Annotated in this window: 53 protein-coding genes, 1 tRNA gene and 2 pseudogenes (2 of these 56 running past the window's edge); 31 read left to right on the forward strand and 25 right to left on the reverse strand. The window is 64.0% G+C overall.

Annotated elements, in window-relative coordinates; all coding sequences use genetic code 11:
* The 3 genes from E4K09_RS13595 to E4K09_RS31050 all read right to left on the reverse strand — a co-directional run.
* On the reverse strand, positions 1-2018 hold the 5' portion of the coding sequence (locus tag E4K09_RS13595; protein WP_166802306.1) for a glycosyltransferase. Its footprint begins 220 nt before the window's first position; the window shows 2018 of its 2238 coding nt (coding positions 1-2018); its start codon is at positions 2016-2018; its stop codon lies beyond the left edge, outside the window.
* Positions 2019-2022: 4 nt separating this feature from the next.
* Entirely contained in the window at positions 2023-2859 is an 837-nt protein-coding gene (locus E4K09_RS13600) for a polysaccharide deacetylase family protein (RefSeq protein WP_166802307.1), read from the reverse strand.
* A 277-nt stretch (positions 2860-3136) separates the two neighbouring features.
* Positions 3137-3679, reverse strand: a complete 543-nt coding sequence (locus E4K09_RS31050; protein WP_134497837.1) for a helix-turn-helix domain-containing protein — start codon at positions 3677-3679, stop codon at positions 3137-3139.
* A gap of 869 nt (positions 3680-4548) precedes the next feature.
* Here E4K09_RS31050 and E4K09_RS13610 point away from each other — a divergent pair.
* Positions 4549-5379, forward strand: coding sequence for a heparin lyase I family protein (locus tag E4K09_RS13610; protein ID WP_134497839.1), 831 nt, complete (start codon positions 4549-4551; stop codon positions 5377-5379).
* A gap of 10 nt (positions 5380-5389) precedes the next feature.
* Here E4K09_RS13610 and E4K09_RS13615 read toward each other — a convergent pair whose 3' ends face one another.
* Positions 5390-6532, reverse strand: a complete 1143-nt coding sequence (locus E4K09_RS13615) for a glycosyltransferase family 4 protein (RefSeq protein ID WP_134497841.1) — start codon at positions 6530-6532, stop codon at positions 5390-5392.
* 458 nt (positions 6533-6990) lie between these two features.
* Between E4K09_RS13615 and E4K09_RS13620 the strand changes: the two genes are divergently transcribed.
* On the forward strand, positions 6991-8430 hold the full coding sequence (locus E4K09_RS13620; protein ID WP_166802308.1) for an exopolysaccharide biosynthesis polyprenyl glycosylphosphotransferase: 1440 nt from the start codon (positions 6991-6993) through the stop codon (positions 8428-8430).
* A 227-nt stretch (positions 8431-8657) separates the two neighbouring features.
* Here E4K09_RS13620 and E4K09_RS13625 read toward each other — a convergent pair whose 3' ends face one another.
* Positions 8658-8969 (reverse strand): hypothetical protein, encoded by a 312-nt coding sequence (locus E4K09_RS13625; RefSeq protein ID WP_134497845.1) that lies wholly within the window; start codon positions 8967-8969, stop codon positions 8658-8660.
* A gap of 113 nt (positions 8970-9082) precedes the next feature.
* Here E4K09_RS13625 and galE point away from each other — a divergent pair, with 113 nt between their 5' ends.
* The 4 genes from galE to E4K09_RS13645 all read left to right on the forward strand — a co-directional run bounded on the left by galE (position 9083) and on the right by E4K09_RS13645 (position 13132).
* On the forward strand, positions 9083-10075 hold the full coding sequence (galE, locus tag E4K09_RS13630; protein ID WP_134497847.1) for a UDP-glucose 4-epimerase GalE: 993 nt from the start codon (positions 9083-9085) through the stop codon (positions 10073-10075).
* A 143-nt stretch (positions 10076-10218) separates the two neighbouring features.
* The gene (locus E4K09_RS13635; RefSeq protein ID WP_134497849.1) at positions 10219-10749 is read left to right on the forward strand and encodes a DoxX family protein; all 531 of its coding nucleotides are present in this window, start codon (positions 10219-10221) and stop codon (positions 10747-10749) included.
* Between the two features lie 166 nt (positions 10750-10915).
* Positions 10916-12031: a LolA family protein gene (locus E4K09_RS30670; RefSeq protein ID WP_134497851.1), complete on the forward strand. Its 1116-nt coding sequence runs from the start codon at positions 10916-10918 to the stop codon at positions 12029-12031.
* A gap of 126 nt (positions 12032-12157) precedes the next feature.
* Complete coding sequence (locus tag E4K09_RS13645; RefSeq protein WP_134497853.1) at positions 12158-13132, forward strand: phosphoribosylaminoimidazolesuccinocarboxamide synthase; 975 nt, start codon at positions 12158-12160, stop codon at positions 13130-13132.
* A gap of 169 nt (positions 13133-13301) precedes the next feature.
* Here the strand turns inward: E4K09_RS13645 and E4K09_RS13650 are convergent, their stop codons facing one another.
* The 3 genes from E4K09_RS13650 to E4K09_RS13660 all read right to left on the reverse strand — a co-directional run bounded on the left by E4K09_RS13650 (position 13302) and on the right by E4K09_RS13660 (position 15666).
* Positions 13302-14114 carry an alpha/beta fold hydrolase gene (locus tag E4K09_RS13650; protein WP_166802309.1) on the reverse strand — a complete coding sequence of 271 codons (813 nt, stop codon included), beginning with the start codon at positions 14112-14114 and terminating at the stop codon, positions 13302-13304.
* 236 nt (positions 14115-14350) lie between these two features.
* Positions 14351-14746, reverse strand: a complete 396-nt coding sequence (locus tag E4K09_RS13655) for a DUF1622 domain-containing protein (RefSeq protein WP_134497857.1) — start codon at positions 14744-14746, stop codon at positions 14351-14353.
* Between the two features lie 185 nt (positions 14747-14931).
* Positions 14932-15666: a L,D-transpeptidase gene (locus E4K09_RS13660; protein ID WP_134497859.1), complete on the reverse strand. Its 735-nt coding sequence runs from the start codon at positions 15664-15666 to the stop codon at positions 14932-14934.
* Between the two features lie 256 nt (positions 15667-15922).
* Here E4K09_RS13660 and E4K09_RS13665 point away from each other — a divergent pair, with 256 nt between their 5' ends.
* Both E4K09_RS13665 and E4K09_RS13670 read left to right on the forward strand, forming a co-directional pair.
* Positions 15923-16501, forward strand: coding sequence for a tyrosine phosphatase family protein (locus E4K09_RS13665; RefSeq protein WP_134497861.1), 579 nt, complete (start codon positions 15923-15925; stop codon positions 16499-16501).
* A 162-nt stretch (positions 16502-16663) separates the two neighbouring features.
* Positions 16664-17085 (forward strand): annotated as a pseudogene (locus E4K09_RS13670) (VOC family protein).
* Between the two features lie 46 nt (positions 17086-17131).
* Here the strand turns inward: E4K09_RS13670 and cueR are convergent.
* The gene (cueR, locus tag E4K09_RS13675; RefSeq protein WP_134497863.1) at positions 17132-17578 is read right to left on the reverse strand and encodes a Cu(I)-responsive transcriptional regulator; all 447 of its coding nucleotides are present in this window, start codon (positions 17576-17578) and stop codon (positions 17132-17134) included.
* On the reverse strand, positions 17575-20106 hold the full coding sequence (locus E4K09_RS13680) for a heavy metal translocating P-type ATPase (RefSeq protein ID WP_134497865.1): 2532 nt from the start codon (positions 20104-20106) through the stop codon (positions 17575-17577). The genes cueR and E4K09_RS13680 overlap by 4 nt, the downstream gene beginning before the upstream one ends.
* 220 nt (positions 20107-20326) lie before the next feature.
* Between E4K09_RS13680 and E4K09_RS13685 the strand changes: the two genes are divergently transcribed.
* Both E4K09_RS13685 and E4K09_RS13690 read left to right on the forward strand, forming a co-directional pair.
* On the forward strand, positions 20327-21169 hold the full coding sequence (locus E4K09_RS13685) for an endonuclease/exonuclease/phosphatase family protein (protein ID WP_193557283.1): 843 nt from the start codon (positions 20327-20329) through the stop codon (positions 21167-21169).
* A 208-nt stretch (positions 21170-21377) separates the two neighbouring features.
* The gene (locus E4K09_RS13690) at positions 21378-22178 is read left to right on the forward strand and encodes a glycosyltransferase family 2 protein (protein WP_134497867.1); all 801 of its coding nucleotides are present in this window, start codon (positions 21378-21380) and stop codon (positions 22176-22178) included.
* Between the two features lie 21 nt (positions 22179-22199).
* On the opposite strand, the gene E4K09_RS13695 is transcribed toward E4K09_RS13690, so the two are convergent.
* Entirely contained in the window at positions 22200-22553 is a 354-nt protein-coding gene (locus E4K09_RS13695; protein WP_342211349.1) for a RidA family protein, read from the reverse strand.
* Between the two features lie 176 nt (positions 22554-22729).
* On the opposite strand from E4K09_RS13695, the gene E4K09_RS13700 reads away from it, so the two are divergent.
* Positions 22730-22820, forward strand: a tRNA-Ser gene (locus E4K09_RS13700).
* Positions 22821-22918: 98 nt separating this feature from the next.
* On the opposite strand, the gene E4K09_RS13705 is transcribed toward E4K09_RS13700, so the two are convergent.
* Entirely contained in the window at positions 22919-23101 is a 183-nt protein-coding gene (locus E4K09_RS13705) for a hypothetical protein (RefSeq protein WP_134497869.1), read from the reverse strand.
* 511 nt (positions 23102-23612) lie between these two features.
* On the opposite strand from E4K09_RS13705, the gene E4K09_RS13710 reads away from it, so the two are divergent.
* From E4K09_RS13710 to E4K09_RS13745, 8 genes and pseudogenes are all read left to right on the forward strand, one after another.
* Positions 23613-23822, forward strand: a complete 210-nt coding sequence (locus E4K09_RS13710; RefSeq protein ID WP_116528134.1) for a cold-shock protein — start codon at positions 23613-23615, stop codon at positions 23820-23822.
* A gap of 170 nt (positions 23823-23992) precedes the next feature.
* The gene (locus tag E4K09_RS13715) at positions 23993-24187 is read left to right on the forward strand and encodes a hypothetical protein (RefSeq protein ID WP_134497871.1); all 195 of its coding nucleotides are present in this window, start codon (positions 23993-23995) and stop codon (positions 24185-24187) included.
* Between the two features lie 80 nt (positions 24188-24267).
* Positions 24268-24561 carry a 30S ribosomal protein S21 gene (gene rpsU, locus E4K09_RS13720; protein WP_244610481.1) on the forward strand — a complete coding sequence of 98 codons (294 nt, stop codon included), beginning with the start codon at positions 24268-24270 and terminating at the stop codon, positions 24559-24561.
* A 261-nt stretch (positions 24562-24822) separates the two neighbouring features.
* Positions 24823-25686: a MurR/RpiR family transcriptional regulator gene (locus E4K09_RS13725; RefSeq protein WP_134497873.1), complete on the forward strand. Its 864-nt coding sequence runs from the start codon at positions 24823-24825 to the stop codon at positions 25684-25686.
* 50 nt (positions 25687-25736) lie between these two features.
* Positions 25737-26498, forward strand: a complete 762-nt coding sequence (locus E4K09_RS13730; RefSeq protein WP_134497875.1) for an ABC transporter substrate-binding protein — start codon at positions 25737-25739, stop codon at positions 26496-26498.
* A gap of 99 nt (positions 26499-26597) precedes the next feature.
* Positions 26598-27311 carry an ABC transporter permease gene (locus E4K09_RS13735; RefSeq protein ID WP_134497877.1) on the forward strand — a complete coding sequence of 238 codons (714 nt, stop codon included), beginning with the start codon at positions 26598-26600 and terminating at the stop codon, positions 27309-27311.
* Position 27312: 1 nt separating this feature from the next.
* Positions 27313-28020 (forward strand): annotated as a pseudogene (locus E4K09_RS13740) (ABC transporter permease); the annotation flags it as partial.
* A gap of 93 nt (positions 28021-28113) precedes the next feature.
* Positions 28114-29352: an NAD(P)/FAD-dependent oxidoreductase gene (locus tag E4K09_RS13745; RefSeq protein WP_134497881.1), complete on the forward strand. Its 1239-nt coding sequence runs from the start codon at positions 28114-28116 to the stop codon at positions 29350-29352.
* A gap of 42 nt (positions 29353-29394) precedes the next feature.
* Here the strand turns inward: E4K09_RS13745 and E4K09_RS13750 are convergent, their stop codons facing one another.
* A complete protein-coding gene (locus E4K09_RS13750) occupies positions 29395-30450 on the reverse strand; it encodes an ornithine cyclodeaminase (protein WP_134497883.1) in 1056 nt (351 codons plus the stop codon).
* A complete protein-coding gene (rocF, locus tag E4K09_RS13755; RefSeq protein ID WP_134497885.1) occupies positions 30447-31421 on the reverse strand; it encodes an arginase in 975 nt (324 codons plus the stop codon). The genes E4K09_RS13750 and rocF overlap by 4 nt, the downstream gene beginning before the upstream one ends.
* Positions 31422-31545: 124 nt before the next feature.
* On the opposite strand from rocF, the gene E4K09_RS13760 reads away from it, so the two are divergent.
* Positions 31546-31983 carry an Lrp/AsnC family transcriptional regulator gene (locus tag E4K09_RS13760; protein WP_134497887.1) on the forward strand — a complete coding sequence of 146 codons (438 nt, stop codon included), beginning with the start codon at positions 31546-31548 and terminating at the stop codon, positions 31981-31983.
* Positions 31984-32045: 62 nt separating this feature from the next.
* Here E4K09_RS13760 and E4K09_RS13765 read toward each other — a convergent pair whose 3' ends face one another.
* From E4K09_RS13765 to E4K09_RS13775, 3 genes are all read right to left on the reverse strand, one after another.
* Positions 32046-32483 (reverse strand): hypothetical protein, encoded by a 438-nt coding sequence (locus E4K09_RS13765; protein ID WP_134497889.1) that lies wholly within the window; start codon positions 32481-32483, stop codon positions 32046-32048.
* Between the two features lie 168 nt (positions 32484-32651).
* Positions 32652-32933 (reverse strand): hypothetical protein, encoded by a 282-nt coding sequence (locus E4K09_RS13770; protein ID WP_134497891.1) that lies wholly within the window; start codon positions 32931-32933, stop codon positions 32652-32654.
* A 174-nt stretch (positions 32934-33107) separates the two neighbouring features.
* A complete protein-coding gene (locus tag E4K09_RS13775) occupies positions 33108-33842 on the reverse strand; it encodes a Crp/Fnr family transcriptional regulator (protein WP_134497893.1) in 735 nt (244 codons plus the stop codon).
* 278 nt (positions 33843-34120) lie between these two features.
* Here E4K09_RS13775 and E4K09_RS13780 point away from each other — a divergent pair, with 278 nt between their 5' ends.
* The 7 genes from E4K09_RS13780 to groL all read left to right on the forward strand — a co-directional run bounded on the left by E4K09_RS13780 (position 34121) and on the right by groL (position 39805).
* Positions 34121-35581: an amidase gene (locus E4K09_RS13780; RefSeq protein ID WP_134497896.1), complete on the forward strand. Its 1461-nt coding sequence runs from the start codon at positions 34121-34123 to the stop codon at positions 35579-35581.
* A 103-nt stretch (positions 35582-35684) separates the two neighbouring features.
* Positions 35685-36443 (forward strand): oxygen-dependent tRNA uridine(34) hydroxylase TrhO, encoded by a 759-nt coding sequence (gene trhO / locus E4K09_RS13785; protein WP_134497898.1) that lies wholly within the window; start codon positions 35685-35687, stop codon positions 36441-36443.
* Positions 36436-36657: a SlyX family protein gene (locus tag E4K09_RS13790; protein WP_134497900.1), complete on the forward strand. Its 222-nt coding sequence runs from the start codon at positions 36436-36438 to the stop codon at positions 36655-36657. Before trhO ends, E4K09_RS13790 begins: the two co-directional genes overlap by 8 nt.
* A gap of 59 nt (positions 36658-36716) precedes the next feature.
* A complete protein-coding gene (locus E4K09_RS13795) occupies positions 36717-37082 on the forward strand; it encodes an ArsR/SmtB family transcription factor (protein WP_134497902.1) in 366 nt (121 codons plus the stop codon).
* Positions 37079-37612: an SRPBCC family protein gene (locus tag E4K09_RS13800; RefSeq protein WP_134497904.1), complete on the forward strand. Its 534-nt coding sequence runs from the start codon at positions 37079-37081 to the stop codon at positions 37610-37612. Before E4K09_RS13795 ends, E4K09_RS13800 begins: the two co-directional genes overlap by 4 nt.
* A 200-nt stretch (positions 37613-37812) precedes the next feature.
* Entirely contained in the window at positions 37813-38127 is a 315-nt protein-coding gene (groES, locus tag E4K09_RS13805; RefSeq protein ID WP_134497906.1) for a co-chaperone GroES, read from the forward strand.
* A 49-nt stretch (positions 38128-38176) separates the two neighbouring features.
* Positions 38177-39805 (forward strand): chaperonin GroEL, encoded by a 1629-nt coding sequence (groL, locus tag E4K09_RS13810; RefSeq protein ID WP_134497908.1) that lies wholly within the window; start codon positions 38177-38179, stop codon positions 39803-39805.
* A 161-nt stretch (positions 39806-39966) separates the two neighbouring features.
* On the opposite strand, the gene E4K09_RS13815 is transcribed toward groL, so the two are convergent.
* Positions 39967-40686, reverse strand: coding sequence for a hypothetical protein (locus E4K09_RS13815; RefSeq protein ID WP_134497910.1), 720 nt, complete (start codon positions 40684-40686; stop codon positions 39967-39969).
* A gap of 613 nt (positions 40687-41299) precedes the next feature.
* On the opposite strand from E4K09_RS13815, the gene E4K09_RS13820 reads away from it, so the two are divergent.
* Together E4K09_RS13820 and E4K09_RS13825 are read left to right on the forward strand one after the other, a co-directional pair.
* On the forward strand, positions 41300-42388 hold the full coding sequence (locus E4K09_RS13820) for a TRAP transporter substrate-binding protein (RefSeq protein WP_134497912.1): 1089 nt from the start codon (positions 41300-41302) through the stop codon (positions 42386-42388).
* Positions 42389-42554: 166 nt separating this feature from the next.
* Positions 42555-43553 (forward strand): LLM class flavin-dependent oxidoreductase, encoded by a 999-nt coding sequence (locus E4K09_RS13825; RefSeq protein ID WP_134497914.1) that lies wholly within the window; start codon positions 42555-42557, stop codon positions 43551-43553.
* A gap of 77 nt (positions 43554-43630) precedes the next feature.
* Here the strand turns inward: E4K09_RS13825 and E4K09_RS13830 are convergent, their stop codons facing one another.
* From E4K09_RS13830 to E4K09_RS13860, 6 genes are all read right to left on the reverse strand, one after another.
* Entirely contained in the window at positions 43631-44473 is an 843-nt protein-coding gene (locus tag E4K09_RS13830; RefSeq protein ID WP_134497916.1) for an ABC transporter permease, read from the reverse strand.
* Positions 44470-45417 (reverse strand): ABC transporter permease, encoded by a 948-nt coding sequence (locus E4K09_RS13835; RefSeq protein ID WP_134497918.1) that lies wholly within the window; start codon positions 45415-45417, stop codon positions 44470-44472. The genes E4K09_RS13830 and E4K09_RS13835 overlap by 4 nt, the downstream gene beginning before the upstream one ends.
* Before the next feature lie 204 nt (positions 45418-45621).
* Complete coding sequence (locus tag E4K09_RS13845; RefSeq protein WP_134497922.1) at positions 45622-47103, reverse strand: ABC transporter substrate-binding protein; 1482 nt, start codon at positions 47101-47103, stop codon at positions 45622-45624.
* Between the two features lie 155 nt (positions 47104-47258).
* Complete coding sequence (locus E4K09_RS13850; RefSeq protein WP_134497924.1) at positions 47259-48008, reverse strand: glucose 1-dehydrogenase; 750 nt, start codon at positions 48006-48008, stop codon at positions 47259-47261.
* Between the two features lie 34 nt (positions 48009-48042).
* On the reverse strand, positions 48043-49515 hold the full coding sequence (locus E4K09_RS13855) for an aldehyde dehydrogenase family protein (RefSeq protein ID WP_244610482.1): 1473 nt from the start codon (positions 49513-49515) through the stop codon (positions 48043-48045).
* A 22-nt stretch (positions 49516-49537) separates the two neighbouring features.
* Entirely contained in the window at positions 49538-51151 is a 1614-nt protein-coding gene (locus E4K09_RS13860; RefSeq protein WP_134497926.1) for an ABC transporter ATP-binding protein, read from the reverse strand.
* A 168-nt stretch (positions 51152-51319) separates the two neighbouring features.
* On the opposite strand from E4K09_RS13860, the gene E4K09_RS13865 reads away from it, so the two are divergent.
* Positions 51320-52747 carry a coniferyl aldehyde dehydrogenase gene (locus tag E4K09_RS13865; protein ID WP_134497928.1) on the forward strand — a complete coding sequence of 476 codons (1428 nt, stop codon included), beginning with the start codon at positions 51320-51322 and terminating at the stop codon, positions 52745-52747.
* 5 nt (positions 52748-52752) lie between these two features.
* Here E4K09_RS13865 and E4K09_RS13870 read toward each other — a convergent pair whose 3' ends face one another.
* A complete protein-coding gene (locus E4K09_RS13870) occupies positions 52753-54774 on the reverse strand; it encodes a sensor histidine kinase (protein ID WP_193557284.1) in 2022 nt (673 codons plus the stop codon).
* Between the two features lie 140 nt (positions 54775-54914).
* Between E4K09_RS13870 and E4K09_RS13875 the strand changes: the two genes are divergently transcribed.
* On the forward strand, positions 54915-55941 hold the 5' portion of the coding sequence (locus E4K09_RS13875) for an ABC-F family ATP-binding cassette domain-containing protein (RefSeq protein ID WP_134497932.1). It continues 785 nt past the right edge of the window; the window shows 1027 of its 1812 coding nt (coding positions 1-1027); its start codon is at positions 54915-54917; its stop codon lies beyond the right edge, outside the window.

The following is a 55941-nucleotide window of genomic DNA, read 5'->3' on the forward strand; positions in this document are numbered from 1 at the left end:
AAATCGATCGGGTCGTCCGCTGCGGCATAAAGAGCCGCGTCCATTGCCGTGAAGCGCCCCTCCGCCAGGTCGACTTGAACGATCGCTTTGCCGAGCGCCATGTATTCAACGATCTTGTTCATGGACGAAAGATTGTTAAAGGACGTGGCGATATCTGCATTTACGCAGATGTCGCACGAGGACAGAATGCGAATGAGGTCCGCGTCCGGAACTCGGCCGGTGAATTCAACCCATTCCGAGATCCCGAGCGATCTTGCTTCGCTTTCGAGACTTGCCCTTTCAGGTCCGTCGCCAATGAGGACGAAGCGAATATCGCGGCGCCCCCTCCCGTTAACGATTTCGCTGACGGCCGCCAGCAGATTGGACAAGCCTTCCTGAGAACCCATTACGCCCACGTAACCGACCAGGAAGCGGGCGCCGGATCTCAGGGTTTCATCGGCTTCGACCGACTGCCACTTCTGCTGGTCCGGAGCGCTGCGGACCACATAGACCCGTTCCGGCCTCATTCCTCCACGCCGGATGGCGATGTCCCGATAGGAACCGTTCGTTGCGATCGAGGCGTCGGCAAGGCGAAACGTCGCGCGCTCGAGAATGCGGAGAATCTTTTGGGCAATCGCTGCCTTGCGTCCGCTCCCGAACTTTGCTTCCCCGAGCTCAGGGCCGAGATCGTGGTGGTCGAAGATGAACCGGACGCCCAGGAGCTTGAAGGGAGCGGCGGTGAGAAAAATCAAATCCGGCGGGTTGCAGGCGTGAATGACATCGAAGCCGCGCGTGACGTAAATTCGAATCGCCAGCACGAACTGCCAGAACAAGGCGAGGCCGTATTCGATCGGATAACCCCAGGCCGTACGCGCTTCCGGCAGAGGATGGCGGAAGATTTCGATGCCGTCGATGACCTCACGCGACTTCTGGTAATTGCCCCTCTTCGGGCAGATGACGAAGACATTCAGGCCGCTGTCTTTCAGCGCATTTGCCTGCTGCCACACTCTTCGATCGAACGGAACCGGCAGGTTTTCCACGACGATGAGGACGCTCCGGCGACGGCGGCCGAGAGTCCGGTAGATGTCGATGACGCGTTTCGCGACCTGCTCCAGGGAAAGACTGAGCATCGCGTCGCGACTGCGGGCGGGGCGGTTGTCCGCGAGAACGGATCGGATCCCCTTCGCGATCGAGTCGGCTGTCGGATCGCAGATGCTGGTACCAGGAAGATCTACGAGGCGTTCGCGAACATCCCCGACATCGGTTGCAACGACCTTGAGGTTGCAGGCCAGTGCTTCCTTGACGGCATTCGGTGAGCCTTCCCAGAACGACGGAAGCACCATCAGATCGGCCGCGTTCATGAAAACAGGAATGCGCTCCTGAGGCACACCTGCGACGGTCAGGATCTCGATAGGCTTCGTGCCCGCACCTTCGTTGTTCAAACGATCGACGGCATCCCTCAAGGCCGAGAAGTTCTTGCGGACCCGGTCTGGCGCATAGGGGAAAAGGATGTAGAGCCGATCGGGCTCGAGGCCGAGAGACGACCGGCACGAGTCGCGATCCATCGGCTTGAAGAGGTCAAGATCCACCCCATTCGGAATGACCGTCGCTTCGGGGCGCGGCAACAGAGAGTTCATGGCCTCGGACTTGACGATCGAGGCATCCACGAAACGGGAAAGCTGCCGATGGATCCACGCCAGAACGAGGCTCTTCCGGCGCGGCTTCCCATCCGGTCCGGCATGCCCGTACAGGTCATCGCCGCAGAACGAGACGACGACAGGCAACGAAAATTGACAACGTGCGACGAGGCCCGACAATCCGTAATGGGCATGGATAAGGTCGTAGCCCCCCTGACGGATCATCCGTCGCATTCTCCAGATCGCCCGGAGGTATTCCCAGCGGCTGCGGTAGCCCTCGATCGCAAGGACATCGATCTCGACACCGGCATTTCTTATGCTTTCGACCTGGGAATAGACGAAGGACCCCCACCCCGGTCGGGACGGACTGGGGTACATGTTGGTGATCGCAAGGACACGCATCGTCTCAGGCTCCTCGCAGAAGTAGGGAGAAACGTGCTTCCTCGAGCTTGAAGACGAAATCCGAAAACCCGAGAGCATCATTTATTCCCTGTCGGGGAAGGTCGTGAGTCGAAGTCCCCACCAAGGCTACTCCGCGGCGAGAGGTTCCAGCTGAGCGGTATCCTGCTTCCCGCGCCAACCGTATTGCAGCGTCGTCGACGTTGGATGTCACGTGTCCATTCGGATATGCGAGGTGCTCGATAGGTGTATCAAGAGCTTGTTCGAGCTCTCTTTTCGACCGTGACAATTCCTCGCGCGCATCGTCTTCAGGCAGGCCTGCGAGCACCTTGTGGGTTGCCGTATGCGCACCAACCGTCATCCCGGAGTTCACCAGAGACCGCAGGTCACCGATATCCATCATGAAATCGCTAGGGGCGGACAGGGGCGGCATGTGCGAAAACACACAGCTTAGCGTGAGAAGGCGCTGCTGACGCGTGACACCGTGGGTGCAATCAACCTGGGCGGCGAGGGCGGCGTATATCTCCTCGCGATGTGCCACAGGAGGCTTGCTGTCGATCAATGTGGAATACGCTTTCCGCAGGATCTCCTCGGAGGCAGAGAATACGGCGCGATGCAGCCAGCCGGTCCAGAAGGCACTTTTGCCGAGAACTGCGTCAGACGTCACGAAGAACGTTGCCGGCAGGTTGTACCGAACGAGGATCGGGAGGGCCTCTGTTGCATTGTCCCGGTATCCATCGTCGAACGTGATCGCGACGGCCTTGGGCGGGAGGTTTCCTACCTCGAGGCGGCTAACCATGTCGTCTAAAGTCAGGACATTGTAGTGGCGCGACAGGAACTCCATCTGGCGCCTGAACATCTCCGGGTGAACGGAGATTGTGGGTGAGCGGTAGTCGCCCGATGAGCTGACCGAGTGATATCGCAGAATTGTCGCCCGCTTTCGCGTGCTCGGCCACGCTCGTGCCAAGCCGACGACACCAGAGCGAACCAGGACATTCTTGGCGGCCCGTGTAACGGCGCGAAGTGTGGCTTCATCGTTGCTGTTAGCTCGTGCGGAGATGATTGATCCGACGGGACTCGAATGGACGCCTCGGGTGAGTAGTGATGTCATAGGATTGGTTCTATCTGCGCGGTGCTGCTGTCGTGGTTTGGACCAAGAGCGAAGGCTCAGGATGTTCCATGGATGCCATCGGAGCAGGTTGTGATCCTCGGCTTGGCGCTTCATTCGACGGCAAAGCGTCTTCTGCACTGCAGTGTTTTTGGGCTCGGGCGTAGCGCCAGATGCGTGCCACCGTTGCAGGAGGTATACCGACCGCCGAAGCCATCTTCCGCACGGTCCATCGTCCTCCGTCGGGCGTGGAACTCGCGAGCTTGCTTTCGATCAGGACTGCGAGGGCATCCCACTCAAACCGACGCGGCTTGCCGGAGCGGGGCTGGTCTTTGAGGCCTGCAAGGCCTGACTGCAGGTAGCGATGGCGCCACTTGCCGACCGTGTGCATCGAGACTCCGAACTCGGACGCGACGGCGCTGTTCGTCTGTCCTGCTGCGCAGCGGAGCACGATGCGTGCGCGCAGGGCGGTGCCGCGGGTTTGGGGCGGGGAACGGGAGAGGGCGAGCAGGGCCTGACGCTCTTCATGGGAGAGCAGCAGCGTGGGAGAGCGCATCGAAGGTCCTCACGAAGAGCACCAGCGCCAGCCCTGGTTGGGATGGACGGGGTGCTTCGACAAGTTTTGGCCCGATGGCCCTGACGGGGTCAGGGGATGAATGCCGTAGAGTTCGATGCAACGCTGATTGGAGGGGCTGCCCTGCGTCAGCCTTGAGCAATACATAGATTAAATTATGCTTAACCTCAAGACAGAGGGGATTCTGTAAGGAAATTCCGGAACCTCTTGTTCGTGCTGACGTATTCTCAAACTCACATGCCGCCCGTTCATTAATTCCTGCCATAAGGCAGTTCCGGGCTTGTTCATCAGCCCTTAGCGAAGCGCGCAGGCATCAAATTCCACATGTTTTCAAAGGGCTGACGAGTTTGGCTCGAGCTCAATGCCGGCGCGCCTTTGTTCTTCGGCGCCCATGCGCGAGCCAAGCCTTCCGTCGATCAATCCGCCGCGTCGGCGACACGGATGCTCGCGCGAAAAAAGAACCCGCCACGAAGGGCGGGTTAACGGCAATAGTGAAGATGCATGTCGGGCAGATCAAGCACCTTCAAGAATCATGATATGCGTGAGCCGCTTCAAGGTCATATGCGATTTAGATGTACTCCTTAATTTGAAGAATTCTCCTCAAAGAGTGGCTCGCCTTAATGAACGGCTGAAAGTACAAGCGCCTGTTAATGTTCAACACGGGAACGTGCCCATCACATATGCATGTCTGATCGTGTGTTCATTCTACCGGGCGTGAATCTGCTCTCATATCAACAACCGCATCAAAACCAACTTGTGTGATGGGGGAGGTGAGTCGGGTGCGGCCCGGAAACAAGAAGCCCTGAAGGGTACTCGTGCCGTCTGCGCAATGTTCGTCTGGAGGTCTGCTGATGTTCGGTCGAGGCTCTCTGAAACAGCTTCTCTCCGCCCGTACTGCAAAATCATTCCTGATTGGTCTTTCGGTCATATCCTTCATGCATTGCCGACCAAGTCGTGCCGAGCCGCAGATCATTTTCGCCAACGGGTTCGACGTCCCGGCCTTCCCTGATTTATTTCAGAAAGATCTTTCCGGCTGGACCAACATCCAAAAAACATTCCCGCAGAACAAGGCCGAGATCGTATCGGAGCCGCGACGTGACGGAGCCGGAGCGCTGCGTCTTCATGCAGTACCGTCCAAGTCCGACGTATCGAAATGCGATATCGAGAAGGAGCTGCCAAGCATCAACCGCGGGCAGACGGTTCATATCTCAGCGTGGTTTCTGATCCCGCCCGGGCCTGAACTCAACAACCTGTTTCTGCTCGACATCGAGTGCAACCAATGTTGGCCGGAGCGCTCGCTCATTTCCGACAAAGGACCTGGTGTGCGGATTCGATTGACCGGGCCGTCCGGTAAGCCGTTCGTCGAACGTCGCAAGATCGGGCTTTCCGACATGCCCAACGAACTGGGAACAAGCGCGCCGTTGCCGCGCGGTCGTTGGTTCAAATTCGAGTGGCGATTGGTGCTGAGCCCGGATGAAAGTGGGCTGACGGAAATCTTCGTCGACGAAGAGCCCGTGTTCCGAGGCCGCGGCCCCAATCTTCCGGACCCTCAGATTTTCAGGCGATACGGAGTCGAACTGAGGCAAGTTCTTTACAATCGTCTTCAGGTCGGCATCACGGCAAACAGCTCGTCGAATCCGATAGAGCTTTTCGTCGACGATGTCTCTGTCGCGGTCAATTGAGTAGAACGACTCAGACGTGACGAGATGGCTTGTGGAGAACCTGCGTGTAAACGCTCAGGTAGCGATCGGCCATGGTCGCAGAGGAGTAATCCCTCATCACCTTGCTTCTTGCGGCCGAGCCAATCCGTTCAGCCTCGCCTGAATCGCCGGCGAGTTGGATGATGCGTGCTGCCAGGGCATCGATGTCGTCGAAGGGCACGAGGTATCCATCGGTCCCGTCCTCGACGACGTCGCGATGGCCTGGAACGTCGGAGACGACGACTGGCAGGCTCCAGCTCATCGCTTCGAGGACGGAAACCGGCAATCCCTCATAGGTCGACATCGAGACGAACATGTCTGCCCCGCTGAGGAAGGATCCGACATCGTCGATGGAACCGAGCAGGCTCACATGAGGGCCCAGATTCAGGCGTTCGGTTGCGGCGGCGAGTGCGTCTCGCTCAGGTCCATCACCCGCAATGGCAAGATGCGCGCCAGGCAAGATGCTCCGTATTCGGCCGAGGGCTTCGATCATCGTCACATGGCGCTTCAAGGGAACGAGCCGGCCGAGGGCAACGATGCGAGGGCCATTCCGAGCGTCGGATCGGGCTTGTCTGCCGAAGGAGGCGGCCGCAGCTCTGGACTGATCAGGGATCGCGATGCCGTTGTGAATGGTCACGAGTCTGTCTTCTGAGACTCGAAGATCATGGGAGAGGCGCTCGGTGACTGCCGCTGTGACACCTACATTCCTCATGGCGCGGCGTGTGGCCCAATGGGCGAGCGCATAGCGGAGGGCGCTTTTGACGCGTCCTTCCTTCGGCAGCAGGCGATTGCTGTGGTGCGTCACGATGAAGGGAATTCCCGTTCCCGACAGGGCTGCCGCAGCCAGAACGGCGCTGTCCGACATGTGCGCGTGCACAAGGTCGATCTGATGAGTTTCGACAATGCGGCGGAGCTTCAGCGCAGCCTGGACGCGGGGCGTGTTTCCGGCGTGGGGCCACTCCAGCACCTTCACTCCAGCCTTGCGCAAATCGCCCACATAAGTACCTCCGCCGCGCCATGGACAAACCGATGCCTCGACATGGATCGGATCGCTCGCCATTGCGAGCGTGGCGACCATGGATTGGGCGCCCTCGCGTTTAAGGTTATGGATCAGATGGAGTATACGCAGCGCCATGGAAGGGATTTACCGCGAAAAGGTCAGTGAAGACAGTTTGTTCCGGAAGTTCCTTACAGAATCCCCTCTGTCTTGAGGTTAAGCATAATTTAATCTATGTATTGCTCAAGGCTGACGCAGGGCAGCCCCTCCAATCAGCGTTGCATCGAACTCTACGGCATTCATCCCCTGACCCCGTCAGGGCCATCGGGCCAAAACTTGTCGAAGCACCCCGTCCATCCCAACCAGGGCTGGCGCTGGTGCTCTTCGTGAGGACCTTTGATGCGCTCTCCCACGCTGCTGCTCTCCCATGAAGAGCGTCAGGCCCTGCTCGCCCTCTCCCGTTCCCCGCCCCACGCGCTGTGCTGCTGTGAGCCAAAAGGACGAAGGGACCCAGGTGAAGATGCGAGAGGACGGCAGCGAGATTGATGGAACCAGACAGCATTTTGCAACGTCCGAAGATTGCCGGAGCTGAAGCGATGGGATCCATAAAATACGCGGGCTTTCATGAGCCGCTTTCCGCCTATGGCCCTGGTGGCGCGCGCGTCAGACCGGACAGGATATCGGCCTACCCTTTTGCCGCCTCTCTCCTCGTGGCGGATGCCGTCATCCTGCTCGTGAGCGGACTGGCTCCCGTTCTTCTCTACGAGAATATCGATTCAGAATCCTATGCCCGCTACATTCAGGCCATCATCGTCACGCCCTTCATCCAGGTGCTTTCCAGCCAGGCCGTGAAGGCAAACGCGGCGAAACGCATTTTCGATTTGCAATGGTCGCTGCAGAGGGGAGTGGCTTCCGTTCTCCTGACTTTCGCGATGCTCATGGTGATCGGCGTCGCCACGAAGACGACGGTGGAATACTCCCGGGTCTGGTTCTTCTCGTGGGTTATTCTTTCCGTCAGTCTGATGGTGGCTGCGCGTATATTGCTGCTGGCATGGGTCGGAGCAAAGCTCGCGAATGGAGCGTGCCTGCAACGGGCGCTTATCGTGAGTTGCGGTGATAGCTTCGCAACCGGTAGACAACTGGCGTTGGAGACGGCCCGCTGGATACGCCCGGTCGGGGCCATCAATGTCAGCGATCTGGACTCGACGCCGGACCTTGCCCCTTACCTGAAGCAACTCAGCCCGGACGTCGTTATCCTCTGTATTCCGTTGTCTCAGATCGAGACCGCTCTCAGAAAGTTCAAGGCGCTGTCGCAACATGCGGTCGAGGTGCTCGTTCTGCCTCAAGCCGCTCTCGACCTTCGGAAAGCCATTCGGCTGCGCCGCATCGGCGATCAGACCCTGCTGCAAATCGCCGAGCCGCCACTGACCGATTGGGACATCACCGTCAAGAGGATCGAAGACGTGGTGGTCGCAAGTCTCGCGCTCGTTCTTCTGTCTCCCCTGATGCTTCTGACGGCCCTTGCGATCAGGCTGGACAGCCGGGGGCCTGTGCTCTTCAGGCAAACGAGAGCGGGATTCAACGGACAAACGATCGAGCTCTGGAAATTCAGGTCGATGTACGTCGAAGCAAGCGATCCTCACGCCTCCAGGCAAACCAGCAAGCGCGATCCGCGCGTCACGCGTGTCGGGCGCTTCATCCGCCGGACCAGCATCGATGAGCTTCCTCAGCTCTGGAACGTCCTTGAAGGGAAGATGTCCGTCGTCGGGCCGCGGCCTCACGCCCTCGCGACCTCGGCGGAGGGCAAGGCGCTCGACGCCCTCGTCGAGGAATATGTTTCCCGCCACCGGGTGAAGCCCGGCATCACCGGGTGGGCTCAGGTCAATGGCGCGCGGGGAGAGCTCCGCTCCCGTGAGCAGGTCAAGAGGCGCGTCGATTACGACCTGCACTATATCGAGAACTGGTCGCTCCTCTTCGACTTCAAGATCATCCTCATGACCGCCGTCCGGATGTGGCACGATCCGCGAGCCTATTGATCCGGCGGGTGGCGAGAAAGGCGCCGATCACGCGCCTGTCGCCCGATGCGGCAGGCGACACGCCATGGCATTCGTATGCGTTGGTCGCACGGGTTCATGGCTTCGCTTCACCGCGCGTCCAGAGCATCGTGCGGACGCAGAGGGCTGCGTCGAACGAAGCTCACCTTCAAGAAGGAAAGCATCGGATTGGTCCCAAAAGGGCAGGTCGGCTTTTCCCGTCCGATGCTCTATTTGATGGCATCGAAGATTGGCCCTGAGCATTGAGCGACGAAGATCAGGAGCAGGATGCCGATGAACCATAACCAGGAGCCGGATTTCTGAGGCTTTGCCGCCGGAGCGGCGGCAACGACGGCTTGCGGGCGAAAGACGGGAGCGGGCGGCGCCGGCAGGCGCTCGATGAGTTCGGCCGCTTCAGCCCGGACACGGCCTGCCGTGCCGATGAAGCGGAAATGCACGGGAATGCCGCCGACGAACCCGACTTCGGCCGGCTGAATCGCGGAATCGTGGTTGACCCACCAGTATTCCGTACGCTCACTCATGCTGCATCCTCTCAAAATTGGCAGGGTACTCAGCCCGTTTTGCCAGCAGGTTGTACTGGAAATCCAGAGCCATTCGGGCAACGATCAGGAAAGTGGTGGTTCAAGGAGATCCCGTGAACGTTCTGGTGACTGGAGGGGCCGGCTATATCGGCGGTCATATGGTACTGGCCCTGCGCGATGCGGGCCACAATCCGGTTGTTTTCGACAATCTTTCGACGGGCTTCCGCTGGTCGGTTCCGGAGGAGGTCCCGCTCGTCGTCGGCGATGTCGGCGATTATGAACTGGTCCTGCAGACCCTGAAAGCCCACGCCATCGACGCCATCGTGCATTTCGCAGCCAAGCTCGTGGTGCCGGAATCGGTGCGCGATCCCCTCGGCTATTACCTGAACAATACCGTCAAAAGCCGGTCCCTGCTGGCGGCGGCAGTGGCCGCCGGCATTAAGACATTCGTCTTCTCCTCGACGGCCGCGGTTTACGGCAATGCGTCCGACCGGCCGCTCGCCGAGGACGCGCCGCTGGCCCCCCTCTCTCCCTATGGCAGCTCCAAGCAGCTGACCGAGGTGATGCTGCGGGATGTGGCTGCGGCCCATGACATGCGCTTCGTGGTCCTGCGCTACTTCAATGTGGCGGGAGCCGATCCGGCGATGCGGCATGGGCAATGCACGGCGAATGCGACCCATCTCATCAAGGTAGCGGTCCAGACGGCGCTCGGCATGCGCTCCTATATGGAGGTATTCGGCACGGATTATCCGACGCCGGATGGAACGTGCATCCGCGACTACATCCATGTGAGCGACCTGATCTCGGCCCATATGCAGGCGCTCGACCATCTCCGGGGGGGAGGCGAGAGCCTCGTGGTGAATTGCGGCTACGGGCATGGCTATTCCGTATCGGAGGTGATCGATACGGTTCGCAAGGTTTCCGGGCGCCCGCTGGAGGCCCGCATCGCCCCCCGGCGCGACGGGGATCCGATCACCATCGTGGCGGATTCGACCCGCATTCGCTCGAGGCTCAATTGGCGGCCCCGGCATGACGATCTCGCGACGATCGTGGAGCATACTTTGCGCTGGGAGAACATGCTGCGCGAGAGAAACCTGAGACTCTGAACACGGCAGCGTGGAAAGATCAGGGACAATCAGAAAGACCTGGGACAAGCCGATCCTGCTAAGAACAGGTTAAGAACCTCTGCCTCTAATGCGGGGCGGCGGCCTGATTCCAGGCCACGGACGCAGAGGAGGCGGATCTGAACATGAATGCGGGCGCGACGAACGGAATCCTGCTTCTGGGGCGACTCCTGCTGGCCGGCTGCTTCCTGCCGACGGCAATCCCGAGGCTTGCCAACATATCGGGCTTCGCGGCAGCACTCACCATGAAGGGAGTTCCCTACGGGAACATTGTAGCGACCGGCATCGCGGTCGCGGAAATCGCAGCGCCGCTCGCCGTGATCCTCGGTCTTGCGCCACGCCTCAGCGCGGCCGCCCTGATCGCCACCCTGGCGGTCACCACCGGAGCCCTGCACCGGTTCTGGGAATACGGCGGCCTGAACCGCCAGGTGGAGGAGGCCCTGTTCCTCGCCAGTTCCGGGATTGCGTCCGCATTGCTGTTCTACCTGCTCGTGGGGCCGGGTGCCTGGAGCTGGCAGGGCTGGCGGAGCGGGGCGATCACCGCAAAACCTGCCAGAAAGAAGCGCCAGACGCGGGCGAGAACGGCGAAGCCCAAACCCAAACCCGCCACGGTCCGTCCGATGGAGGAGGAGGACGAATTTGCGAATGCCGCCTGACCGGCGCCGATTCAATGGTGCATAGTCTCCGTCGATCCCTGGACGCGACACGCTTTCAGCTTCAAGGTCCTGCCTTCATTCAGCCCTTAATCGACGCGATAAGGCGTGGCCGCCACGGTTTCGCGCCCGGGCGGGTTTGATTGTTTTTCGGGTTTGCAGTCGAGTCATGCTCCAGAAGTCTTTGCGCCACTCCATCGGTCTTGTCCTTGTGCTGGCATCCGTTTCGCCGGCCGCTGCGCAACAACGGGGTCCCGACCCGCTGACCCGCTTCCTCGACGGCATCTTCAAACCCGGCCAGGGGCAGGGCGCACCGGCCGCCGCTCAGCCTCAGTCGGCTCCGACCCAGCCGGCGCAGCCGACTGCGCCTGCCGTGACCGCCCCCCAGGCTCAAGCGAAACCGCAGGCGAAGCCACAAGCCAAGACCGCTGCGCCCAAGCCGAAAGCGCCAGCCCGTCAGCAGCAGGCCGCCCAGCCGCGACCGCAATCCGTCGCAGCGCCGCAGCCTGCTCCCAAGCTTGACTCCAAGCCTGACGCTAAGCCGGCCCCCACCGCGCCTGCGGTGCAGCAGGCAGCCCCGGAGCCCCCAAAGCCGGCCCCCGAACCCGAGACGCGGACGGCCGAGCCGCCGCCGGCTCCCGAGCCTGCCCCCGTCAAGGTGGCCGAGCCGCCCAAGCCCGCCCGTTCGACGCCTGCGCCCGCTCAGGCTGCGCCGACGCCCGTCGCGGCCGCCCAGGCTGCCGCCGTCACGCCCGTTTCGCCGCCAAATCCCACGTCCCCGGCGGCGGCCCTGGAGCGGGTGAACGCCTATTTCAACAACATGGACCAGATGTCCGCCTATTTCGTGCAGAAGAATCCCAACGGCCAGCAGGTGGAGGGCACGCTCTCGGTCCGGCGGCCGGGGCAACTGCATTTCGCCTATGCGCCGCCGAGCACGCTCGAGATCGTCTCCGACGGCCGCAACGTGGCGATCCGGGACAAGAAGCTCGGGACCAACGACGTCTATCCTGTGGGCCAGACGCCCTTGAAGTTCCTCGTGCAGGAAAATGTCGACCTGGCCCGGGACACCAAGGTCCGCGATGTGCAGATCGGCCGTGATGGGATGATCACGGTGAAGTTCGATGACAGCGCGACGCTCGGCGGCACGTCCAAGATCACCCTTCGCTTCGACAGCCGCGCCAGCGCGCTCAAGCAATGGACCGTGGTGGATTCCCAGGGCTACGAGACCACCGTGGTGCTCTCCGGCCTCAACGTGGTGCCCCGCAAGAACGCCAGCGCCAACTGAACCCGTGGAAAGCCCGACGTTTCGTGGGTGTTCCCCGGCCCGGGGACTAGCCTCTTCGCGGATTCGGTCTAGAACTCGGCGAAGCCTCCGGGAGGCACCACCCCTGAACAGCCGTGGCAGGTGAGCATGGTCGATCAAACAGCCCTTGGGGCTTATGCCGGTTACGTCCTCGAGGATGCGACGATTCCGGAATTGCCGAACCACTATCGGGGCAAGGTCCGCGACAATTACGATCTGCCGGACGGCCGGCGCATCATCATCGCCTCCGACCGGATCAGCGCCTTCGACATCAATTTAGCGTCCATTCCGCTGAAAGGTCAGGTGCTCACGCAGACCGCCCGCTTCTGGTTCGAGAGGACCGCGGATCTCTGCCCCAACCACATCATCGAATACCCCGATCCCAATGTGGCCGTGTGCAAGCGGCTCACCATCCTGCCCGTCGAGATCGTCGTGCGGGATTACCTGGCCGGCACCACGGGCACCTCGATCCTCTCGCTCTACAAGCAGGGGCAGCGCGAGCTCTACGGCATTCGCCTCCCGGACGGAATGCGCGACAACCAGAAGCTGCTGCAGACCATCATCACCCCCACCACGAAAGCCTTCCATGGCGGGCATGACGAACCGCTGACCGCAGGCGAGATCGTGGAACGCGGATTGCTGAGTGCCGAGCAATGGCGGACAGTGTCCGACTACGCTCTCGCGCTCTTCGCCAGAGGGCGCGACATGGCGGCGGCGCAGGGCCTCATCCTCGTCGACACCAAGTACGAGTTCGGCATCGACGAGACCGGCGCGATCATGATCGCCGACGAGATCCACACGCCCGACAGCAGCCGCTACTGGTTCGCCGAGAGCTATCGTGAGCGCTTCGAGGCCGGCGAGAGGCCAGAGAGCTTCGACAAGGATTTCGTGCGCAGCTGGGTCGTCGCCCGCTGCGATCCGTACAAGGACGCGATCCCCGAAATCCCCGCCGACGTGATCCTCGAAACCTCGCGGGTCTACATCGAGGCCTATGAGCGCATCACCGGTGCGGCCTTCGCGATGCCGGATCCCGGCGTGCCGGTCCTGGAGCGCATCCGGAAGAACCTGGCGCGGTATTTCTAGAGCATCGTGCGGACCCAGAGGGCCGCGTCAGCGAAAAGTGTATCCGGTTTTCCGCTAAAACGATGGTCACAACTTAAGAAGAAGGCATCGGATCGATCCCAAAAGTGCAAGTCCACTTTTGGGATCGATGCTTTGGCGTGACGATCCGGCTCCGTTCCACGCCCGATCGTCACTGAAGAAAGGCCCTCACGGTCTTCGCCACGTCCCGCGCCCGTTCCACGGGCAGCATGTGCGTTTCGCCCTTGAACAGCCTGAGCTGGGCTCCGGCGATCAGGCGGGCGGTCTCCTCCATCGCTTCCACGTCGAAGAACGGGTCGTGGGTCGCGCCGACGATCAGGGTGCGGGCCCGGATGGCCTGCAGCCACGATGAGTCCTCGCCGAAATTCTCGCCCGCGACGGCGTGGAGGCCGCGGACGATGATCGCGGAATCGTTCATCGTCTCGTGCAGCCTCGGCTGCTCCTGCTTGAAGCGCAGGCGCAGCAGCCAGTTGAGCCAAGGGCGGCGGAAGACGAGGCCGAATTCGCCGAGGAAGCGTTCGAAATCCCCTTGCCACGCGTACTCGATCTGCCGGTCGATGCTGCGGCGGCCCTGGCTGGAGAAGCGGTGGGCGCTCACCATTAGGATGAGATCCTTCACCAGATCGGGATGATCGGCGGCGAGGCGCGCGGCCGCGAAGCCGCCGAACGAGATGCCCAGCACGCTGGCGGGGCCGATCTCTTCGCGCAGGATCCGCGACACGTCTCCCACGATCGTGCCAACGCTGTAGCCTGCCGGCGGCGCGGAATCGTAGCCCAGCACATAGATCGTCCGATGCGAGGGCAGGAGCCGCGCAATGCGCTTGGCGTCCCGGCGCGCCCGTGCGGGCGTGGGGCGCCGGACAAAGGCTTGGCCGCCGTTCAGAACGACGATGGGATCGCCGCCCGAGCCGATTTTCACGAAGGGAATACGGCTCAGGAAAGTGCCTGTTTCGAAAGTCGTCATGGTCAAAAGCTGTCGTTGCAAGCAGACCACCGCGGCTATCGCATGCGTCGAGTGGGACTGCTTCAAATCGAAAGGAAAAACCTGCCGGAAGAGGGTCGCCGACCGATGTGCGCAATCGCACGTCATCCACACGGATGAAGCGGAGGCGATGGGCAGATTGTGGAGCCGACGGACGCTGGAAGGGCGGCGGCGGCTTGCGGGCCGGGGCGCTCTTATAGGAGCGAATACCTACGCCGTCAACTGCCAAGTTGACTACGGTGGAGGGCTTTGTCCGGATGCTCGCTCTTGTGCCTCTCCCAAGGCCAGCGCCCCTCGATTTCGACTTCGAGCGAGAAGCTCAGGAAGGTGCGGATGAGAACGATGCCGCCGAGGATGAGAAGGCTTTGGAGCGACGGCTCGATGGCGACCGTATTGATGATGTCGGCCGCCACGAGGAACTCGAGGCCTAGCAGAATCGCCCGCCCGAGGTTCGAGCGGTAGAGGTTGAAGACAGCCTCGCCGGAGCGTCCCCGCAGAAGCTGCCAGAAAACGGCCAGGGTCGCGCCGAGGGTTCCCAGAACGATGATGGCGATGCCACACATTTCGATGGCGCGTGTCGTCAGTCGCAAGGCCTGCGGGAACCAATCGTCCATGAACAATCCTTCGCGAAGAGCACGAACACTGATTCATAGGACAGCGAGCCGGCTCCTCCAGAGCGGAGGATGAAAGTCGCGCAACGTCCGGCAGCAACGCACCGATTTTGTGAGGAATCGAACCGGCGAGAAAGCGAAGGGCCGGTTCAAGGCCGGCCCTTCGCCATGATCGGCGGGCGGTCCGCTCAGTAGAAGGAGACCCGGGTCTCGTCCGGCTCGACGTCGTTGAAGGGGCTGCGTCCGTTCAGCACCACCACCGGCGAGCCCACGGGCACGCGGTTGTAGAGGTCGATCACGTCCTGGTTGAACATGCGGATGCAGCCGGACGACACCGATTGGCCGATGGACCAGGGCTCAGTCGTGCCGTGGATGCGGTACATGGTATCGGCGCCGTTGTCATAGAGGTAGAGCGCGCGCGCACCCAGCGGATTGTTGAGGCCGCCGGGCATGCCGCCGGCCCATGGAGCGTTCCGTTCGGGCTCGCGCCTGATCATCGCGGCCGTGGGTGTCCAGCGGGGCCATTCGGCCTTGCGCCCGATTCTTGCGCGCCCGGACCAGGCCAAGCCCTCCTTGCCGACGCCGATGCCGTAGCGGATCGCACGCCCGCCCTCGCGGACGAGGTAAAGGTGGCGGGCCGCAGTGTCGACCACGATGGTTCCGGGCTCTTCACGGCCGTAATAGGCGACCTCGCGGCGGAGGAAACGCGGGTCGACCTCGGAAATGTCTGTCGGCGGAAGCGGATGCGTCTCGTCGGGACGGGCGCCATACATGGCCATATAGGCGGGATCGATACGGCGGACCGCTTGCTGCGGCGGAGGTGAGGACGTCACGCAGGCGGCCAGGGCCGCCGGGAGAAGCAGGGCGCAGAGGCGAAGGGCATGTCGCAATGAAGACAAGCGTGGGGCCGTAAGAGCAAACATCAGTGGGGAAGGCTCGCAGTTTCTGGTTTTTCGCTGATGCCGCCGGCGCTTGAACACGGCAGCGGTCGTCTCAAAGGGAGTTCATAGTCCGGGTGGTGACAACAAGGTGTTACCGATATGGCCGAAATGTGGCTATGCCACGCTGTGATGAAAAGGACACAATGATTTGATGAGGTTGAAATTATTCTCCCAAGTTGAGTACAACCTCCGGGGGGCAATCACGACGATACGGCCTCCGCTTCGACGGATGTGCAAGATGCAATCGCTGTCCATTTCCACCCTGACGATCTGCGGGATTTCCGAACTGCTCGAGCAGAAGGAGAGGGCGGTCACCCATGTGCTCTCGATCCTCGATCCCGATCATCCCGATCCCGAGGCTTTCGGAGCCTATGATCCGCATCACCGCACGATCCTGCGCTTCCATGACATCATCGACCCTGTCGAGGGCATGGTCCTGCCTCAGCCCGAGCATGTGGAAGCGGTTCTGCGCTTCGCGGATGAGGTGGAGGCGGGCAAGGCCGAGCGTGCGGAAGGGCATCTGCTCGTTCACTGCCATATGGGCATCTCACGCTCGACCGCTGCGATGCTGACGCTGATGGCCCGGGCTGCGCCCGATGAGCCGGAAGACCGACTGTTCGAACGTCTGGTGGAGATCAGGCCTCAGGCGTGGCCGAATTCCCGCATGGTCGTCTTTGCGGACGACATGCTGTCCCGCAATGGCCGCCTCGTCGATGCGCTGCGCCGCCACTACGGACGCCAGATGCGGCACAAGCCGGAATTCGCCCTGTGGATGCATGAGCTCGGCCGCGGCCGCGAGATCGAGATGGCGACTTAACCGGAGACGCGGGAGGAATACTCTCGTCCGGTCTAGAAAGGCGGGCCGGTTTGGTCAGCCCGGTCGCTTCCTGCGGGAGGTTCTGGTTGGTGCGAAGGCACCAAGTCCCGTGACGTGAGCCCTGGCGCATGCTGCGCCAGGACAACGAAGGGACATGACACCATGCAACAGCAAATTTCCGTCGTGACACTGGGTGTGAGCGATCTTGCACGCTCCCGGCGCTTCTATGTCGAAGGCTTCGGCTGGAGCCCCGTCTTCGAGAACGAGGAGATCATCTTCTGCCAGATGAACGGCTTCGTGCTCGGCACGTGGCTGCGGCACGCCCTCGCGGCCGATATGCGACGGGAGGATCCCGCCGCGCCGGGCCTTTATTCTCTCGCCCACAATGTGGCTTCCCGCGCGGATGTGCAGGCCACGATGGATCGGCTGTCCCGATGCGGCGGACGGATCATGCGGCCCGCCGACGAGCCTCCCCATGGGGGATGCGCGGCTATGTGGCCGATCCCGACGAGCATGCATGGGAGATCGCGTGGAATCCCGCCTGGGCCATCGATGCCCAGGGACATGTGACATTCGGAGTCTAAGGAAGCGTCGCACCCGCCGCTCCATGCGGCGCTCGATCCTCGTCTCTCAGGTCTTGCGCAGGGTGCCGAACCGCGCGTCAGGTTTCGGATGAACGGGCAAGGGCTCCTCGCTCGCCAGTTCCTCCAGGATCGGGCAATGGGGGCGCGAATCCCCGCAGCAATGGTCGGCGAGATGCTTCAGGGTCGAGGCCATTTCCTGCAGCTCGCGGATCTTGCGCTCGAGCACGTTCACATGATCGAGCGCGATCGCCTTCACGTCCTTGCTGGCGCGCTCGCGGTCACGCCAGAGCGAGACGAGATCGGCGATCTGATCGACCGAGAAGCCGAGATCGCGGGCGCGGCGGATGAAGCGCAGGGTATGCACGTCATGGTCCGAATAGACCCGGTAGCCCGATTCCGTGCGCACGGTCTTCGGAATGAGGCCGATCGACTCGTAATAGCGGATCATCTTGGCGGAAACGCCGGAGGCCGCAGCCGCTTGTCCGATATTCATGCCACACCTTCTGCGGGTTGAGCGGCGGCCGCCTCGGGCTGCCGCGCCTGGAGAGGAGCCTCGAACCGGCGCAGGCGAAGCGCGTTGCCGACCACGAAGACGCTGGAGAGCGCCATGGCGGCCGCTGCGACCACGGGCGAGAGCAGGGTGCCGTCGAAGGGATAGAGCACGCCGGCGGCCACGGGAATCAGCACCACGTTGTAGGCGAAGGCCCAGAACAGGTTCTGCCCGATATTGCGAATCGTCGCCTGCGACAGGCCGATGGCGTTCACGACGCCACGCACGTCGCCGGACATGAGCACCACATCCGCGCTCTCGATGGCGATATCGGTGCCCGTGCCGATCGCAATGCCGATATCGGCCTCGGCGAGGGCCGGCGCATCGTTGATGCCGTCGCCCACGAAGGCGATGCGGCCATGGGCCTGGCGCAGGCGCTTCACCACCTCCACCTTGCCGTCGGGCAGCACCTCCGCGACGACCTCGTCGATGCCGATGCGCCGCGCGATGGCCGCGGCCGTCTTGCGGTTGTCGCCCGTGATCATGGCGACCTTGAGCCCCAGGGCATGCAGGGCAGCGATGGCCTCCGGGGTCGAGTCCTTGATCGGGTCGGCCACGGCCGCGATGGCCGCGAGCGTGCCGTCGATGGCGGCATAAAGCGGGCTCTTGCCCTCCTGGGCGAGACGGGCCGCCGTGTCGGAGAAGGCCGCAACGTCGAGCCCGAGCTTCCGCATGAAGCGATCGGCGCCCACATCGACCCGCCGCCCTTCGACGACCGCCGAGACGCCGAAGCCGGGGACGGCCTCGAAGCTGTCGGGGGCCGGAAGGGCGAGACCCCGGCGCTCCGCCGCCATGACGACAGCCTGCGCAATCGGGTGCTCGGAGCGGGCCTCCACGGCGGCAACGAGCCTCAGGGTTTCCGCTTCGGAAAAACCGGGGGCGGTCACGAAATCCGTCAGGTCCGGGCGGCCTTTCGTGAGCGTGCCCGTCTTGTCGAGGGCGACGACGCCGATGTCCTTCAGGCTCTGCAACGCCTCTCCCTGGCGGAAGAGAACGCCGATCTCGGCGGCGCGGCCCGTGCCCACCATGATCGAGGTCGGGGTGGCCAGACCCATGGCGCAGGGGCAGGCGATGATGAGCACGGCCACCGCGTTCACGAGCGCGAAGCTTGCCGCAGGCTCCGGCCCGAAGATGAGCCAGACCACGAAGGTCAGCGCCGCGGCCGCCATCACGGCGGGCACGAACCAGGCGGTGATCCTGTCGACCAGGGCTTGGATCGGCAGCTTCGACCCTTGGGCCTGCTCGACCATGCGGATGATCTGCGCCAGAACCGTATCGGCACCGACGCGCGTCGCCCGGAAGGCGAAGCCGCCGGTCTTGTTGATCGTGCCGCCCACGACCTCCGAGCCTTCGAGCTTCTGCACGGGCACGGGCTCGCCGGTGATCATCGACTCGTCGACGAAGGAGGAGCCGTCGACCACCACGCCGTCGACCGGCACCTTCTCGCCGGGACGGACCTGCACGGTGTCGCCGATCCGAACCTGGTCGAGCGGGATGTCCGAGGCCTCGCCGTTGCGGATTACGCGGGCGGTTTTCGGCGCGAGGCCGATCAGGCGCTTGATGGCCTCCGAGGTGCGTCCCTTCGCCTTCGCTTCGAGGAAGCGCCCGAGCAGGATCAGCGTCACGATCACGGCGGCGGCCTCGTAATAGACGTTGGCCATTCCGGCGGGCAGAAGACGCGGCAGGAAGGTTGCCACCACGGAATAGGCGTAGGCCGCGCTCGTGCCGAGCACCACGAGCGAGTTCATGTCGGGCGCCCGACGCAGCAGCGCGGGAATGCCTTTGCGGAAAAAGCGAAGGCCGGGGCCGAACAGGACGAGCGTCGTCAACGCGAATTGCAGGTGCCAGCTGGTCTGGTGGCCGAGGGTGTTCATCACCCAGTCATGGATCGCGCCGATGACATGGGAGCCCATCTCGATCACGAAGACCGGCAGGGTCAGGATGGCGGCAGCCACGAGCGAGCGCCTCAGCGCGGCAATCTCGGCCTCGCGGGCCGCGCGCTCGCGATCGGTCCGGTCATCACCCTGGCGGATCTCCGCCGCCTCGTAGCCCGTGGCGTCCACGGCCTCGATCAAGCGGCCGACAGCGTCGCTCCCGCCGAGGTAGCGCACCGAAGCGCGCTCGGTCGCGAGGTTCACTTGGGCGTCGAGAACGCCGGGCACGCGCTTGAGGGCCTTTTCGACCCGCGCCACGCAGGAGGCGCAGGTCATGCCCTGGATCGCAAGCTCCGCGTGGTTCTCCGCAGGCTCGTAGCCGGCTGTCCGGATCGCCTCGGCCACCGCCAGCGGGTCGGCCTTGTCCGGTGCGAAGGAGACGTGGGCCCGCTCGGTCGCCAAGTTCACGTTGGCGGCCGTCACCCCGTCCACGGACCGGATGGCCTTCTCGACCCGGCTGACGCAGGACGCGCAGCTCATGCCCTGGACTGGAATGTCGAAGCTCTCCGCCGCAGCGGTGCGACTGGTGACGGCCATCTTGAATCTCCGATCCACACTATGGACCCCAGGTGTAATCCTTCCAATCATGGGAAGGTCAAGAGGTTCTTTACGGTTGCGTTTTCCAGGAACTCTGACCGATGATGTGCCATTGATCCGACACGTTCGCGCCATAGGCGGCTGCGGATGGAAACGTCACCGCATGCCCGTGACGGCCATGCATGTTCATCGTCACCCTTGTTCGAGCCGGTACCGACCTTTGAAGCATAGCGATCATCAGGGACGCCCCTTTCGGATCCTCACCTATAACGTTCACCGCTGGCTGGGCACCGACAGAAAGATCTCCCCGACCCGCATCGCCGAGGTCATCGCGGAGTGCGAACCTGATATCGTGGCGCTCCAGGAGGTGAGGGTGGGCCGTACCAGGGCAGGGGAGATGGACCAGGCCGCGGGCGTGGCGGACCGGCTCGGGATGGATCTCCATTTCCAGCCCACCATCCGCATTCTGGGCGAGCAATACGGCATCGCCATCCTGACCAAGCACCCTGCCTCTCTCGTGAAGTCCGGGCGCCTGCCGACACAGTCCACGAAGCCATCCTTCGAGAAGCGCAGCGCGCTCTGGGTCCGTACCGAGATCGACGGGCAGACGGTCAACGTCATCAATGCCCACCTGTCCCTCCGTTCCGGCGAGCGCCGCACGCAAGCGGCAGCGCTCGTGGGACCCGACTGGATCGGCCATCAGGATTGTGCCGATCCGGCGATCCTGCTTGGAGACTTCAACGCGCCGCCATACTCCCGATCCTACCGCATGATCGCCAACCACCTCCGAGACGCGCAGCTTTCCAACGCCCATGGAGAACCGCAGCCGACCTTCCACACGCGGGCACCCGTGCTGCGCCTCGACCACGTGTTCGTGACGAAGTCGGTCCATGTGGTGAACGCCGCCCCGGTGAGAAATCCTCTGACCCGGGTCGCGTCCGATCATTTCCCGCTGCTGGCGGAGCTGCGCGTGCGCCAGTCTTCGAAGGCTTCCGCTTCCGGGCACAGAGGGGCGCCTGCGGGCGAGCTTCTGCCGTCGGGACACGGCAAATCGGCGAATTGAGGCGCCACGGCGTCCTGTCGCCAGAGCGATGCGATCCGGGCCGCGCAGGCACGAGCAGGACGGCGTCCTGTCGCCAGAGCGATGCGATCCGGGCCGCGCAGGCACGAGCAGGGTCAAGCGGCCCAAAAGCAACACGGGGGAGGCGGGTTCTGCTAAGGGCTTGGTACCTCTTGCCTTATTTCATGAGGGCGGCTAGGCACCCGTTGCCATGCTTCCATTGTCCGTCTTCATCATCGCCAAGAACGAGGCCGATCGGATCGGAACGACCATTCGCGCCGTTCGCGAGCTGACGGACGATCTGGTCGTGATCGATTCGGGCTCGACCGACGGCACTCAGGCGATCGCGGAAGGGCTCGGCGCCCGGGTGATCTTCAACCCATGGCCCGGCTACGGCCAGCAGAAGCGCTTCGGCGAGGATCAGTGCCGCCACGAATGGCTCCTCAACCTCGATGCGGACGAGGAGCTTTCGCCGGCTCTGCGGGAGGAGATCAGGGCTCTGTTCGCTCAGGGTGAGCCTTCCTGCCAGGCCTATGGCATCCGCATTGCGGAAACCTATCCCGGCGAGGCCGCGCCGCACCCCTTCGCCTACCGCCTCGCCCCCGTCCGGCTCTATCGCCGGGACGTGGGCCGGTACTCGCCGTCCCTGGTCCATGACCGGGTGGACCTGAAGCCGGGGACGAAGATCGGAAAGCTCAAAGGGCTCGTTCATCACCGCTCGATCCGCTCGCTCGGCGACCAGATCGCGAAGCTCAATGTCTATACCGACCAGCTCGCCCTGGATCTCGAGGTGAGGGGGGTCTCCATCCCCACCTGGCGGGTTTACTTCGAGTTTCCGGCGGCGTTCATCAAAGCCTATTTCGGGCGCCTGCATTTCCTGCGGGGCACCTACGGCTTCCTCATCGCCATGAACTACGCCATCTGGCGCCATCTGCGCCTGGCGAAGCATTATGAGAAGAAGCGCCTGAACGGGAAGGCGAAGACGAAGGCGAACAGCGCCGAACAGGCCTGAGCGCCTTCGTGGCCGGTCGCCTCACAACGCAGCCGTGACCTGGATCTCGAGGGCATAATCCGGGTCGGCGAGCTTCGCCTGCACGCAGGCGCGGGCGGGCGGGTGCCCCGGCGCGACCCAGGCATCCCAGACGGCATTCATCTCGTCGTAGGACGCCATGTCGGTCAGCCAGATGGTGGCCTGCAGGAGCTTGGACTTGTCGCTGCCGATCTCGATCAGGGACTGCTCGATCTGCGCGAGCACGTCCCGCGTCTGCTCCGTCACGGACCCGCCCAGGCTGGTCTCGGGCACGTAGCCGGAGAAGTAGGCGGTGTTTCCGAAAATCACGAGGTCGCTGTAACGGGCGGCGACGCCGATCCGCTTGATATCTGCCACAGGAGGCTCCTTTCCATTCGCGGTACCGCCTCCTACCATGGGCATGGGGAGCGGCCCAGGTTCGATGATCGGTTTTGCCCCCTCTCGGGACACTTTTTAGCCTTGACGAAGGGCGATGGTTCGCGTCTATTGCGCCACCTGCGAGGCGGGGTTGCGACACCCTGCCGGTCGCGAACGGAGACGTGGCCGAGAGGCTGAAGGCACTCGTTTGCTAAATGAGCATACCCCAAAAGGGTATCGAGGGTTCGAATCCCTCCGTCTCCGCCATTTCCCACACGATTTCAGCAGCTTGAGGTCGATCCCGGTTTGACCCGCGGCCTGAGTCTGGCCGATTGCGATCCCGCGCGCGGCCGAGACGAAAGCGGCTATCCGATCATTTCGAGAACGATCTGGCGAAGCTCTTCCCTGGTCAGACCTGACGGCTGGGGCTTGGGAGCGGCCTTGATGGAGGCGGCCTTCAGTGGCTGAGATTTCTTCTTCTGATTTTGGTTCTGGATAGACGTCGACATTAAAAATCCTATGGCCGCATCGGGGCGTCCGAGCGGCATTGCAGTGTCCGAAGCGGCGGCATGCCGCAACGGGTGAAGCCCGCTTGTGCGGGCCGCAGGTAACCATCGATGGGAACGGAGAGCAGGCTCAGAGCTCGATCGCGAGCTGGGGAGAGCAGGGCCGAACATGTCGGTTGGGTCGATCCCATATGGGGCATCGGGAGCGCCAGCACAAGGAAAAATTGGGCACTTTCGAAATAAAGAGATGCAGGCTCAGAAAGTGAAGGCGCTGCAAATCGTTACTAATCAACGTATTTCTTTCAGAAGAGCACGGCCCGGCAGAAGATCGGATCGAAATGGCCTCACGATTTATTTCGTAACGGGCCTTGTCATCGGTTGATGGAAGGTTTACCTTACCGTAATCGACATTTGGCCGGACAATCGGGCCGTACCGCCTTGGCATGCCGGGCGCACGTTCAGACACTCTCCCAAACATCGACGAACCGAGCAGGGGCGCGCTTTGGCGCGGGCCGACGCTCACGTGCACTGACGCAAACCAAGGAAGACTGCCATGATCACGGGCACCGTGAAGTTCTACAACGACCAGAAGGGCTTCGGCTTCATTCAGCCGGACAACGGCGACAAGGACGTGTTCGTCCACGCCACCGCGCTTGAGCGCGCCGGCATCCGCGGCCTGCGCGAAGGCCAGAAGGTGTCCTTCGACACGGCCGAGGACCGCCGCTCCGGCAAGGTCGCGGTCAACAACATCCAGACGGCCTGACGCGCCGTCTCCCGCGGGCGGCGGGCTCACCCAGGCCGCCCGCCAAAGCCGCCCTTCGGGAGCGGCTTTTTGCTTTTAGAGATGGATGGAGAGCCCCGCCTGGGGTCGCCGTCATTCCTCGCTTTTAGGCGCGACGTTCACCGAGACCGCAACACGCGAGAGATCATGCCATGTCACACAAGTTCAAAATCAAGCAGATGGTCCGGCTCAAGCAACCCGGCCCGGTCGACTCGCGCATGGGCTCCGCGATGGTCTACGAAGTTGTCCGGCTGATGCCTGCGGATCAAACAGGCGAGCTGTCATACCGAATCAAGTCGGGCATGACCGAGAGAGCCGTGCGGGAGAGCGAGATCCGCGGCGCCTGAAAGCCCTGACGTTCTATTCCGCCGTCCACCGCCATGCCCTGCGGTGGGCATGAGATGCCCAGACCAAGAGAGGACATTCCTTGCAGGTTCTAGTCAGAGACAACAACGTCGACCAAGCCCTTCGGGTGCTCAAGAAGAAGATGCAGCGCGAAGGTGTTTTTCGCGAGATGAAGGCTCGGAAGGCCTACGAGAAGCCTTCGGAGCGGAAAACCCGCGAGAAGGCGGAAGCCGTGCGCCGGGCCCGCAAGCTGGCCCGCAAGCAGGCGATCCGCGAAGGCTTGATCGCCGCCCCCAAGCGGCCCTCCCGTGACGCCCGAGGCCCCGGGCGCGGCGCGCGCCCAGGCGCCCCGATGGCGCCCGGCCAAGGCAGCTGAGCCTTCGCTCGGCGTGGACCTAAAGGCGTTCCGGGGATCCGGAACGCTCCTCCCGGCAGGCATGATCCCGCTTCTTGGGCGTCCATGCAGGCCGCCATCGGCCGACGCGGCCGTGCTCGATCCAAGCATCCTTTTTTGAATCCAGATACACGATGATTGCCCAGCAGGCAGGATGCGTTCTGCCGGCTCGCCATGACAGAAATATAGCGGCGATTGCCTTTATGTCAGGAAGCTGTCTTAATGGCCCCGCGGAGGGATGTCGTGAGCCAGCATGTGAAGCAGCGCCTGGAAGGCAGCCTGAATTCGGCGACGGCATCCGGCCGGGCCGTGGCGAGCTACATGCTCGCGAATCTCAACGAACTCCCCTTTGAAACCTCGGCCTCCATCGCCCACAGGATCGGCGTCAGCGAGCTGACCGTGGGACGGTTCTGCCGGTCCATCGGCTACCGGCACCTCAAGGATCTCAAGGACCACCTGCGACGGGATCTGGAAGGCAGCCCCTGGCTCATCGGCGACAGGCTCAAGGAATTCCGCAGGCGCAGCCGTCAGGATCTGGGTGAACTGACGAAAAGTTTCGATCTGGAGGTCGCCGCTCTCGTCAGGGTCTACGAATACGCACAATCGCCGGCCTTCCGCGAAGTGAGCCGGCGTCTGGCGACGGCATCACGGGTCTATGTCGCCGGCTTCCAGACGGAGAGGGGGCTTGCGGCCTCGCTGGTCCACAATCTTCAATACCTGCGCGACGGCGTGCATCTGCTTGATGCGGGCTCCGGACATTTCGCCGAGGCCCTTCTCGAAGGAGACGGCCGATCGGCTCTCGTGATCTTCGAAGCCCGGCGCTATTCGCGTCAGGCCAGGCTCCTGGCGAGGAAGGCGCATGGCCGCGGTATCCCGGTCACCCTGGTGACGGATCCCTACTGCGACTGGGCGGATGACTGCACGAGCGAGGTGTTCCGCATTCCCACGGATCTCAATCTCTTCTGGGAATCGACGGCGCCGATGCTCTCCCTGGTGCATTTGCTGCTGAACGCGGTATTCAATGAGATGGGTCCGCAGGTCGAGGAGCGGCTGAATACGATGGCCGCGCTTTATCATGAATTCGTCGGCTATACGGAACATCCGTAAGGTTGGACGTGGAGAGGACCGGAACGGTCGAAGCAACAGAGGGTACAAGAATGTACAAAGCAATTCTCGCCGCAGGAATCTGCGTTCTGGCCATGACGTCCCTGACGTCGGCCCAGGAGAAGAAGGAGATCGTCGTCGCATCGGAAGGCGCCTATCCGCCCTTCAACTCCATGGATTCCAACAACAAGCTCCAGGGTTTCGACATCGATATCACGAACGCGCTGTGCGAGAAGATGCAGGTGAAATGCACCATCGTCGCGCAGGATTGGGACGGCATGATCCCCGCGCTGCTCGCCAAGAAGTTCGACGCCATCGTCGCATCGATGACGATCACCGAGGAGCGCAAGAAGCAGATCGACTTCACCGACCGCTACTATCGCACCCCGCTGTCCGTCGCCGTTCCGAAGGACTCGAAGATCAAGGACACCACGACCGCCTCCATGAAGGGCATGAGCGTGGGCGCGCAGTCGTCCACCACGCAGGCCATCCATGCTGAGGAGGTCTACGGCAAGGCCGGGGCCGAGGCGAAGCTCTATCCGACGCAGGACGAGGCCAATGCCGATCTCGCGAACGGACGTCTGGACGCGGTTGTGTCCGACAAGTTCGTGCTGGTCGAGTGGCTCAAGAACGCCGGAAAGGATTGCTGCAAGATGCTCGGTGACATCGAGGGGACGATGTCGGAGGCCGGCATCGCGATCCGCAAGGAGGACAAGGACCTGAAGGAGAGATTCAACAAGGCGATCAAGGACATCGTCGCCGACGGCACCTACAAGAAGATCCAAAGCAAGTATTTCGAGTTCGATATCTACTAAGCCGGCCGGGCTATCGCCCAAGGATATTGTTCAAGCGACAGGAGGCGCCGGCACTCACCCGCCGGCGCCTCCCTCGGGCCCTGCGCAGAGGTCACGTCATTGCAGGATGTTCTTTCCCTTCTTTCCTTCTCCGATGGCGGCTGGGGAGCTGCGCTCGCGGCAGGCACCCTCGTGACCTTGACGCTTGCCCTCGCCACGTTGCCCGTCGGCATTTTTCTCGGCCTCGTCGTCGCCCTGATGGCACGCTCCCGCAGCCCGCGTGCGCGCGCCGCCGCGACCGTGTTCACGACGGTGTTTCGTGGGTTGCCGGAGCTGCTTACGCTGCTCATCGTCTATTACGGCGGGCAGATCCTCATCCAGCGCCTGATGGCCTCGATGGGCTACGAGGGGCAGCTGCAGATCAATGCCTTTCTGGCTGGCGTCGTCGCCTTCGGTCTGGTTCTCGCGGCTTTCTCCAGCGAGGTCTGGGTCGGTGCGCTCAACACCATCGCGCGAGGGCAGTACGAGGCGGGAAGCGCGCTCGGATTGTCCAGGTGGCTCACCTTCCGGCTCGTGGTTTTCCCTCAGCTCATGAGAGCGGCTCTGCCGGGATTGTCCAACAACTGGCTGACGCTTCTGAAGGATACCTCGCTGATTTCGACCATCTCGCTGGTCGACCTGATGCGTCAGACGAACCTCGCGGTCGGCGCAACGAAGCAGCCGATCGTGTTCTATCTCGCGGCCTGCGTCATCTATCTGCTCCTCTCGGCCGGGTCGGGGCTTGCCTTCACGGTCCTGGAGCGCCGCGCCAATCGCGGCCATGCGCGAGGCTAGAATGACGTTCCGCGATATTCTGGGCTTCGTCATCGATCTCGATCTCCTGGACCGCTATGGCTGGCGCTTTCTCGAAGGCATCGGCGTCACGGCCCAGCTCGTGGCGATCTCCTTCACGCTCGGCGGAGCTCTCGGGCTGCTGCTGGCACTCGCGCGCCTGTCGGACAAGGGCCCGCTCCGGTGGCTTACGGGCGCCTACATCTATTTCTTCCGCGGCTCGCCGCTGCTCGCGCAGCTGTTCCTTCTCTATTACGGCCTCGGATCGCTGCGCGCGTTCTGGACGGATCTCGGGCTCTGGTGGTTCTTTCGCGAGGCCTGGTCCTGCGCCTTGCTCGCCTTCACGCTGAACACGGCGGCCTATCAGGCCGAGATCTTCCGGGGAGCCATCCGGTCGGTCCCGCGAGGGCAGCGGGAGGCTGCGGCGGCGCTCGGGATGCACAGGGCCGTCACCTTCGCGAAGGTCATCTTCCCCCAGGCGATGATCGTCTGCCTGCGGCCGCTCGGGAACGAATTGATCCTCATGATCAAGGCCAGCGCCATCGCGTCTCTCGTCACGATCTACGACCTCATGGGCGTGACCAAGCTCGCCTTCTCGCGCTCGTACGATTTCGAGCTCTATCTGTGGGCGGCCGTGCTCTACCTCCTCATCGTCGAGTGCATCAGGCGGCTGTGGGCGGTGCTCGAAAGACGGTTGACCCGTCATCTGAGGGCAGGGGACCTGCCTCAACCGGCGCAGCGGAACGGGCTGAGCCGCGTGACGAAGACCGCCCTCAAACCCAACGCACAGTAAAGATCGCCCATCATGCGTTATGACGTCATCGTGCTCGGCGCCGGGATCGTCGGCGTCTCCGCCGCGCTCCACCTGCAATCGCGTGGCCGCTCCGTCTGTCTCGTGGACCGCCGTTCGCCCGGCGAGGAAACGAGCTCCGGCAATGCCGGACTTATCGAGAGGGCCAGCGTCATTCCCTATGCCATGCCGCGCCAGGTCTCGGCTCTCCTCCGCTACGGCCTGAACCGCTCGCCGGAGGTGCGCTATCGCGTCTCGCATCTGCCGAGGATCGGCTCGTGGCTGTTCCAGTATTGGCGGCACTCCTCGCCGGAGCGTCTTCTCGAAGCCACCAACGCCATGCTGCCGCTCATCGAGCGCTGCGTGACGGAACACGACGGGCTCATCGAGAAGGCCGGCGTGTCGCATCTTCTGCGCCGCAGCGGCTGGATCGAGACGTTCCGTACCGTGGAGGGACAGCGGAAGGCTCTGGCCGCCGCCAAGGACGTCGCGCCTTACGGTCTTCGCTTCGATGTGCTCGATCCCGAGGAACTCAAGCGTCGCGAGCCCCATCTCGGGAATACGCCCGTCGGCGCCATCCATTGGCGCGACCCCACGACGGTGTCGGATCCCGAGGCGCTCACGAAAGGATATGCGAGGCTCTTCACGCAAGGGGGCGGGCGCTTTGCTTCGGGCGATGCCCGGACCCTCTCCCAGAGCGGCCGCGACTGGGTTGTGACCACGCACGAAGGGCCGGTCACGGCCGGCCAGGCCGTCGTGGCCCTCGGCCCCTGGTCCGACGGGATCTTCAAGCCGCTGGGCTACCGCATCCCGCTGGCGGTCAAGCGCGGCTACCATATGCATTACGGCGCAAGGGATGGCGCGCGCCTGAACCAGCCGGTGCTCGATTTCGAGGGCGGGTATGTGCTCACGCCGATGACCAAGGGCATCCGGCTGACGACCGGCGTGGAGCTGGCAGACTTCGACGCCCCAGAGGATTACGGTCAGCTCGATCAGGCCGAGGCCCTCGCCCGGGACCTGTTTCCCCTGGGCGAACGAGTGGAGCCGACACCGTGGCTCGGGCGCAGGCCGTGCCTGCCCGATATGCGGCCCGTGATCGGCGCCGCGCCGCGCCACGCAGGGCTGTGGTTCTGCTTCGGCCATGCCCATCACGGGCTGACCCTCGGACCCGTCTCGGGCCGCCTGCTCGCGGAGATGATGACCGGTGAGGCGCCGTTCTGCGATCCCACGCCCTATCGAGCCGACCGGTTCTGACGGAAAGGGCCCGATCGTGGCGAGTGGGCCCTTTTCTCCGCCTTAAGCCGCGTGCGGCGTGGCGGCCGCGCGAAGCAGCATGCCGAAGAGATCGCGCGGCTCGTCCGGGTCCGCCAGCAGGTCGAGCTCCTCGTAGAGGCCGGTTTCCTCGATTTGGCGTTTCACGTAGCGCAGGGCCGAGAAATCCTCGATGGCAAAGCCCACGGAGTCGAACAGGGTGATCTGCCGCTCGCTCGCGCGGCCCGTTTCCTGGCCGGCGATCACGCGCCACAGTTCCTTGACCGGATGATCCGGCGCGAGCTGCTGGATTTCCCCCTCGATGCGGGTCTGCGGCGGATATTCGACGAAGATGTCCGAGCGTTTCAGGATGTCGGCGTGAAGCTCCGTCTTGCCCGGGCAATCGCCGCCGACCGCGTTGATGTGCAGCCCGGAGCCGACCATGTTGTCGGTCAGAATCGTGGCGTTCTGCTTGTCGGCCGTCACCGTGGTGACGATCTCCGCCCCCTCCATGGCCTCCTCGATGGAGCCGCACACGGTGATGTCGAAGCCGTAGCCTGCGAGGTTGCGCACGCATTTCGCGCTCGCCGACCGGTCGATGTCGTAGAGACGTAAGCGGTCGATGCCGAGCAGAGCCTTGAAGGCGATGGCCTGAAATTCGGATTGCGCGCCGTTGCCGATGATCGCCATGGTGCGTGCGTTCTGCGGCGCGAGATATTTGGCGGCGACCGCCGAGGTCGCCGCCGTGCGCAGGGCGGTCAGGATCGTCATTTCGGTCAGCAGCACGGGATAGCCCGTGCCCACATCGGCCAGGACGCCGAAGGCCGTCACCGTCTGGCGTCCCTCGCGGGTGTTCTTCGGGTGGCCGTTCACGTACTTGAACCCGTAGACTTCGCCGTCGCTGGTGGGCATGAGTTCGATCACGCCCTCGCGGCTGTGGGAGGCGACCCGCGGGGTCTTGTCGAAGGATTCCCAGCGGCGGAAATCCGCTTCGATGAAGTCCGACAGCTCGGACAGGAAACGTTCCACGCCGATGGCGAGGACGAGCTTCATCATGTGATCGACGCTGACGAAAGGAACGATGTTCAACTTCGGGATCATGAGGGATTCGCTTGAGCGTAGGGATTCATTTGGGGCGTATGGCGATAGCTTTGGGTCGGACGGTCGAGCACCCGGCGGCCCATGAGGCTCGAGGCGAGGTCGACCATGAGCAGGGCCGTGCGGCCGCGCTCGTCCAGGAAGGGATTGAGCTCGACGAGATCGAGACTTCTCACGAGGCCGCTGTCGTGCAGCATCTCCATGATGAGGTGCGCCTCGCGGAAGGTGGCGCCGCCCGGCACGGTCGTGCCGACCCCCGGCGCGATGCCAGGGTCGAGGAAGTCCACGTCCAGGCTCACGTGGAGAATGCCGTCGGCCATGGCGACACGCTTCAGGAAGGCGTCCAGCAGAGGGGCCACGCCGTTCTCGTCAATGGCGCGCATGTCGTGGATCGTGATGCCCGTGGTCGCAAGCGCCGCACGTTCGGCGGGATCGACGCTGCGAATGCCCATCATGCAGACATTCTCGGGCTTCAACGGAGCGTGGAGTTTCGGGAAATAGCCTTCGAAGCCCTGGCGGCCCGTGGCATAGGCCATGGGAACGCCATGCAGGTTGCCGCTCGTGGTCGTCTCAAGGGTGTGGAAGTCCGGATGGGAATCCAGCCACAGGACGAAGAACTCGCGGCCTTCCTCGGCGGCGCGGCGGGCGAGGCCCGTGATCGAACCGGCCGAGAGGCTGTGATCGCCGCCGAGAAAGATCGGGACGCCTTCGCGGCTGGTCGTGTAGGCCGCGTCGGCGATGGCCTCCGTCCAGGCGACCGTTTCCGCGAGCGCCTTGATGCTCGCATTGGCATGACGCAGCTCACGCAGGGGCGCCGGCACCACATTGCCCCGGTCTTCCACCGTGTAGCCCAGGCGGCGCAGCTCGGTCGCGAGGCCGGCCGTGCGAAAGGCGCTCGGCCCCATGTCGCAGCCGAGCCGGCCGGCGCCTTCCTGAACAGGCACCCCGATCAGAATGCAGGGCTTTTGCATCATTCGCTCTCTCCACAGGTTATGAGCCAAGCTAGGGGAAGAGCTTGGCGATCTGAACAGGGCAGTTTGACAAATCGAGAAACTTGCCTGAGCACTTTGGAAAGCTTCCTTTCCCAAAGTGGTGGCCATGGACGACCTCGATCAGCGCCTCATCACGCTCCTGCGTCACAATGGCCGGCGCAGCGTTTCGGATCTCGCTCTCGAACTCGGCGTGTCCCGCGCGACGGTGCGTTCGCGCATGGAGCGTCTGGAGCGTTCCGGAGATATCGTCGGCTACACCGTGATCCTGCGCGCGGATGCTGTCTCACTGCCGGTGCGGGGCATCATGCTGATCGAGGTGGAGGGCCGCGCGGCCGACCGCGTCGTGGATGCTCTCGGGGGCTTCCCTGAGGTCAGCGCCATTCACACCACGAATGGAAAATGGGATCTCGTGGTCGAGCTCGGCGCGGCCAACCTGTCCGATTTCGACGGCATCTTGAGGCGCGTCCGGCTGATCCCGGGGGTCATCGCCTCGGAGACCAATCTGCTCCTGGCGACCCCGCGCAGCACCCGTGCCCGCCTGTGATCAGCGCCTAAGAGGCCGCGTCCCGGCGTGAACGCGACCCCATGCCGGGGCTCGGAAGGCGTTCAGCTCTTGTCGCCGGCCGTAAGCGACTGAACGTCGGCCTGAGGGGTGAGGTGCTCGATCGAGACCCAGGCCGTGCAGGATCTGAGAATGGGGGCGAGGTAGGCGCGGCTGCCCTCGATTTCGACGACCCGGCAGGGATAGGCCCGCCGGTCTCCCGGTGGGCGGTACACCACTGTGCTGCCGGGCTTGATTTCCTGGGAGATCGCGCGAAGGGACTGGCCTGGTGTGTAGGGCTCGCGGTGGCCATTATCCTGAAGAACCGAGGCCTTCTGGCCGGCCCGGTAACGATCGAGAGCCTCGATCGCGATGCGCGCCCGGTCGCGATAGCGATCCGTGACAACTCTCATTAGGGTTCCTTGCTCGCGGCCCGGATACCAGGAGACCCCACCAATTTTTGCAAGCTCTTCTGCGACGATTTCGATTTCTTCTTCGGTCATCGGCTCATTCCCTCGAAGAGGTCGGAGTGACGCTCAGATCCTGCGGTGATGGACCGTGATCTGATGCATGTGATTTATGGGCCCCGAAGAGTCGCTTCGATTTTTTAAGTTCGATTGCGTGACTCTGGATCGATCAGTGTACCGCGCAAGTTCTGTGATGCGCGTTGGTTATCCCCGCGGAATCAGACGCTCCTGCAAAATAGCCAATTGTTGGATATAAGGCATCCGCCGCTCCTGATGCTGCGCCTTCAGCTTTTCGAGAACCCGGATTCTCAAATTCAGATCGGGCGAATTCTTGCTGACCTTGTCTCTGGCTTGTTCATACTCGAAGTCGATATCGGCTAAGGTCGCGAGGAGTGATTGGAGTAAAGGTTTATCAGTCGGAGAGTACATTCTGGGCTGATATTGCTTGCTATATGATATATTGTTACCAGTTTTCGTATCCTTCATGCGCCGCCTCACGTTAACTTTGCGGTAACAGCTTCGACATTACTAAGCTCGGATTAATCCGTCTGTTGGGTATCCGACAAAGCTGGAAAAAGTTTTGCTTCTCCCTTTCTCGGATGGATGAGAAGCGCGCCGTGGTTAATCGCAACGAGCAACCGACGCACCAACGGACGCCGGTCAGGCCTTGTAGTCATAGGTGCCGGGGAGCAGGCGTTCGAAGCTCCTGCGAATTTTGCGATAGCATTCGCATGACATGTCCTCGAGCCCGGCACGGTCCATGATCGTAATGGTGCCTCGGCCCTGCTGGATTAGATCGGCAACCTGCAAAGCACGTGTCACGCTGCTGACGGTCGAGCGCTGCACGCCCAGCATTTCGGCCAATGTTTCATGGGTGAGAGGAAGTGCATCGGAATCGACGCGGTCGCGCATGCTCAAGATCCAGCGGCAGCAGCGAGCCTCCACGCTGTGGACGGCGTTGCAGGCAACGGTCTGCAGCGTCTGCGCCAGCAGTGCTTCCGTGAACCTGAACACCACCTCCCTGATCCGGGGGTGCTCACGAACAGCCTCTTTCAGGCGATCCACAGGGATCCGGGAGGCTGTGCCGGAGAGCTGCGCGACGTAACGCCCGAACGACTGGCGCGTCACGAGGGTGCTGACATAGCCGAACATGCCTTCCCGACCGAACAAGGCCATTTCCACCGTCCCGCCGTCCTCGAGGACGGTGGCCAGGGAGACAATGGCGTTGTGCGGAAAATAAGTATGCCACATCACTTCGCCGATGTCGTAGACGACCTTGCCCTTCGAAAGATCCACGAGTTCGAGGTAAGGCTTGAGGACCTCGAAGTCTTCAGGCTCCAAAGCCGCCAGGAGCCGGTTCTTACGATGGATGATCCCGCTACAACCATTCAGCATGTGAAGTCGTACCGATCTGTATGGCGCCTGATCCGAGGATCGAGCGGGTCTACGACAAGATGCTTGTGCAACTTCAGGTGGTCAATCGACCGATCTGCTCTTGTAAACAGGCATTCTTGCCTCTGCATGGGGATAAACACGCTGCCGTGAAGGAAGTTTTCATCTTACCGGGTGCAAGTGCGGCCTCAAAAGAAGTACCGCTCCGTCCATCGCGGCGGAGCGGTGCGGGCACGGTGCGGATGGGCTTTGGAGCTCTTCCGATTTACGCAGGAGAAGGGATGGCGCAGCATGAGGATCGACCGATTCCACGCTGCTTCAAGGCCAGTCACGTGAACGCACGCATCTCCTCTCCGCCGCCTGCGGATCTCGCCGATTGGTCGGCGGGCGATCTGCTCGAGGCCTATGCCGGCAGGACTCTGTCCCCCCTCGATGTCATGAAAGCCGTGATCGCGCGCATCGAAGCCTACGAGCCACGCCTCCAGGCCCTCTACGCCTACGACCCCGACGGGGCGCTGAAGGCCGCGCGGGACTCCGAGATGCGCTGGCTCAAGGGCGAGGCAAGGGCCCTCGACGGGATTCCCGCGACGATCAAGGAAAACATCGCGACCAAGGGCACGCCCGTTCCCCTCGGGACCGCCGCCCGTCCGCTGACGCCTGCGGCGGAGGATGCGCCTCCGGCCGCGCGCCTTCGTGAAGATGGGGTCGTCATTCTCGCCAAGACCACGATGCCCGATTACGGCATGCTCTCATCCGGGCTTTCGAGCTTCCATCCGCTCGCCCGCAATCCGTGGGATCTCACCAAGAATCCGGGAGGCAGCTCGGCCGGCGCGGGAGCCGCGGCGGCGGTGGGCTACGGACCCTTTCACATCGGCACGGATATCGGCGGCTCCATCCGGCTGCCGGCATCCTGGTGCGGCGTGTTCGGCCTCAAGCCCAGCTTCGGGCGCATTCCCATCGATCCGACCTATTACGGGCGCGTGGCGGGGCCGATGACGCGCAATGTGCGCGACGCCGCGCTGATGATGAAGAGCCTCACAAGGCCAGACATGCGCGATCCCATGAGCCTGCCGTATCAGGAGCTCCCTTGGCTTGATCTCGATATCGACGTCGGGACGCTCAAGATCGGCCTGATGATGGAAGCGGGCGTCGGCCTGGACCTCGATCCCGAAGTGCGCGCGGCCGTGCAGAGGGCGGCAGGGGCCTTCGCCGATGCGGGGGCGACCGTCGAGGAGGTGAAGCCCTTCATCACCCGCGAAATGCTCGACGGCCTCGACGATTTCTGGCGTCAGCGCGCCTGGATGGACATGGCTTCCCTGCGTGACGAGGAGCGTGCCAGGGTGCTGCCCTACATCCTCACATGGGCCGAGGGCGGGAAGGCCCTGACCGGCGCCCGGGTCTATGCGGGCATGAACCAGATGATGGTGATGCGCCACGCGGCGGTTGCCGCGACGCACCGTTTCGACTTCGTGCTCTCGCCGGTGGCCCCCAACGTGGCCTACGAGGCGGAGCTCGCATCCCCGATCCACGACCCCGAGAGGCCGTTTGAGCATATCGGCTACACGGTCGCCTTCAACATGTCCGACCAGCCTGCCGCCTCGGTCAACGCGGGCTTCACCGCAACGGGCCTGCCGATCGGCCTGCAGATCATCGGCCGCCGGTTCGACGATCTCGGCGTGCTCAGGCTCTCGCGCGCCTGGGAGGAGATGTGCCCCGACAAGCGGCTATGGCCCAGGCCGTAGGGGAGAGTGGCATTCCCTAGCGTCATCGCCGTCCCGGAGAGAGCGACACCGAGGATCGATGCGGCGGGTTTTCTGCAAGGCCGCCTGCTGGTAAACAGCCGCCATGACGTACAAAGTTGCCGCTCTCTACCAGTTCGTTTCCCTGCCCGATTTCCGGGAGATCCGCGATCCGCTCCATGCCCTCTGCACCGATCTCGGGATCAAGGGCACGCTTCTGCTCGCACAGGAGGGGATCAACGGCACCGTGGCCGGAACGGAGGAGGGGATCGACGCGCTCCTGGGCGAGCTGCGCGAGGGGCGCCTTTTCCAGGGCCGCCTCGACAATCTGGAACTCAAGTTCTCCGCCGCCTCGGAGATGCCGTTCAAGCGCATGAAGGTGCGGCTGAAGAAGGAGATCGTGACCCTGGGCGATCCGCAGGCAGACCCGACGAGACAGGTCGGGATTTACGTCTCGCCAGCCGATTGGAACACGCTCATCGAGAGCCCCGACATCGTCCTGCTCGACACCCGCAACGATTTCGAGGTCGAGATGGGCACCTTCGCGGGAGCCGTGGATCCGCGCATCAAGACGTTCAGCGCGTTCAAGGACTTTGTGCGCAACGAGCTCGACCCCGCCAAGCACAAGCGGGTCGCGATGTTCTGCACCGGCGGAATCCGCTGCGAGAAGGCCAGCGCCTACATGCTGGGCCAGGGCTTCGAGGAGGTCTACCACCTGAAGGGCGGTATCCTGAAATACCTGGAGGAGGTGCCGGAGACCGAGAGCCGCTGGAACGGTGGGTGCTTCGTGTTCGACGAGCGCGTGTCCCTCGGCCATGGCCTCGTCGAACGCCCGGAGGACAGGAGCCTGTTGGCCGATGAGTGACGCTCAATCCGTCGAGTCTCGCCTCGAAGCCCTGGAGGTGCGTGTCGCCTACCAGGATCAGGTGATCGAGGACCTCAACCAGACCGTCATCGATCAATGGAAGAAGATCGATGCCCTGAAGCGCCAGCTCAACAAGCTTCTCGACCGGGTCCAGGAGGTCGAGGATAGCGGTGCAGGCCCGCGAACGCCGGAACCCCCGCCGCCGCATTATTGAGATCCAATTATTCAACCATTCGGTTGACTATCTGATGCTTCGCGCATATATTCAACCTCATGGTTGAATTACATGCATCCCGGTTGGACACAGTCTTTCATGCACTCGGCGACGCGACGAGGCGGCGCATGCTCCGCGAATTGGCCAACGGAGAGCGGACTGTCAGCCAGCTTGCAGAGCCTTTTTCGATTTCGCTCGCGGCGGCCTCGAAGCACATCAAGGCGTTGGAGAATGCCGGACTGATCCGCCGCGAGGTGCGAGGACGGACCCATCTATGCCGCCTCGACCCTGGACCGCTCGCCGATGCCCATGAGTGGCTGCGCTTTTACGAACGTTTCTGGACCGATCGTCTGGACGCGCTGGAGAGGCTTCTCCTCGAAGAGGAGGCCGCCAAAGACCCAACCTCAACAGGAGAGAGCCAATGACCGATCTTGCGAGCCTCGATTCTTATGGCGTGCTGGCCGAGCCTGCCACGTTGACGATCCAACGCCTGCTGCCTGGCCCGGTGGAGCGTATCTGGGCCTATCTCACGGAAAGCGAATTGCGCCGGAAATGGCTGGCGTCGGGACATATGGACATGAAGGTCGGGGCACCTTTCGAATTGGTGTGGCGAAACGGAGAGCTGACCGATCCGCCTGAGCCACGTCCTCCGGGCTTCCCCGAGGAGCATCGGATGCAGAGCCAGATCACGGAGCTCGATCCGCCTTACAAGCTCGCCATCGCTTGGGGGAACACAGGCGGCGTTTCCTTCGAGTTGGAGCCGCAGGGTGAAAAGGTTCTTCTCACCGTGATCCACCGACGCCTGCCTGATCGTGGAACCATGCTGAATGTCAGCGCCGGGTGGCATATGCATCTCGACGTCCTGGCGACGATCGCAGCGGGCCAGCAGCCAAAATCGTTCTGGAAGGGCTGGGAGCGCCTGAAGGGGGAATATGACCGGCGGATCCCGGCCTGAGAGACCGGCAAGGGTGCAGGCGAACTGCTCAGGACAAGAGCTCTTACAGACCAGCTTGGCACTTGGTTCCTCCAAGTGCCAAAATTTTTTACATCCCCCTCTTGAACCGTAAAGCTTGTTCAACCAAATTTCCGACCGCGGAGGCCCGGAGAGGCTCCGCTTGTGGCAGTTAACGCACTGAAACCATTGGAGGAAGCTTCATGAAGTTCCGTCCTTTGCATGACCGTATCGTGGTCAAGCGGATCGATGCGGAAGAGAAGACGGCGGGTGGCATCATCATCCCCGATACCGCCAAGGAAAAGCCTCAGCAGGGCGAGGTCATCGCCGTCGGGCCCGGTGCCCGCAACGAGGCGGGACAGCTCGTCGCTCTCGACGTGAAGGTCGGCGACCGCGTGCTGTTCGGCAAGTGGTCCGGCACGGAAGTGAAGATCGATGGCGAGGATCTCCTTATCATGAAGGAGAGCGACATCATGGGCGTGCTGGACGAGACCGTCGCCCAGAAGAAGGCCGCATAAGGCCAGGCATTCAGAGTCACATATCGTTACGTCCAAGGAGTGACGAACAATGGCTGCTAAGGAAGTCAAATTCTCATCCGACGCGCGCGAGAAGATGCTGCGCGGCGTCGACATCCTCGCCGATGCGGTGAAGGTCACCTTGGGCCCGAAGGGCCGCAATGTGGTGATCGAAAAGTCCTTCGGGGCTCCCCGCATCACCAAGGATGGCGTCACCGTCGCCAAGGAGATCGAGCTCTCCGACAAGTTCGAGAACATGGGCGCGCAGATGGTGCGCGAGGTCGCCTCGAAGCAGAACGACCGCGCCGGTGACGGCACCACCACCGCGACCGTTCTCGCCCAGGCGATCGTGAAGGAAGGCGCCAAGGCGGTGGCCGCCGGCATGAACCCGATGGACCTCAAGCGCGGCATCGACATGGCCGTCGAGGCCGTGGTGGCCGACCTCAGGAAGAACGCCAAGAAGGTCACCTCCAACGACGAGATCGCCCAGGTCGGCACCATCTCGGCCAACGGTGACTCGGAAGTCGGCCGCATGCTGGCCGAGGCCATGCAGAAGGTCGGCAACGAGGGCGTGATCACTGTCGAGGAAGCGAAGTCTCTCGCCACCGAACTCGACGTCGTGGAAGGCATGCAGTTCGACCGCGGCTACCTCTCGCCGTACTTCATCACCAACGCCGAGAAGATGCGCGTGGAGCTGGAGGACCCCTACATCCTCATCCATGAGAAGAAGCTCTCCGGCCTCCAGGCGATGCTGCCCGTGCTCGAGGCGGTTGTGCAGACCGGCAAGCCGCTGCTGATCATCGCCGAGGACGTGGAAGGCGAGGCTCTCGCCACCCTCGTGGTGAACAAGCTGCGCGGCGGTCTCAAGATCGCTGCCGTCAAGGCGCCGGGCTTCGGTGATCGCCGCAAGGCCATGCTGGAAGACATCGCCGTTCTGACGAAGGGCCAAGTCATCTCCGAAGACCTCGGCATCAAGCTCGAGAACGTCTCGCTTCCGATGCTCGGCCGCGCCAAGAAGGTGGTGATCGAGAAGGAGAACACCACCATCGTGGATGGAGCCGGCGACAAGAAGGACATCGAAGCTCGTGTCGGCCAGATCAAGGCGCAGATCGAGGAGACCACCTCGGACTACGACCGCGAGAAGCTCCAGGAGCGCCTCGCCAAGCTCGCGGGCGGCGTCGCGGTGATCCGCGTCGGCGGCGCGACCGAGGTCGAGGTGAAGGAGAAGAAGGACCGCGTCGACGACGCCATGCACGCCACCAAGGCGGCGGTCGAGGAGGGCATCCTGCCCGGCGGCGGCGTCGCCCTGCTGCGCGCCCTGAAGGCGCTCGACGGCGTGAAGCCCGTCAACGACGACCAGAAGACCGGCGTCGAGATCGTGCGCCGCGCGCTTCAGGCTCCGGCTCGCCAGATCGCCCTCAATGCGGGCGAGGACGGCTCCGTGATCGTCGGCAAGGTGGCCGAAGCCAAGGAGTACTCCGCCGGCTGGAACGCTCAGACCGGCGAGTACGGCGACCTCTACAAGTTCGGCATCATCGATCCGGCGAAGGTCGTGCGCGTGGCCCTCGAGGACGCCGCCTCCGTGGCGGGCCTCCTCATCACCACTGAGGCGATGATCGCGGAGAAGCCGAAGAAAGAGGCTGCGGCCCCGGCGATGCCCGGCGGCGGCATGGACTTCTAAGCGTCCACTGTTAGGGACAGCTCGAAACAGGACGGCGCCGTGAAAGCGGCGCCGTTTTCTTTTTGGCTGACGGCGCTGGCGCGGTCGATTGCAGCCGGGCCTGTCTCACGACTCTGAAGAGAGCGTGACGGGCCGGTGGGGTCGGCGCCGCGCCCGTGGCATCACCGATGCCGAATGAGGGAGGCGTCCTCCGGCTCGGCCACGCTGGTGATGATCGATCCGGTCACATCCTCGGGCACGATCTTGCGCAACCGGTTCACGAAGGCGGTCAGGCTGTTCGTCCTTTCCGGTCCGGGAGCCAGGAAGGCGAGGGCGCTGCTGTCGAACGGCTCCTCTTCGATGGCGCCGTCGACCATGACGGTCGTCTTGATGCCGGTTTCGATATCGAAGGAGACGGACTTCACCTTCGTCCGGCGCTGCGGGTCGAGCGGCTCGGCAATCGCGAGGGACGTCACCGGAGGTGGTCCCTGCCGCGCTTCGGCGACCTCTCGGACGACCATGGGTCGTTGAGCAGGCTTGGCGACGGAGGCCTGGCGGGATGACCTGTCCTGAGGCCTCTTGTCGACATTGCCGGCACGGTCGCGGGTGGGTTGGGAGACCGCCATGTACTCGGTCGGTCCGGAGAGGAGTTGCTTGAGCCGCTGCTCCGCCTCCGTGGCTTCCTTCTGGGTCGCTGAGCCGAAGGCCGCCGCGAGAGGGTTCTTGGCCTTTTCCGCAGCCGCCTTTGCCTTTGCGGCCTCGGCAGCCTTCGCGGCTGCGATCCGCCGCTTGGCCTCGGCCGTCTGAGCCCGGTTATTCGTGCTGTAGGAATACTGTTTTCCGTTGATCTCGTAGCGGACCAACCGCGCCTCCGCACCGGTGGACATCGTCCCGTGAGCCACGATAGAGGCTCCCAGTAGAACAACCCATTTGTTCATCGGCTTATAAGAGCACTTGGCCCTTCCCCTCGCTCGGGTAAAGCTCATTGAGTAACTATGGCAAATCTGTGTTCTGCATGTATTACATCGACGACTCGTTAGGGGTATGCTTTTGTAAGACTGATACTTAAGTGAGTGAATGCTACAAGATTCGGTGCTATTACTGATTAAGATAATATGTCTATAACATCATTCAGTCTTATACTTTATATCGTTAGTTTAGAAGGCGTATGAAGCGGCTGATCTGATGGGGGCTTGAGCCATTCGGCTCGCGGATTCGCTTGGGTTTGCCGCCTTTCTCATGCAAGTTCGGAAAGGTGCCCCTGCGTATAGATCATGGTTGGCAACCTGCACCGTCATCATCGCGGCGGGATCCATTGCGGTGCGGCAAGCGACTTTTCCATCATATCAATGGCTTGTGGGAGAGGGCTCCCGGAACAGCCATGGGGGTAATCCGTTTGCCGGTGGGAAGGCTCTGCGAACTTGGCCTTTCGTCTAGCTTTACTCGGGCTCAGCCATCCCTTGTTACCGAGCCTTCCTCAAAGCGCGACATGCCCCCGAACTGGAGTAGGCACCCATGAAACGCCGCAATTTCCTCGCCACGGCCGGCGCCGGCCTTGCCGCAGGCGCCGTTGCAAAGCCCGCCATCGCTCAATCGAACCCGGAGATCCGCTGGCGTTTGACCTCGGGCTTCCCGAAGTCGCTCGACACGATCTATGGCGGCGCGGACTTCCTGGCGAAGTTCGTGTCCGAAGCGACCGAGGGCCGGTTCCAGATCCAGCCCTTCGCCGCCGGTGAAATCGTCGGCACGTTCCAGGCGGCCGATGCCGTCTCCTCCGGCACGGTCGAAATGGCTCACACGGCCGCCTATTACTATGTCGGCAAGGATCCGACCTTCGCGGCTGCCGCGGCCGTGCCGTTCACGCTCAACGCCCGCCAGCTCAATGCCTGGCAGTATCATGGCGGCGGCATCGGCCTCGTGAACGAGTTCATGGCCAAGCACAACCTCTATGCGCTTCCGGGCGGCAACACGGGCACCCAGATGGGCGGCTGGTTCCGCAAGGAGATCAAGACCGTCGAGGATCTCAAGGGCCTTAAGATGCGCATCGCCGGCATCGCCGGTCAGGTCATGGCGAAGCTCGGCGTCATCCCGCAGCAGGTGGCGGGCGGCGACATCTATCCCTCGCTCGAGCGCGGCACCATCGACGCCGCCGAGTGGATCGGCCCCTACGACGACGAGAAGCTCGGATTCCAGAAGGTCGCGCCGTTCTACTACTATCCGGGCTTCTGGGAAGGCGGCCTGACGCTGCACTTCATGTTCAACAAGGCCAAGTGGGAATCCCTGCCGAAGAACTACCAGGCGATCCTCCAGGCGGGCTGCATGGCGGCCAACCAGGACATGCTGGCGAAGTACGACGCCAAGAACCCGGCGGCGCTGCGCAGCCTCGTCGGGGCCGGCGCCCAGCTGCGTCCGTTCTCGGCAGAAATCCTCGACGCTGCCTTCAAGGCCACGAACGAGGTCTATGCGGAGATCTCCGCCCAGAACCCGGACTTCAAGAAGCTGATCGACTCGCTCCGCGCCTTCCGCAACGAGGAATATCTCTGGTTCCAAGTGGCGGAATACGCCTTCGACAGCTACATGATCCGCGCCCGTACCCGCGGCTAGGCCGAGACATCATCGACATCTTCGAAACCCGGCGTGACGAGCGCCGGGTTTTTCGTGCAGGGCTGCCCCGCTCCGGGCGGGGAGCTTGAGGGCTTGCATCGCCCCGGCGGAGTGCTGATCTCAGGGCCATCGCGCCGTTGCTCCGATTGTGTAGAAAGATCGCCTCATGCCTCCGCTTTCCATCCTCGACCTCGCCCATATCACCGAGGGCTCCACGGCAGGCGACGCCTTGCGTCATTCGCTCGACCTGGCGCAGCACGCGGAGCGATGGGGCTACAACCGGTTCTGGCTCGCCGAGCACCACAACATGGTGGGCATCGCCAGCGCCGCGACGAGCGTCGCGATCGCGCATGTGGCGGGGGGCACCAAGACGATCCGCGTGGGGGCGGGCGGCATCATGCTGCCGAACCACGCGCCGATGATCATCGCCGAGCAGTTCGGCACGCTCGACGCCCTGTTCCCGGGCCGGATCGATCTCGGGGTCGGTCGGGCGCCCGGCACCGACCAGCGCACGATGCGGGCCCTGCGCCGTGATCCCACGAGCGCCGATACCTTCCCGCAGGACGTTCTGGAACTGCAGGCGCTGCTCGGACCGCTGCAGCCGGGCCAGACGATCCAGGCCGTTCCCGGCACCGACAGCAACGTGCCGATCTGGATTCTCGGCTCCAGCCTCTTCGGCGCGCAGCTCGCCGCCATGCTGGGGCTGCCCTATGCGTTCGCGTCGCATTTCGCCCCGAACGCCCTGTTTCAGGCGCTCCAGGTTTATCGTGAGCGCTTCCAGCCTTCCGCGCAGCTCGACAAGCCCTATGTGATGGTGGGCGTGAACGTGATCGCCGCCGACACCGACGATGAGGCGAAATATCTCTTCACGTCGGCGCAGCAGGCCTTCACCAACATGTTCCGTGGCACCCGCGGCAAGCTCCAGCCGCCCATCGACGACATCGAGACCTATTGGACGCCCGCCGAGAAGGCGCAGGCCTCAAGCATGCTGGCCTGTTCCTTCGTCGGCTCCGCCCAGACCGTACGCGAGGGGCTCGAAGGATTTCTCGAGCAGACGGGCGCGGACGAGCTGATCGTCGCCTCCGCGATCTACGATCACGGCAAGCGCCTGCGGTCCTACGAGATCCTGGCGGATGTCGCGCAAACCATGAGCAAGGCGGCATAGGTTTTTCAGCAGGTTCCTCGTCATGGCCGGAACAGCCCGGCCATGACGAGGAGGGAAATTGAGCGTCTCCTCCATTCTCAAGCCGCCGCGCCACGGTCCTTCAGCGTCGGGTCGAGCGCGTCGCGCAACCCATCCCCTAACAGGTTCAGACCCAGCACCGACAGGGCGATGGCGATGCCCGGCGCGATCGCGAGGTGCGGAGCCTGCGAGAGATAGGTCTGCGCATCGCTCAGCATGCGGCCCCAGCTCGGGTTGGGCGGGCGCACGCCGAGGCCGAGATAGCTGAGGCCCGCCTCGGTCAGGATGGCGAGCGCGAGCTGGATCGTGACCTGCACGATCAGCGCGCCCGCGATGTTGGGGATCACGTCTTCCCAGGTGATCCGCAGGGGATGCTTGCCGATGGCGCGGGCGGCGGCGATGTAGTCGAGGGTCCAGACCTGGAGCGCCACGCCCCGTGTGACGCGCGCGAAGACCGGCACGTTGAACACCGCGATCGCGAGGATCGCCGCGAGAGGGCCGGAGCCCATGAGCGCGCCGATCATGATGGCGGACAGCACGGCCGGGAAGGCGAAGACCACGTCGGAGACCCGCATGGCGATTTCATCCGCGATCCCTTTCCAGGCGGCCGCCGCGCAGCCGATGGCGGTGCCGATGGCCGCTCCGAGAAGAACCGCGGGCCACGCGATGGCGAGCGAGTTCCAGGCACCGACCATGAGCAGGGAAACAACGTCGCGCCCGAAATGATCGGTGCCGAGGAGGCCTGCCTCCAGCGGGGCCCTCAGGCGCATGGCGACGCGAACCCGGGTGGGCACCTCCGGCGTCCAGACCAGCGACAGGAGCGCGGTGCCCAGAAGCAGCGCCGTCAGGAGGCCACCGATCACGAGGGCGGCGTTCAGGCGGAGGGACGAGCGGTTCGTCATGCCCGGCTCCTGAGGCGCGGGTCGAGGATGGTGTAACCGATATCGACCAGAAAATTCACCACGATCACGAAGCCGGAGAAGATCAGCACCACGTCCTTGATCACCACGAGATCGCGCTGGTTCAGCGCCTGATAGGCGAGGCGCCCAAGCCCGGGCAGGTTGAACACGTTCTCGACCAGGATCGCACCGCCGAAGAAGAAGGAGAGCTGGAGGCCCAGAATGGTGGTGACGGGGATGAGCGCGTTCGGCACCACGTGCCGCCGCAGGGTGGCGCGCCGGTTCACGCCCTTGGCGCGCGCCGTGCGCACGAAGTCCGCGCCGATCACCTCGAGCGTCGCGGACCGCGTCACGCGCGTGAGCACGGCGGCCTGGGGCAGGGCGAGCGCGAGCGCAGGCAGAAGCAGCGCCTGAAGGGCGGGCCCGATCCCCGCGTCCCAGCCGGGAAAGCCTCCCGCCGGGAACCAGCCGAGGCGGGTCGAGAAGAACAGGATGAAAAGAAGGCCAATCCAGAAATTCGGCACCGCGACGCCCATCTGGCTGAAGATCAGCACGGCGCGATCCACCGGTCCGTCCCGGCGCGCGGCGGCCGCCACGCCCAGCGGCAGGGCCAGCGCCGTCGAGATCAGGATGGCGAGAAAGCTCAAGGGCAACGTCACGCTCATGCGCTCGGCGACCAGGGTCGAGACCGGCATCTTGTACGTGATGGAGGTGCCGAGATCGCCCTGCAGGAGCCCGCCGATCCAGTCGACGTACCGGACAAGCGCCGGCCGATCGAGCCCGAGCTCCTGCCTCAACGCCGCGAGCGTGTCCTCGCGCGCGGAGGTGCCCAGCATGATCGCCGCCGGATCGCCCGGCAGCACCTCCAGAATGAGGAAGATCGCCAGCGAGACGAACAGGAGCGTCACGGCCAGGGAGGCGAGGCGGGAGATGACGAGGCGCAGCATCAGTTCATGGACCCGGCGTTCCCATCCCCTTGCGGGTTGGGAGAGGGGTTGGGGTGGAGCAGCCGGGTGTGGCTATTGCGTCATGGCCGGTCTCGTTCCGGCCATCCACGTTTTCGACCGGGCTCAAGACGTGGATCCCCGGAACAAGTCCGGGGATGACCGGGAGAGGTGTCACCAGATGCGGCGCAAGGCCATACGCCTGTCTCACTCCGTCCACGACACGTCCGTCACGTCGTTGATCGGGATCGGCGAGTTCTCCCACAGACCCCGGAGCTTCGCGTTCCAAACGCCGAGCTTCGGCAGCTGGAAGAGGAAGAGGGCCGGCACGTCCTCGGCCAGGATCTTCTGCGCCTCCGCGTATTTGGCGAAGCGCGCCTTCTCGTCAGTGGTCCGGGCGGCCTCGGCGATCAGCGCCTTGAACCTGTCGTTCTTGTAATTGAAGTAGTAGCTGTCACGGGCGAAGATATCGATGTCGAGCGGCTCGGTGTGGGACACGATGGTGATGTCGTAATCCTTGTTCCTGAAGACCTCCTCGATCCACTTCGCCGGGAATTCCGTGGGGACGATCTTCAGATCCACCCCCACCTCCGCGAGCATGGCCGCAATCAGTTCGGCCGAGCGGCTCGCATAGGCCATCTGCGGGGTCTTGATCGTGATCGACAGGCCGTTGCCATGGCCGGCTTCCGCCAGAAGCGCCTTGGCCTTCGCGGGATCGTAGGGCATGACGCCGGTGGTATCCACATAGGCCGGATGGTTCGGCGAGAAGAAGCTGCCGATGGGCGTGCCGAAGCCGGAATAGGCGCCCTCGACGAGCGCCCTGCGGTCGATGGCGTGCATGAGGGCACGGCGCACGCGCACGTCGTCGAACGGCTTCTTGGCATTGTTCATGCCCGCAACCGTCTCGCCCTCCGTATTGCCGGCGACGGCCTTGAAGCGGGAATCCTTCTGGAACTCGGTGAAGAGCTCGGGCGCGGCCAGGTTCGGGAACGCGTCCACGTCGCCCGCGCGCACGGCGGCCACCTGGGCCTGCGAGTCGCTGATGAAGCGGAAGGTGACGCTCTCGAGCTTCACCTTGTCCTTCTGCCAGTAATCCGTGTTCCTGACGAGCTCCACCCGGTCGCCGCGGGTCCAGGACTTGAACTTGAACGGCCCGGTGCCGACCGGATTGGCTGCGTTGCCGGCGGCCGTCTCGGGCGCCACGATCACCGCATCGCCCCAGCCGAGATAGGTCAGGAAATTACCCGAGGTCTCCTTCAGCTTGATCACCACGGTCTTGGGATCGGGCGTCTCGATGCTGTCGATCGGCGCGAAGATCTGCTTTTGCGCATTGGTGGATTTCGGATCGCGCGCGCGGTCGAAGGCGAACTTCACATCGGCGGAATCGAAGGCGGTCCCGTCGTGGAACTTGACGCCTTCCTGCAGGCGGAAGGTGTAGGTGAGCCCGTCGGGGGAAATCTCCCAGCTCTTCGCCAGGAGCGGCTGCACCTTGCCGTTCCTGTCGATGCGCACGAGGCCCTCGTAGAGATTGGCGAGCGTTACCTCGCGAATGGCCACCGGCGCCGCAACCGTCGGATCGAGGCCCGGCGGCTCGATGGGCATGCCGACGACGAGGGAGGTCTTGGCCGCGAGGGCCGGCACGGCGCTCGCGGAGAGCAGCAGGGCGGCGGCCAGGAAACGCTTCGACATGGGGCGGATCTCCATCCGGTGTGGGGAGTTAGCGCATCGGACCTGAAAGTGGTGCCCACTTTCAGGTCCGATGCTTGAGGTCGCGGTGACCCTCAGCTTACGCAGCGCTGCGCCGGATGGAAGATGTTCCTTGACCGTTTTTCCAGTCTATTTGATCAGATGCAGCGCCCGCCATCCACCTCCAGCACCACGCCGGTGATCATGCTGGCCTCGTCGGACGCAAGGTAAAGGGCCGCGTTGGCGATGTCCTGCGGGGTGGAGAAGCGCCCGAGCGGGATGGAGTTCACGAACAGCGCGCGCTTCTCGGGCGTATCCTCGCCCATGAAGGTGGCGAGCAGCGGCGTCTCGCCCGCGACCGGCGCCAGGGCGCAGACGCGGATCCTCTGAGGCGCGAGTTCCACCGCCATGGACTTGGTCATGGTATGCACCGCGCCCTTGGTGCTGTTGTACCAAGTCAGGCCCGGACGCGGGCGCAGGCCCGCCGTCGAGCCCACGTTGATGATGACGCCGCGGCCCTGGCTCTGCATCAGCGGCACGGCCGCCTTCGCGAAGAGATAGATCGACTTGACGTTGACGGCGAAGACCCGGTCGAACTCGTCCTCCTCCACCTCCAGCATGGGCCGGTTGCGGTGGCTGATGCCCGCATTGTTGACCACGATGTCGAGCTTGCCGAAGGCCGCGAGGGTCGCGGCCACCGCCCGGTTCACGTCGGAGGCCTTCGACACGTCGGCGGCAAGGCCGATGGCCGCGGCGCCGATCCCCTCCGCAGCAGCCCTGGCGGCCGCCTCGTTGATGTCGACGATGGCCACCCGGGCCCCTTCGCGCGCAAAGGTTTCCGCGATCCCCAGGCCGAAGCCCGAACCGGCGCCCGTGATCAGCGCCACCTTTCCCTCAAGGCGTTTCATGGTTCTTCCCCTGATGTGACAATCGAAGCCGGGCTTACCCGTGCGCGATGACGAGCGTCTTCGTGGTGGTGAACTCGATCAGGCCCTCGAAGCCTTTTTCGCGGCCATGGCCGGAGCGCCCGAAGCCGCCGAACGGCAGCTCGATGCCCCCGCCCGCGCCATAGCAGTTCACGAAGACCTGACCCGCCCGCATGGCGCGGCCGACGCGGGTCGAGCGCATGGCGTCGCGCGTCCAGACGCCCGCCGCGAGGCCATAGGGCGTGCCGTTGGCGAGCCGGATCGCCTCGGCCTCGTCCGCGAAGGGCGTCGCCACCAGAACGGGGCCGAACACTTCCTCCTGCGAGAGGGCGCTTTCGTGCGGCACCGGCGCGAAGAAGACCGGCGGCGCGTAGAAACCCTCGGCCGGTGCATCGAGGGCCACCACGCCTTCGCCCATGATCGCGAGGCCCTCGTTGCGGGCGCGCTCCAGATAGCCAAGCACGCGGCGCTGCTGCGCCTGGTTGATCATGGGGCCGAGATCCGGCTCGCGCTCCGGATGGCCCGCGCGCAGCGCCCGGAAGCGTTCGGCGACGGCGCCGACCACATCGTCGAAGATGCCGCGCTGGATCAGGAGCCGGCTGCCGGCGGAACAGGTCTGTCCGCCGTTCTGGATGATGGCGTTGACGAGGGTGGGCAGGGCCCGCTCGAGATCGGCATCGTCGAAAACGACCTGCGCCGACTTGCCGCCGAGCTCGAGGGTCACGCCCACATGGTTCCGGGCGGCGGCCGTCTGCACGGCGGTGCCCGTCTCGGGGCTGCCCGTGAAGGAGAGAAAGTCGATGCCCGGATGCCCCGCCAGGGCTGCGCCCGCGGTGCGGCCGAGGCCGGTGACGACGTTGAGCGCGCCGTCGGGAAAGCCGGCCTCGCGCGCCAATTGCGACACCCGCAGGATCGTCAGCGAAGCATCCTCCGCGGGCTTCACGACGGTGGCGTTGCCGGCGGCCAGCGCGGCGCCTACGGAGCGGCCGAAGATCTGCATCGGATAGTTCCAGGGCACGATGTGTCCCGTCACGCCGTGTGGCACCCGTTCGACGCCGATGAAATGCGTGTTGAGATAGGGGATGACGTCGCCGTGTAGCTTGTCGGCGGCGCTGCCGTAGAACTCGAAATAGCGGGCGAGCGCGACGGCATCGGCGCGGGACTGGCGCAGGGGCTTGCCGTTGTCGCGGCTCTCCAGGGCCGCGAGCTCGTCCGCATGCGCCTCGACGATCGCCGCGAGCTTCAGGAGGAGACGCCCGCGCTCGGTGGCCGTCAGCTTGCCCCAGGAGCCTTCGAAGGCGGTGCGGGCGGCTTTCACGGCCGCATCGACGTCCTGCGCGGTACCGGAGGCGATCTTGGCGAAGAGAGCGCCATCGACCGGCGAGACCACGTCCAGCAGCAGGCCGTCGGAGGCGGGAACCTCCTTGCCGCCGATGAGGTGCCTGAAAACCATGTGGGGGGCGATATGTGGGCTGATCTGGTCGTTCACCGGTCCTGGACTCCGTCGATCATCATGCAGTCAATCTGGCTTTGCCCGGCACGGCGGCCAGGAGCTGGCGCGTGTAGGCGTCGCGCGGGTTCGCAAACAGATGCGCCGTTTCCGCCATTTCGACAATTCGACCTTTTTGCATGACGGCCACCCGGTCGCAGATCTGCGCGGCCACGCGCAGGTCGTGGGTGATGAAGAGGATCGAGAGGCCCAGCTCCGCCTGCAGGCCTTTGAGCAGCCTCAGGATCTCGGCCTGCACGGACACGTCGAGAGCGGACACCGCCTCGTCCGCGACCAGCACGTCGGGCCGCATCGCCAGCGCCCGCGCGATGCCGATGCGCTGGCGCTGGCCGCCTGAGAATTCGTGCGGGTAGCGCTCGGCGGCCTGAGCGGGGAGGCCCACCTTTTCGAGGAGGCCCCGGGCTTGCGCGAGGGCCTGGTCCTGCGCGACGCCCTGGGTGATCGGTCCCTCGGCGACGATGTAGCCCACCTGGCGCCGCGGGTTGAGGGACGCGAAGGGGTCCTGAAACACCATCTGGATCCTGCGCCGGTGCGGGCGCAGATCGTGCTGCGACAGGGTGCTGAACGGCAGGCTGCCGATCTCGATCCTGCCGCCGTCGGGCTCGATCAGCCGCAGGACGCAGCGCCCGACCGTGGACTTGCCGGAGCCGGATTCGCCGACGAGCCCGAGCGTCTCTCCGCGGCGGATGTCGAAGCTCACCGCATCGGCCGCCTGAACCTCGCGGCCCTTCCGGAAAAATCCGCCTCCCGCGTAGGTTTTGGTGAGACCGTCGACCGTCAGGACGATCGGCTCGTTCCGGAGTTCCTTCGCGGGCGGCGGAGACAGCGAGGGCACGGCCGCCAGAAGGCGCCGGGTGTAGGGATGCTGCGGGTTGTTCAGGACCTCGTCCACCGGCCCCTGTTCCACGAGTTCGCCGTTCTGAAGCACCGCGACGCGGTCGGCGATCTCGGCCACGACGCCGAAATCGTGAGTGATGAAGAGAACCGCTGTGCCCTTCTTCCGGCGGAGATTGTCGATCAGCTTCAGCACCTGCGCCTGGGTGGTGACGTCGAGCGCGGTCGTCGGTTCGTCGGCGATGAGGAGCTTCGGCTCCAGCGCCAGGGCCATGGCGATCATCACCCGCTGCCGCTGGCCGCCGGAGAGCTCATGCGGATAGGCGCGCGCGATGAGCTCGGGGTTGGGCAGGTTCACCTCGGCGAGCAGCTCGACGGCGCGCCTCACGCGATCGGCCGGGCTCAGCATGCGATGGGCCCGGAAGGTCTCGGCAATCTGCTCCGAAACGCGCATGACCGGGTTCAGAGAGGTCATGGGCTCCTGGAACACCATTCCGATGTCCCGGCCGCGCACGTCGCACCAGCCGTCCTCGTCCAGGGAGAGGAGATCGAAGTCGCCGAGCCTGATGGAGCCGGACAGCACCGGGACGGCCGGGGGCAGCAGGCCGATGGCCGCCATGGCGGTCATGGACTTGCCGGACCCGGATTCCCCGACCACGCAGAGCGTCTCTCCCGACCGGATCGTCAACGACAGGTCCTTGATCGCGAAGGGCCGGTCGGACCGGGCGGGCAGGCCGATGGACAGGTTCTCGATCGTCAGCACGGGGGAGGGGCCGTTCACTCACATTCTCCTGCTGCGGACGTTAGGGCCCGGGCGATGGAAAGCATCTTCGCCCCGAGCCCCGTTCGTCAATCCGTCCCGGCTCTTTGACGCCTGAAAACCCACCCGTTGAGAAGCGGCCCGCCACGCCCATATCTTGGCGATACCTGAGGCGGAGCTCGTGCTCGCGTGCATGATATCGTTCCATTTCCCACGGGCAGGCGGCTGCAGGACGCCTTTGACGGGCAGACGCGCGCCTGGGCCGAGCGGGGACCGCTTTCCGTCGAACGCCGCGGCGAGGCCCTGGAGGCGCTCGCCGCGGCGCTGGTCCGCCGCGCGGATGAGTTCGCGTGCGCCGTCGCCCAGGATTTCGGGCATCGCTCGGTTCACGAGACGAAGCTCGCCGACCTCTATCCCGTCGTCGCGGGCCTGCGCCATGCCCGGAAGCATTTCCGGCGCTGGATGAAGCCTCGGCGCCGGCCCATCCAGATGATGTTTCGGCCGGCCTCCGCCCGCATCGAGTATCAGCCCCTCGGGGTAGTCGGGATCATCAGCCCCTGGAACTATCCGGTGCAGCTTGCCCTGGCGCCCCTCGCCGGGGCGCTGGCGGCGGGCAACCGGATCTTGATCAAGCCCTCCGAGCTCACGCCCCGCACGTCGGCCCTGCTGGCGCAGGTGATCGGAGAGGTCTTCGACGAAAGCGAGGCGGCGGTGGTCCAGGGCGGCCCGGACGTGGCGCAGGCCTTCGCGCGCCTTCCCTTCAACCACCTGTTCTTCACCGGCTCCACGGCCGTGGGCCGGGAGGTGATGAAGGCCGCGGCCGAGAACCTCGTGCCGGTGACCCTGGAACTTGGAGGCAAGTCCCCGGCGATCATCGCGCCGGACTACCCGCTCGAGAGGGCCGCCGAGCGGATCGCCGTCGGCAAGCTGTTCAATGCGGGGCAGACCTGCATCGCGCCCGATTACGTGCTCGTTCCACGGCGGCGCGAGGCGGCTTTCGTCTCCGCTTTTCGGGACGCGGTGGCCCGGCTCTATCCGAATCTCGCCGCCAATCCCGACTACACGGCCATCGCGAGCGAGCGCCATGCGGAGCGCCTGCGCCGTCTCATCGATGATGCGAGCGCGAGGGGCGCCACCCTTCACGAGATCAACCCGGCGGGCGAGAGCCTCGATCCGGCCGGGCGAAAGATCGCGCCGGTCCTCCTGACGGGGGTGCCGGAGGAAGCCTCGGCGATGCAGGAGGAGATCTTCGGTCCCGTTCTCCCGGTCGTCTCCTACGACCGGGTGGAGGAGGCGATCCGGTTCGTCAAGAACCGTCCCCATCCCCTTGCGCTCTACGTGTTCAGTCATGACAGGGGATTCGTAAACCAGGTTCTCGGGCAGACCTCCTCCGGCGGCGTCGCCATCAACGAGACCCTGCTCCATTGCGTTCAGGAGGAACTGCCTTTCGGCGGCGTCGGGCACAGCGGCATGGGAGCCTATCACGGCGAGGCGGGCTTCAGGACCTTCAGCCATGCCCGGTCCGTGTTCCACCAGGCCCGCATCAACGGCGCCGGCATGACGAGCCCGCCCTATGGCAGCCGCATGGAGCGCATGCTGTCCTTCCTTCTGCGGTAGATTGGCTACGGCAACGGAAGGGAGAGGCCGTAGGAAACGCCCGAGGCAGCGAAATCGATGGTCAGGGTGCCGTCGAGCTCGCCCTCGATGCTGCGGCGGATCAGGCGCGATCCGAAGCCCTGGCGCTTGGGAGGCTCCACCGGCGGGCCTCCGGACTCCGACCACAGGATGCGCAGCAGGCGTGTCGGCTGACCCTCGGGCTGTTCGACGCTCCAGGACAGTTCGAGCCGCCCCGTCGGTACGGAGAGAGCCCCATACTTGGCGGCATTGGTGACCAGTTCGTGCAGGACGAGGCCGAGATTGATCGCATAGCGGGGAGGCAGGTTCACCCCCGGCCCGTCGATGACGACCCGCTCGTCGGCCTCGCGCTTGTAGGGGGCCAGCTCCTGTTCCGCGATGTCGTGGAGGTCAGCATCGCGCCAGGATGTGAGCGTCAGCAGGTTGTGGGTCTTCGAAAGGGCGAGCAGCCGCCCCTCGAAGGCGTCCTTGAATTGCGCCGAGCTCTTGGACGCGCGCAGGGTCTGGGCGGCGATGGACTGGACCGTGGCCAGGGTGTTCTTCACCCGGTGATTCAGCTCGTCGAGGAAGAAGCGCTGCTGATCGTCGGCCTGCTTGCGCTCGGTGATGTCCTGAAAGATGCCGACGAAGAACACCGGCTTGCGCTGGGCGTCGTAGGAGACCTGGCCTTTGGAGCTGATCCAGCGGACGCGCCCGTCGGGGCGCCGCACCCGGTATTCGTCCTCGTAGTCGCCGTTGGCGAGAAATGCTTCGCGGATCCCGGCAGTGACTCTCTCCGCGTCCTCGGGATGGATCAGAGACTTCCACTCCTCCGCGGAGATGGTCGTGTGAGAGGCCGGATACCCCATGAGCAGGGCTGCCTGGCTCGACCAGCCGCCGATCCGCTTCCGGTGATCGTACCACCAGGTTCCCATGTGGCCGGCCTCCAGCGCCAGCCGGGCCCGCTCCTCGCTGGCTTTCAGCGCCTCCTGCCGCTCGGCGACGTCGTCCATGAGATCGTTGAAGGCCTTTGCCAGGATTCCGAGCTCGCCCGCATTCTGGGGCAGGTCGATTCGAGCCTGGTAGTTGCCGCGCCGCCAGTCCCTGACGGCGTTCGTCATGATCTCGAAGGGCTTCGTGATGAAGGCGCGGCTCGCCAGCCACGAGAGCGACAGAGCGAGAACCAGCGCGGCCGCGATCAGCATGAATCCGCGCTTGGCCGCCTCGTTGATGGCCGCGAATGCCACGGTCGTGGCGAGGCCCGCGCTCACGTAGATACCCTCGGCCGGGGAGGCGCTCGCGGGGATGTAGCCGAAGATCCTGTTCGTGCCGTCCTGGCTGTCGGCCCTGAAACTGCCGGGGCTCTGCGCCGTCAGATAATGGGAGAACCTGTCCGGAATTCTGGTGCCGATAAATCGTTCCGGAAACGGCTCTCGCGAGATGATGATGCCGTTCCGGTCGGCGACGGTGAGCGAGCCTCCGACGGGCAGGACGCGCTCCTTGAGTTCGTTGTCGAGCCATCGGAGGTCCATGGCGGCCGCGATCACACCGATGATCTTTCCGTCGGCGCCCCAGATCGGAAGCGACAGGGGAATGACTGAATAGGCGCCAATCCCCGCCTCGGTGAATTCCGGCGTGTAGGTGCCGATGGAGAAGTCCCCCTTGGCGATGCTCTCCCGGAAATAGGGCCGGTCACTGAAGCGGAGATCCGCGTTGAAGAAGCCCCTGTCGTTGCAGCGAACGGCACCCGTTACGTCGAGGACCACGAATGCGATCACGTGCGGAACCTTCTGATGCACCGAGCGCAGATAGGTGTTGCAGGCCGGCATGTCGAACGTCCGAATGGCCGGGGCCTCGTCCATCGCCAAAAGGAGACTGTGGATGCCGTCGAAGATGTGGTCGACTTCCGAGGCCACAAGCTGCGCCTGGCGGATGACGAGCTCGTTGACCTCGGCCTCCCGGGCACGCCTCAGCGAAACTTCCGTAAACGCCCAGATGACGATCGCCGGCAAAACGGAGATCAGCGCCAAAAGGAGCAAACGTCTCGTCAAAGTCATGCATGCGCCCAGCTTGTGAGGGAGCAGGGGACCATAAAGAACGTTGAGCGTCCACCCCGGAACAGCCACAAGCGACCTTGCATCCTCAGGCAAGAGCTGTCAGGTGAGCAGGAATGGCGCTTCCTCCTCTTCTCCTTCTTCAGGACATCGCTCTCACGTTCGGCGGCACGCCGCTGATCGAAAGCGCGGATCTCTCCGTCTCCCCCGGCGAGCGGGCCTGCTTGGTGGGCCGCAACGGCTCGGGCAAGTCCACCCTGCTCAAGATCGCCGCAGGCCAGATCGAGGCCGACAGCGGCAAGCGCTTCGTGCAGCCGGGCGCGACGGTGCGCTACCTGGCGCAGGAGCCAGACCTGAGCGGCTATCCCAACATGCTGGCCTATGTGGAGGCGGGGCTCGGCCCGGGCGACGACCCCTACCGGGCGCGCTACCTGCTGGAGCAGCTGGGCCTGACCGGCGAGGAGAGGCCCTCGGATCTCTCCGGCGGCGAGGCCCGCCGGGCCGCCCTGGCCCATGTCCTGGCGCCCGAGCCCGACATTCTGCTGCTCGACGAGCCCACCAATCATCTCGACCTGCCGGCCATCGAATGGCTCGAAGGCGAGCTGAGGAGCCTGCGCTCCGCCCTCGTGCTCATCAGCCACGACCGGCGCTTCCTGGAAAGCCTGTCCCAATCCACCGTCTGGCTCGACCGCGGCCGCACCCGCCGCATGGACCAGGGCTTCGCCCATTTCGAGGAATGGCGCGATCAGGTGCTGGAGCAGGAGGAGGCCGAGCATCATAAGCTCGGGCGCAAGCTCGTGGCCGAGGCCGACTGGCTCCGCTACGGCGTGACGGCCCGGCGCAAGCGCAACGTCCGCCGCCTGGGCAACCTGCACGCCATGCGCCAGCAATACCGCGACCGCAAGCGCGCGGTCGGCACGGTCAGCATGACCCTCGCGGAGGCCGAGCAATCCGGCACCCTCGTGGTCGAGGCGGAAGGCGTCTCGAAATCCTACGGCGAGCGGCCGATCGTGTCGAACCTGTCCCTGCGCATCCTGCGCGGCGACCGCTTGGGCATCATCGGGCCGAACGGCGCGGGAAAGACCACGCTCATCAACCTGCTGACCGGCAATCTCCCGCCGGATTCCGGACGGGTGCGGCTCG

This window comes from Microvirga pakistanensis (assembly GCF_004458765.1).
GTDB lineage: Bacteria > Pseudomonadota > Alphaproteobacteria > Rhizobiales > Beijerinckiaceae > Microvirga > Microvirga pakistanensis.

What these genes read in the sequence shown, in the direction of transcription:
- E4K09_RS13795 (WP_134497902.1), top strand. Translation starts at nt 36,717, where the DNA reads ATGGTTGAATTACATGCATCCCGGTTGGACACAGTCTTTCATGCACTC.
- E4K09_RS13825 (WP_134497914.1), top strand. Translation starts at nt 42,555, where the DNA reads ATGCCTCCGCTTTCCATCCTCGACCTCGCCCATATCACCGAGGGCTCC.
- E4K09_RS13680 (WP_134497865.1), bottom strand. Translation starts at nt 20,106, where the DNA reads ATGGCCGTCACCAGTCGCACCGCTGCGGCGGAGAGCTTCGACATTCCA.
- E4K09_RS13845 (WP_134497922.1), bottom strand. Translation starts at nt 47,103, where the DNA reads ATGTCGAAGCGTTTCCTGGCCGCCGCCCTGCTGCTCTCCGCGAGCGCC.
- E4K09_RS13615 (WP_134497841.1), bottom strand. Translation starts at nt 6,532, where the DNA reads ATGGCGCTGCGTATACTCCATCTGATCCATAACCTTAAACGCGAGGGC.
- groL (WP_134497908.1), top strand. Translation starts at nt 38,177, where the DNA reads ATGGCTGCTAAGGAAGTCAAATTCTCATCCGACGCGCGCGAGAAGATG.
- E4K09_RS13650 (WP_166802309.1), bottom strand. Translation starts at nt 14,114, where the DNA reads ATGACGACTTTCGAAACAGGCACTTTCCTGAGCCGTATTCCCTTCGTG.
- E4K09_RS13655 (WP_134497857.1), bottom strand. Translation starts at nt 14,746, where the DNA reads ATGGACGATTGGTTCCCGCAGGCCTTGCGACTGACGACACGCGCCATC.
- E4K09_RS13710 (WP_116528134.1), top strand. Translation starts at nt 23,613, where the DNA reads ATGATCACGGGCACCGTGAAGTTCTACAACGACCAGAAGGGCTTCGGC.
- E4K09_RS13690 (WP_134497867.1), top strand. Translation starts at nt 21,378, where the DNA reads ATGCTTCCATTGTCCGTCTTCATCATCGCCAAGAACGAGGCCGATCGG.
- E4K09_RS13750 (WP_134497883.1), bottom strand. Translation starts at nt 30,450, where the DNA reads ATGATCCCGAAGTTGAACATCGTTCCTTTCGTCAGCGTCGATCACATG.
- E4K09_RS13660 (WP_134497859.1), bottom strand. Translation starts at nt 15,666, where the DNA reads ATGTTTGCTCTTACGGCCCCACGCTTGTCTTCATTGCGACATGCCCTT.
- E4K09_RS13635 (WP_134497849.1), top strand. Translation starts at nt 10,219, where the DNA reads ATGAATGCGGGCGCGACGAACGGAATCCTGCTTCTGGGGCGACTCCTG.
- E4K09_RS13665 (WP_134497861.1), top strand. Translation starts at nt 15,923, where the DNA reads ATGCAATCGCTGTCCATTTCCACCCTGACGATCTGCGGGATTTCCGAA.
- E4K09_RS13645 (WP_134497853.1), top strand. Translation starts at nt 12,158, where the DNA reads ATGGTCGATCAAACAGCCCTTGGGGCTTATGCCGGTTACGTCCTCGAG.
- E4K09_RS13790 (WP_134497900.1), top strand. Translation starts at nt 36,436, where the DNA reads ATGAGTGACGCTCAATCCGTCGAGTCTCGCCTCGAAGCCCTGGAGGTG.
- cueR (WP_134497863.1), bottom strand. Translation starts at nt 17,578, where the DNA reads ATGAATATCGGACAAGCGGCTGCGGCCTCCGGCGTTTCCGCCAAGATG.
- E4K09_RS13600 (WP_166802307.1), bottom strand. Translation starts at nt 2,859, where the DNA reads ATGGAGTTCCTGTCGCGCCACTACAATGTCCTGACTTTAGACGACATG.
- E4K09_RS13770 (WP_134497891.1), bottom strand. Translation starts at nt 32,933, where the DNA reads ATGAAGGATACGAAAACTGGTAACAATATATCATATAGCAAGCAATAT.
- E4K09_RS13775 (WP_134497893.1), bottom strand. Translation starts at nt 33,842, where the DNA reads ATGCTGAATGGTTGTAGCGGGATCATCCATCGTAAGAACCGGCTCCTG.
- E4K09_RS13800 (WP_134497904.1), top strand. Translation starts at nt 37,079, where the DNA reads ATGACCGATCTTGCGAGCCTCGATTCTTATGGCGTGCTGGCCGAGCCT.
- E4K09_RS13780 (WP_134497896.1), top strand. Translation starts at nt 34,121, where the DNA reads ATGGCGCAGCATGAGGATCGACCGATTCCACGCTGCTTCAAGGCCAGT.
- E4K09_RS30670 (WP_134497851.1), top strand. Translation starts at nt 10,916, where the DNA reads ATGCTCCAGAAGTCTTTGCGCCACTCCATCGGTCTTGTCCTTGTGCTG.
- E4K09_RS13620 (WP_166802308.1), top strand. Translation starts at nt 6,991, where the DNA reads ATGGGATCCATAAAATACGCGGGCTTTCATGAGCCGCTTTCCGCCTAT.
- E4K09_RS13610 (WP_134497839.1), top strand. Translation starts at nt 4,549, where the DNA reads ATGTTCGGTCGAGGCTCTCTGAAACAGCTTCTCTCCGCCCGTACTGCA.
- groES (WP_134497906.1), top strand. Translation starts at nt 37,813, where the DNA reads ATGAAGTTCCGTCCTTTGCATGACCGTATCGTGGTCAAGCGGATCGAT.
- trhO (WP_134497898.1), top strand. Translation starts at nt 35,685, where the DNA reads ATGACGTACAAAGTTGCCGCTCTCTACCAGTTCGTTTCCCTGCCCGAT.
- rocF (WP_134497885.1), bottom strand. Translation starts at nt 31,421, where the DNA reads ATGATGCAAAAGCCCTGCATTCTGATCGGGGTGCCTGTTCAGGAAGGC.
- E4K09_RS13850 (WP_134497924.1), bottom strand. Translation starts at nt 48,008, where the DNA reads ATGAAACGCCTTGAGGGAAAGGTGGCGCTGATCACGGGCGCCGGTTCG.
- E4K09_RS13745 (WP_134497881.1), top strand. Translation starts at nt 28,114, where the DNA reads ATGCGTTATGACGTCATCGTGCTCGGCGCCGGGATCGTCGGCGTCTCC.
- E4K09_RS13830 (WP_134497916.1), bottom strand. Translation starts at nt 44,473, where the DNA reads ATGACGAACCGCTCGTCCCTCCGCCTGAACGCCGCCCTCGTGATCGGT.
- E4K09_RS31050 (WP_134497837.1), bottom strand. Translation starts at nt 3,679, where the DNA reads ATGCGCTCTCCCACGCTGCTGCTCTCCCATGAAGAGCGTCAGGCCCTG.
- E4K09_RS13715 (WP_134497871.1), top strand. Translation starts at nt 23,993, where the DNA reads ATGTCACACAAGTTCAAAATCAAGCAGATGGTCCGGCTCAAGCAACCC.
- E4K09_RS13820 (WP_134497912.1), top strand. Translation starts at nt 41,300, where the DNA reads ATGAAACGCCGCAATTTCCTCGCCACGGCCGGCGCCGGCCTTGCCGCA.
- E4K09_RS13765 (WP_134497889.1), bottom strand. Translation starts at nt 32,483, where the DNA reads ATGACCGAAGAAGAAATCGAAATCGTCGCAGAAGAGCTTGCAAAAATT.
- E4K09_RS13835 (WP_134497918.1), bottom strand. Translation starts at nt 45,417, where the DNA reads ATGCTGCGCCTCGTCATCTCCCGCCTCGCCTCCCTGGCCGTGACGCTC.
- E4K09_RS13730 (WP_134497875.1), top strand. Translation starts at nt 25,737, where the DNA reads ATGTACAAAGCAATTCTCGCCGCAGGAATCTGCGTTCTGGCCATGACG.
- E4K09_RS13625 (WP_134497845.1), bottom strand. Translation starts at nt 8,969, where the DNA reads ATGAGTGAGCGTACGGAATACTGGTGGGTCAACCACGATTCCGCGATT.
- E4K09_RS13760 (WP_134497887.1), top strand. Translation starts at nt 31,546, where the DNA reads ATGGACGACCTCGATCAGCGCCTCATCACGCTCCTGCGTCACAATGGC.
- E4K09_RS13705 (WP_134497869.1), bottom strand. Translation starts at nt 23,101, where the DNA reads ATGCCGCTCGGACGCCCCGATGCGGCCATAGGATTTTTAATGTCGACG.